Consider the following 57671-nt stretch of genomic DNA (forward strand, 5'->3'; position numbering starts at 1 on the left):
TTTCCAGCGCGGTGACCTTGGTAAAACCGACCAGCCCGTGCTTGGCCGCCACGTAGGCCGATTTCTGCTTTGATCCCACCAGGCCGTGCACCGACGCCAGGTTGATGATGCGGCCCCAGTTGTTCTGCTTCATGGCGGGCAGCGCCAGGCGCGTGGTGTGAAACGCCGAGGTGAGGTTGATCGCGATGATCGCATCCCATTTTTCGGCCGGAAAATCCTCGATATTGGCCACGTGCTGGATGCCGGCGTTATTGACCAGCACATCGACGCCGCCGAATTTGTCCGCCGCGAACCGCATCATGGCCTCGATCTCGGCCGGCTTCGACATGTCGGCGTTGTGGTACGCCGTCTGTACGCCGAATTCGCGCCCCAGGTCGGTGTGCAGTTTGTCGATCTGCTGGGCGTCGCCGAAGCCGTTAAAGACGATGTTGGCGCCTTCCCGGGCCAGCGAACGCGCGATTCCGAGGCCGATGCCGGAGGTGGAACCGGTGACCAGTGCGGTTTTACCGCTCAACATACCTGATTTCATTGTGTCCTCTACAGAAAGAGTTTGGGGGGGATGAGGTAGAATTCTAAACGCAGTGAAGATTGAAGCACACATTGGACAATGGCGACGGATCGACACGCTTGACAACACCTCAACAGGAGCCGGCATGAGCGAGGCAAGAATCAAATCCGTCCAGTGCATGTCGCCCGCCGGCCTGCACCAGATGTCGTACAAGGAGTGGGGCGACGCGGCCAATCCGCGCGTGCTGGTGTGCGTGCATGGCGTCACGCGCGTGGGCGACGATTTCGATCACCTGGCGCGCGCGCTGGCCGGCTATTACCGCGTGGTGGCGCCGGACGTGGTCGGGCGCGGCCGCTCCGGGCGCCTGGCCAACCCGCAGCTGTATCGGGTGCCGCAGTACGTGAGCGACATGGTGACGCTGATCGCGCGCGTCACGGCAGGCAATGGCAATGACGGCGTCGACTGGTTCGGCACCTCGATGGGTGGCCTGATCGGCCTGGCCCTGGCGTCGCTGCCCGGCACCCCGGTACGCAAACTGGTCCTCAACGACATCGGCCCCACGCTCGACCCGGCGGCGCTGCTGCGCATCGGCGACTACATCGGCCAGGAGCTGCGCTTTCCAACGTATGCGGCGGCCGCGCAGTTCGTGCGCGAAGTCTCGCAGTCGTTCGGCGAGCACACCGAAGCGGAATGGGACAAGCTGGCGCGCGACGTGCTGCGCCAGGAAGCCGACGGCCAGTGGGTGCGCCATTACGACATGGGCCTGGCGCTGCCGTTCCGCTCGGCCACGCCGGAGAGCACGCGGGCCGACGAAGCCATGCTGTGGGCCGCCTACGATGCAATCGGCTGCCCGACCCTGCTGGTGCGCGGCGAGCACTCCGACCTGCTCTCGCGCGCCACCGCCGCCAGCATGGCCGCGCGCGGCCCGCATGCGCAGCTGGTCGAAATCCCCGGTGTGGGCCATGCCCCGACCTTCATCCACGACGACCAGATCGCCGTTGCACGACAATTTTTGATTGGTACTTGAAAGACATTATGGAAATTACACGACTGCACGTAGGAAAACGCCTGTCCGAAGTGGCGATTCACAATGGCACGGTCTACCTGGCCGGCCAGATCGCCGAAGACACCTCCGCCGACATCGCCGGCCAGATGCGCGAAGTGCTCGGCCACGTCGACCGCCTGCTGGCCGAAGCGGGCAGCGACAAGAGCTGCATCCTGATGGCCCAGATCTTCATCGCCGACATGGCCCATTTCGCCGGCATGAACACGGAGTGGGACGAATGGGTGGCATCGGGCCACACGCCGCCGCGCGCCACCGTCGAAGCCAGGCTGGCCGACCCCGCATGCCTGGTGGAGATCGTCGTTACCGCAGCCCTGCGCTAAGCCGCATGGTCTCGATTGCAGCACTCGGCAGCACAACGGCCGAACTGGTACAGGGGCTCAGCCTGGAGGACTGCGCGCGCGTCGAAAGCGCGCTGGCGTATGCGAGCGACGCCTACAAGGACATGGCTTGCGCCTCGGGCCAGGCCGCCTTCGATTTCGCGGTCGGCGTGGCCAGCACCCTGGCGTATTTAAGAAGCGATGCCGAAACCCGCATCGCCGGCTTGATGTTCGAGCTGACGGTGCTCGATCCGAAGGCCGTGGAGGGACTGGAAGCGCGGGTCGGACGCGAGGCGACCGACCTCGTGACCGGCGTGCGCCAGCTGATCCGCCTGCGCGACATGACGGTCGGCCACCAGACTGTGGGCCGTGGCAAGAACGCGGCCCAGCAGGCCGTGGCCCAGGTCGAAACCTTGCGCAAGATGCTGCTGGCGATGGCCACCGACATGCGCGTGGTGCTGGTGCGCCTGGCCTCGTGCGTGACCACCCTGCGTTACTTTGCCGAGATCAAGCGCTTCGATGAACTGACCTGCGCCTACGGGCGCGAAACGCTCGACCTGTACGCGCCGCTGGCCAACCGGCTCGGCATCTGGCAGCTCAAGTGGGAGCTGGAAGACCTGTCGTTCCGCTTCATCGAGCCCGATACCTACAAGCGCATCGCCAAGATGCTCGAAGAAAAACGCATGATGCGCGAAGGCTTCGTGCAGTCGGCCATCGTGCGCCTGCAAAACGAACTGGCGGCGGCCGGCATCACGGCCGAAGTGTTCGGACGGCCCAAGCATATCTACAGCATCTGGAGCAAAATGCGCGGCAAGGAGCTCGATTTCACCGAGCTCTATGACGTGCGCGCCTTCCGCGTGATCGTGGCCGACGACAAGACCTGCTACACGGTGCTGGGCGTGGTCCACAATATCTGGACCCCGATCCCGAAAGAGTTCGACGACTACATCTCGCGCCCCAAGCCGAACGGCTACCAGTCGCTGCACACGGTGGTCACCGCCGACGATGGTCGTCCGCTTGAAGTCCAGATCCGCACCCAGGAAATGCACAACTTCGCCGAGTACGGGATCGCCGCGCACTGGCGCTACAAGGAAGAAGGCGGGTCCAATTTCAAGGGCCAGGCCTACGATGAAAAGATCGCCTGGCTGCGCCAGCTGCTGGCCTGGAAGACCGACGTGGCCGACGTCGTCGTGGGGCAGGAAGAGATCCAGCGCGAATGGGTCGAAAAGCTCAAGTCGACCACCCTGGACGACCGCATTTTCGTGCTTACGCCGCAGGCGCGCGTGCTGGAACTGCCGGTCGGCGCCACGCCGATCGACTTTGCCTATCACCTGCACAGCGAAGTCGGGCACCGCTGCCGCGGCGCGCGCGTGGACGGCATCATGGTGCCATTGAATACCGCGCTGAAAAATGGCCAGACTTGCGAGATCATCACCGCCAAGGGCGCGCCCGGCACCGCCGGCCCGTCGCGCGACTGGCTCAATGCCGACTACACGGTCAGCACGCGCACGCGCGCCAAGGTGCGCGCCTGGTTCCACGCGATCGACCTGGAAGAGACCCTGGCGCACGGCCGCGCCATGGTCGAAAAGTCGCTCCAGCGCGAAGGCAAGACCGCCGTCAACCTGGAGCACCTGGCGCACAAGCTCGGTTTCGCCAAGGTCGACGACCTGTTCATCTCGGTCGGCAAGGAAGAATTCAGCCTGCGCCACGTGGAGCAGGCGCTGCACGACACCGGCGAAGTGGTGGTGCCGGAAGACGCGGTGGTGCTGGGCAAAAGCCGGGCCTCGAGCGTGGAGCAGGGCGCCAAGTCGGGCGTGCTGGTGGTCGGCACCGAAGGCTTGCTCACCGCACTTGCCAAGTGCTGCAAACCGGCGCCGCCGGACGGCATCGTCGGTTTTGTCACGCGCGGCAAGGGCGTCTCGATCCACCGCGCCACCTGCAAGAACTTCGCCGAAATGCGCGCCAAGGCGCCCGAGCGCGTGATCCACACCGACTGGGGCCGCGCCGGCCACGACACGGTCTATCCGGTCGACCTGTTCATCCTCGCGGGCGACCGCCAGGGCCTGCTGCGCGATATTTCCGAAGTGTTCTCGCGCGAGAAGATCAACGTCATCGGCGTCAATACCCAGAGCGCCAAGGGGCAGGCGCGCATGACCTTTACCGCCGAAATCAGCTCCACCGCGCAGCTGCAAAAAGCGCTGGGGGCGATCATGGAGGTAGGCGGCGTACAACAAGCGCGGCGGCACTAAGTGGCGATCCTGCCCAAGTCGTTCCTGTACTCCAAGCCGCGCGACTGGGGCCGGCACGCCTGGCGCTTCTTCTTCAGCTGGTGGTACATGGTGTACCTGGGGGCGGTGGCGCTGGTGATGGCGTTTTCGCCCTCGACCTACAACCGCAGCAACCGCCTGGCCACCTCGCGCTACATCTACACCAGCACCTGGCAGGTGCTGCCGTGGTTTACCTTGCTGGCCGCGCTGGTGAGCCTGGTGCTGATCCGGGTGGTGGTGGTCACCTCGCAAAGTTACGGCCTGTCGCGCTACGCGCTCGAAATGGTGGTGCGGGTGCTGGTGCTCGAACTCATTCCCCTGACCGCCGCCATGTTCGTGGCGCTGCGCGCGGGCCTGGCGTTCAATGCCGGCGACGCGCTGGCGCTGGCCGCCGCCTCCACGCCCGACCGTTCGCGCCAGGCCCAGAACCGCCTGCGCCAGGACCTGGTGCCGCAGGTGATCGCGAATGCTTTTGCGGTCCTCTCGCTGGCCATGGTCAGCAGCGTGATCGTGCTGGTGCTGGCCTACACCAGCGTGTACGGCCTCTCGCCCTGGGGCGTGGGCGACTATACGCGCACGGTGGGGCGCATTTTCAACCCGGCGGTGACCGTCGGCTTCGTGCTCAAGACCGTGTTCTTCGGGCTGTCGGTGGCGGTGATCCCGAGCGCGGCGATTCTCGAAGCACACCGCTACGGACGCACCTCCTCGTCCACGGTGCAGCCGGGCGCGGTGCGCCTGCTGTTCGTGCTGCTGCTGATCGAAGCCGGCTCGCTGGCCGTCAAATATATATAGGTGAACAAGCAAGTGGAAACCAAGATGAACCCGGCCAATGCCAACCCGGACGACGCGCCGCCCGAGGCGGTCGCCAACGTCGAAGTCAAGGCAGTGCTGCTGCTGGTGCTGATGAGCGCCCTGATCGTCGCCTTTTTGCTGTACGTGATGTATGCGCGCGGGGTGTTCGAAAGCACCCAGCGCCTGGTGCTGCTGTCGGAGGATTCGGACGGCGTCATTCCCGGCATGGACGTGACCTTTTCGGGATTTCCGGTGGGCCGGGTGCAGCGGGTCGAGCTGGCGCCGGACGGCAAGGTGCGCATCCTGGTCGACGTGCCGCGCAAGGACGCCAAATGGCTCAAGACCTCGAGCGTGTTCACCGTCGAACGGGGCCTGGTGGGCGACACGCGCATCAAGGCGTTTTCGGGCATCCTGAGCGACCCGGTGCTGCCGCCCGATTCGGTGCGCACGGTGCTGCGCGGCGACACCGCCGCCGAGATTCCGCGTCTGGTCGCCAGCGCGCGCGCCTTGCTGGAAAACCTGGAAAACATGACGCGCAGCGATTCGGCCATCAACACCAGCCTGGCCAACATCCAGGCCGCGACCGGGCGCCTGTCGGGCAAGTACGGTTTGCTTGGCACGGCGCTGGGCAGCGAAGGCGAGGCCAAAAAACTGCTGCAAACCCTGGAACATGTCGATAACCTCCTGATCAAGGCCGACCAGCGCGTGTTCGGCAAGCAGGGCGTGATGGACGAGGCGCAGCTGGCCATCGTGCAGTTGCAGGTGGTGCTCAAGGACGCCAGCAACAGCCTGAAAAAAGTCGATGCGGTGCTGGTCGAAGCGCAGGCCGTGGGCGCCAACGCCAAGGTGGCGACCAAGGACCTGGGCGCGCTGCGCGCCGAGGTGGACGCCAGCCTGCGCAAGGTGACGCGCCTGATCGATGAAATCAACCGCAAGTGGCCCTTTGCACGCGAGACGGAGCTGAAACTGCCATGAAGACCATCTACCTTGCCGCATTGAGCGCCGCCTTGCTCGCCGCCTGCGGCAGCAATCCGCCGCCGCCGGCCTGGAAGGGCAACGCCGGCAGTGCGCTGGCCGGCTTCAGCGATGCTTACCTGCGCGGCGAGAGCGGCATCGCCACCACCGAATTTGCGCGTGCGCGCGCCGAGATGGCCAGCACCGGCCGCCCCGATCTGGTGGCGCACGCGGAGCTGGTGCGCTGCGCCACGCGCGTGGCCAGCCTGGAATACGACAGCTGTCCCGCCTTCGAGGCGCTGGCGCAGGACGCCACCGCGGCCGAACGCGCCTATGCCGCCTACCTGGGCGGGCGCTGGGACGGCCTCGATGCTACGCTGCTGCCCGAGCAGCACCGCGCGGTGCTGGCGGCGGCGCGCGCGGGCGACGGCAAGAGCGTGCTGGCGCCGATTGCCGATCCGCTCTCGCGCCTGGTCGCCGCCGGGGTTCTGATGCGCCAGGCGCGCACCGCTCCCGCCGACATCGTGGTGGCCACCGATACCGCCTCGGAGCAGGGCTGGCGCAGGCCGCTCCTGACCTGGCTCGGCGTCGCGCTCAAGCGCGCCCAGGCCGCCGGCGACACGGTCGAAGCGGCACGCCTGCAGCGCCGCATCGACCTGGCCGGCGCCACGCCGCCGGTCCCCTGATGTTGATCACTGAAAAGCCTGTATGAATCGTTCCCTGCGCAGTATCGCCACATGGAGCATGCTGGCCGTGCTGTTGTCGAATAGCGGTTGTAACGCCAAGGAAATGCCGGATTCGCGGCGCGACTATCTGCTGGCGCACGACCATGGCTGGATCGACCTGGTGGTCAAGGCGCCGGCCGGCGCGCCGGCTTACAAGCCGGGCGAGGCCTGCACGGTAGGCTTGACGATCAACGGCGACATGCTGCTGTTCGAGAACGCCAGCCTGGCCGGCATGCCGGTGGGCTTTCGCTTCGTGGCGCCGGCCGGCAAGCTGGACGCCGCGCTGCATCTGCATGGCTGCGTCAAGGAGGAACTGGTGCTCAAGCTGCCGCTGCAACTGACCAAGGACCATCTGGTCGAACTGGCCTTTGACGGCGCTGCGCTCACGGCCGGCACGGCAACGCCGTTCGAGCCGACCTCGCTCGAATGGGTACGCACCGAAATGCTGAGGATGCAGGCCAATGCCCACGCCGGCGATGCCGCTACCGGCAAGCTGACCACGCTGGCCACGGCCAGCGTGGCCCTGAATGCCTTCGGCCTGCTGGCGCTCCTGTGCTACGCGTGGATCCGGCGCCGGCGCTGATCAGTCCCCGGAAGTTGGATCACCGTCGCTGAACTGATTGCAGGATGCGGCACTGCCAGCGCCGGCCAGATTCAACTGCACCGTCATGCCGGCGATCTCGATCTGGCGGGTGCGCGGCGCCACCAGTTTGTAGTCGCCCTTCTTGAGGCGCTCGACAAACTGGCTGCAGCGCGCCATGCCTTGCAGCCTGCCCATGATGGTCCATTTGCCTGGCGCCGATTCGGTAAACACGGTCGGCGAGGTGTAGGATTTGTCACCGATGAACAACAGTTCATTCTTGCCATCGGCGTCGAAATCGATCGCGAACACATCGCACCGGCCGCTTGCCTGGGTCAGGCAGTCGGGAACGTCGTCGGTGCGCTTCCATACCGACAGTGGGAAGCTGTCCGGCAGGCGCGCCGCCGCCGGCCACACATTCAATTGGTCGACCGGCTTGACGGTGTGCTGTTCGACGAAGCGCCGGCCACTGTCCGGTGTTTCGAGGGCGGTTTTGGCGCGCGCGGCGATGAGGGCGGCGTTCGGGCCGGTCTTGCCCTCCTTGAGGCGCAGCAGGGCGGCGGCGCCATAGCGCTTCGATTCTGATTTGAGGAAGTAGTAGTCGAACTTGTCGGGGCTGACGACGCCGCGTTCAAGGCGCGCGAGCTGGCTGTTGACGGCGATGCGGTCCGGGTCGGCCAGCGGCGAGAGCAGCGCTGTCAGCACGGCGATGGCGGCATAGGCCGCAGCCAGGTTGACCGGCGCTACGCGGCGCAGCCAGCCGCCTTTGTCGAGCGCCGCCCACAGGTAGCCGAACGCGTAAAAGCTCGCTACCAGCAGTGCGGCGGCGGCGAAGATGCGGTCCGAGGTCCAGCCATGGCCGCCCACGCGCAGGGCCAGCGCGTAGGTGGCGATGGCGGTCAGCGGCAGCAGCAGTACGCAGGCGACGCGCGCGGCAAGGCGCACCAGGCGCGCCACCGAGTCGGCGACGGAGCCATTCTGCCAGGCGGCGTTGATCAGCAGCACCAGCAGCCCGTCGGCCGCCAGCAGGGCCACGGTGGCGTTGCGCGTGGCCCACAGCGCGTCAAGGCCGGTAAACGGCAGGCACAGGGCGAAACCGCCGATCAGCAAGGTGGCCACCGGCAGCAGCCATGACATCAGCACCAGCAGCAGGTTGCGGATGCCGTGCACGATGGCGGGGCGCACATCGGTCAGGTGCAGCGCGCAGGCAAAACCGCAGCACAGCAGCGGGAGCACGAACAGCGGCGACTTCATCAGCTCCGACAAGAAGCTGATCTTGACCAGTTCAAACAGGATCGCGCCGAGCCACATGGCCAGTTGCAGCGCGCTAGTGAAAAAGGCCGAGAACAGCAGCTGGATGAAGAGCTTCCAGGCGATGTCGAAATGGGTGGCGTAGCTGGCCAGGCGGCGCCGGTCTTGTGCAGCGGCCAGCACCAGCGAGTGGCCGATGAAAAAAATGACCACGCAGAAGAAGAACACCAGCGGCAGCATGGCAGGCCAGTACAACAATGGTGCCGCGCCATCCAGGGCCGGCGTTTCGCGCCAGGTGGCGTGCCAGCCGATGCCGGCCAGGATGCTCGCCGCCAGCGCACACCACAGGGCGATCAGCCTGGGGCGCACGTGGCCGAGGCTGGAAATGGCCAGCACCGGCACCAGCGCGCCGACCAGCAGTGCCGAGAGGCGAATGTGCGAGGCGAACAGGTAGTCATGCTTGAACAGCAGGTACAGGAACAATCCCTGCATCAGCCCGATGGCGGCGCGCGCCAGGCCGACGGGTTTCGAGGTTTCCGGGACGGTGACGGCGGGCGATGTGAGCATGATGGCAGGGCGGCGATGGTGGGTTGTAAGCCGGCGGCGCCGCCTGCTGGGGCGCGGCGCTGCCGGTTGGGTATTGCTTACTTGTGCTTGAGGGACCAGGCGCCCGGTGCGGCGGCGCCGGCCAGCGGGCCGCTCATGTCGAACAGGGCGGCCTGGCCGGTCTGGGTGTCGGTGGCGCCGCCGGCGACGCTCATGCTCAGTTTGACCGCGCCGGTCTTGTCGACGCTCCCGGTGACCGAGGTCGTGCGCGCATCCGCCTTGCACGATCCTGTGATCACGCCGGTAAAGCCGATGTTCAGCTCGCACGCCCCGTAATACGCGCCGAAGGTGCCGCTCCACGGACCGGCGTAGCGGATCGGATCGAGGTATTCGCGATTGGTCGAGGCCTGTCCGTAGCTGACCAGTTCGGTCGCGCTGGAGAAGCTGACGTCGCCGGAACCTTTCGAGGTGGTCCGGGTGTTGCATGCCACCATCAAGCCGGTGACGATGTCGCGCCAGCAGGTTCGTTCGACCCAGTAGTTGACGTAGACGTTGGCGGTGCGCAGGTCGAGGTTGGTTTCGTTGGAGACGATCTTGAGGGTGGAAAAAGTGCCTGCCGGAACGGTCTTGCTTTCGATGCCGACCACGGTACCCTTGCTGGTGAGCGCGCGCGAGGTTTCTTCCTTCGAGCACGGGATGCTCATGGTGCTGGCGAAGTCGAAGCTGTCGCCGACCGAGGCGCTGGCGGGCGCCTGCGTGGCGGCCGGGGCGTAGGTGGCGGTGCAGCCGGCGTACGAATTGCTGGACAGCATGCCGCCCTTGGCGTCGAACTTCTCGATGGTTTGCGCGCCTTTTTCCTGGCTGACCGAATCGGCGTTTTCCCAGCCACCATCGGCGTTGACCTTGGTAATGCGCTGGGTGACGGACACTTTCCAGCCCATGGTGACGTCGGTATAGGTGGCAAAGTCGCCCACGGTGCGGGCCGGCAGGGTGGTCGGGCCGCCGCTGGCCGGTGGCGTGACCGGGGATGGCGTGGGGGTCGGCGGCGTCGGGATCAGGACCGGCGGCGTCGGAACGTCGACCGGTGGGATGACGGTGACCGGCGGGTTGATGGGCAGGCCCGGGACTGGAATCGTTGTTACTGGCGGCGTGACGGGCGTCACCGCTGGCGGTGCGATGGGTATCGTGGGAAGTGCCGGCGCCGGCGTTGGCGCCGGTGGCGCATCACTGCCGCCGCCGCACGCTGTGAGGGCTGTCGCCGAAATCAATCCAAGTAGTCGCATCCGCATCGTAGTCATCCTTTTTTGTCATTATATAGTTCTCTTAGATCAACCATAAAAACTAATGTTGAATAAAGAGCATCGAAGGGCGCGATTATACATGTTGCATATTCTCAAGAATTGTCGAGATTGCTGTTTGGCTGTTTTTGCAACAATATTGGCCGAACGTTGCAATTTTTATTCGGCGCTTGTCGAACTTGTGCCAGCTCGTTCGTCGCAGGGATGAAGCACGCTTGTGTGGATTCACTTTTCAATACGGAGACAGCATGAACAAACAAATCATCTTTAACCTGCCGGTCAGGGACCTGGGCAAATCGAAGGCGTTCTTCGAGGCACTCGGCTTTGGCTTTAATCCGGCGATGAGCAGCGACAGCGCGGCGTTCATGAACATCGTGGACGGCAGCATCCACGCCATGCTGATGACAGAAGACTTTTTCGCGTCGTTCACCAGCAAACGGGTGGTGCGGGCGCTGGAGGCCAACGAGGTGATCATTTGCCTGAGCTGCGAGAGCGCGCAGGAAGTCGACAGCCTGATTGCAAAGGCGAGCGCCGCCGGCGCGCGCATCCCGCATCCGCCTGAGGATCATGGTTTTATGTACGATCAGGGCTTCGAGGATCCCGATGGCCATCTGTGGAACCTGGTCTGGGTGGCGGAAGATGCGTGATTGGGAGTACTAGCCCTTCAGCAGAATCGTGAGGCAGCGCGCCCAGTGACAATTCACGTACTTTCGCTCCAGCGGAGGTGCTATTCTGTGTTTCCACGTATTGAACAGAAAAATATCTAAGTAAACCCGAGTTAAATTCTTCGCAGAAAGCCCGTATGATTTCAAAAGATAGTCGTCGAAAGCCCTCAGCCTCAAATACGACTTTGCAGGATGACGCCGTTGAAAGTGCTGCGAAAAAGGTTGGGGTTGCTGACATCGCATTGAAAGAAATTCCGGAGGCCGCAGAGTTGATCTGGTGGGAGAAAACAGTGGAGTACTTATTTGCGCTAACCAATCTGTCCGGGTACAAGCTGATATGCCCTCTGGCCGGCAATTTCGAACGTGCCGGCGATGTTATTGGAAGGACGGATGCGCGTTGGTTTCTCATTGAATTCAAACGATTTGGACCAAATGCAAAAGATACGAAAGGAAAGCTGATCGGCGTTGAAATCGTAAAATTCAAGGGTTCAGAAACAAGTATAAAAAAAGCCAGGAAGCACGGTAAGGAAATGAAGCCTTTTCACAATATCGTTTACGGCGAGGCGCAGGAAGGAGAAAAGAAACTTGGTTTAAAGGCGCACGATTACTGGGACGCGAGTAACGATCGTAGTCCGGCTGAGATATTGCTAACAGATGAGTACACTTGTGACGGGATTGAATTCTACAAGTATGTTGAATTATTCATGAAAGCGAAAGGAAGCAAGCCAGGTGACAAGGGAGATTCAGATAAGGGTGGCTCAGGCGGTGACGGCAGTGGAAATTCTGGTTCCGGGCCTAAGCCTTTGCCTGATGGGGGCGGGCAGGGAGAGCTCAAGAAACAGGTGGATGATTTAGCTTTCACAAACGTCTTGGCGATCACGACCGACGCGCATGTTTTTTGTTGCCCGATAAGGAATTTTTACTCTCTGCTCGCTTGTAGTGTTGACGATGGAGGAAAACCTGATGGGCAAGATGGCGGCGGAGATGTTTCTCCATTAAAGCCTGATAATAATAACGACAGCGGTGCTCTTTTCGATATGATGGTTGATCCCTTGAATATTGAGATGCCACATTCCGACGTTACGGAACCTGAGCCTTTTTGGGTGCATGAAACTGAAATAGGATGACGGGTTTCCTGGAATTGCTCGATTTCGTTCCGCACTTGGCGACGCCGGGTTTTGGTGATGCGCGAGCGTAACATTATCAATGCCAGGCTAATCGCCCTCGACCAAAAAGAAAGCGCAATCGCGCGATGCGCGCCACGTCGACGTAAAAAGGTAAGGATCGGCATGGCCGACGTGCGCCAAGCGGCAGGAAATATCATAGCAAGGACGGCTTGCTTATTCGCCCTGCCAGAAGTCCTTGAACGCCGCATTCCTGAACTTGATGTCGGAGAAACGGGCACGGAACTCCTCTCCCATGGGCGACTGTGCCGAGAAGCCGACTTTGACGGTGGCCGCGCCCGGCAGGCTGAAGGCGCGCACCATGTTCCAGCTGGCGCCGTCCTGCGAGGTGTAGAACACGAACATGTCCTTGCGCCGCACGACCTTGAGGTAGACCTCGTTGCCTTCCCGGGCACCGTGGTGGGCGTCATCGCCCGCACCCTTGGCCACCGTCGTCGAAATGCCTGGCTTGCCGGTTTTGGCCAGCTCGAACAGCAGCTTGCCCCAGGTCGCCTTGTCGCCGTACACAATCAGCGCTGCGCCGTCGAAGGGCTTGCCGAAGCCGGCGGCGGCCTTGGCCGAAAAAATGAAGTCGCCGGTGGGCTGGAACAGCACGCGCGGGGTGTTATCGGCCGTCTCGCTGCCGTCGGTATTGGCGTACAGATCGGTGCCTTTTTTGGCCACCAGCACCAGCGTGCCCGCCTGCACCTGCGCTGCGCCCGGATCGGCGCGTATGTCGAGCGCAAAGGGCAGCGCCCCCAACCCGGGCTCGGGCGTGCTTGCCTGTGCTTGCAGGGCGAACAGGGCCGCCGCCAATGCGACTGTGCCAACCAACGATGCCGGACCGCTTTTCATATCGGGATTTCCATTGTGGTGAGGGTGGGGCGCGCCCGGTGGCGTGCCGAATGCGATTGGAATCGCTTCCAGTCTGATTTTCGAAGGTAACATGCCCGGTTCGGCATTGTCAATATTCACCTTCGGCGGCCGTCGGAGATACACTGCTGCCGTGTTTCTTTCATTCGATCATCGGCAGACCAGCATGTATATCAGCGAACTAGGGCGCCGGGCCCATGCCTCACCCAAGGCAATCCGGCTTTATGAATCCCTGGGATTATTGGGCACAGTGGGCCGCAAGGGCACCTACCGCGTGTATTCGGAACAGAACCTGCAGCAGGTCCAGCTGATCCGGCAAGTCCAGGCGCTGGGCTTCACATTGGCCGAAATGGGGCAGCTGCTGGTGGCCGTGCAGGGCGCGCCCGACTGGGCGCGTTTGAGGGCCGTGCTGGAGCAGCGCCGCGCCGTGGTGCGTGCCGAGGTGGCGCGCTTGCAGGAACTGGACCGCAAGCTGGACGAGGCCAGTGCCGAGATTGGAGTCTGCCTGGCGACACCCGTCCCAAGCACCCTCGCCGATTGCATCGCGCCGGCGCTTGACTCTGCCCCATGGGACAAGCTGCATACTTCCTGAAATAACATTTCTGGAGGTTGCAATGGCTAGTAAAACAGGGCCCAAACGCGTACTGGTGATCGCCGCGCATGACTCGGACGGCACATTCGGCAGCGCGCTGGCGCAGGCTTACGCCGATGCCGCACGGCAGGCGGGGCACGACGTGCAGCTGCTGGCGCTGGACCGGCTGGCCTTCGATCCGATCCTGCATCACGGTTACAAGGTGGTGCAGGAACTCGAGCCCGATTTGAAAAAGGCGCAGGAACTGATCACGTGGGCGGAGCATCTGGTGTTTGCGTTTCCGGTCTGGTGGGGCGGCGTTCCCGCGCTGCTCAAGGGTTTCCTGGAGCGGACCATGCTGCCCGGCTTTGCCTTCAAGTACCAGAAGGGCAAGGCGTTTCCCGCCAAGCTGCTGGTTGGCCGCACTGCGCAGTTGCTGGTGACGATGGATACGCCGCCGTGGTACTACCGGCTGGTGTACCGCGCACCGGCGATTCGCCAGATGAAAACGACCACGCTGGAGTTTTGTGGCATCGCGCCGGTCAAAACGCTGACATGCGGCCCGATTCTCGGTTCCACGGCGGACCAAAGGGCCGCATGGCTGGCCCAGGCCCGCGCATTGGCCGCGCGCCTCTAAATCTATCCAGGCGCGCGCGCCTTGCTCTTCTTTCCTGGTTTGCCAGCTTTTCCTGCTTTGCCGCAGGCGGCATACAGCGCCAGCCCGGCCAGCGCGGCGGGCAGCCACACCCACAGCAGTTCGGACAGCATCACGGTCAGGCCGCGCGCACTGAGGAAGGTCTTGATGGTCAGCGGGCTGACCCGGATCACGCGGACCGGGAAGAACAGGCGCGCATCCGATACCGGCCAGGCCAGCGCCACGCCCAGCCCGCCGGTGGTGAACATGTCGAGCAAGCCGTGCGAGACCGCGCAGACGGCGATAAACAAAAACGCGGCCAGGCGCGACGCGCGCAGTTCAGTGGCGAAGGCCGCCGCGAGCAATCCCAGCACAAGGGCAAACGCCAGCGAATGCGACGCTCCCCGGTGCCCCAGTTCGTTCGCGTACGCAATGCCCATGTGCAAACCGGCGACATCAAAATCCGGCACGATCGATGCCAGCACGCCGGCCGCCAGCAAGCGGCCCGGAATAATGCGCGACCCGAGCGCCAGGCCGATGGCGAGTGGAACGGCGGGATGCGAGAAAATGGTGGGCATGGGAAAAATCGGATGTGCTGTCGATATTGACGGGCAAGATGATAACGCGCCGCCGTGTTATTGCGCGTGCTTGTCAGATAAATCTTTTTGGCAATTTGTTATCGCGATTGCGATATACTGCGATGGCGTTGCCATGGCGGAAAAGTAGCCGGATACCTGCAGCGGTCCTGGCTCGTGAGCGCAGGCTGGCGCGACGGCGTTACCGTTCGCGTACCGCATTATCCGGCCTTTCTCAGGTTCGATTCCTGATGACGCAGCCTGGTAGTTTTTCCCGGACTTACCATCCGGATCGTGCAACACTTATGCAGCATCCCTCAGGCGGCCAATTTCCGGTCGTTGCGCCGCGCGCCGTCAAGTCATCGACGCGGCATTGCGCAACGACAGCGTGGCCCGGCTTTGCATGGCGGTCACCCGGCGCCGGCCCTGCGTTTCCAACCGACGTATCAACGGTTATCCAGATCATCCTGCGCCTTGGGCTGGTCTGCATGGCCCGGCGTACCCGGCCCGATCCGGCAGCGCCGTCCCGATACCGTCATCCGCCCGGTTGCGTGGAAGGCTGCCGCGAGGGTTTTATCGAGATACTCCATGTTCCAGCGAAAATTAATAGAAGAACGGCAGGTCGGCCTGCTTTCCACCCCCAAAGGATTCGACAAGATCCTCGGCGCGGGCAGCTACTTCCTGCCGTCCTCGAAAACCGTCGAGGTCTTGAGCCTGTCGGATTTTCCCGCCAAGGTGCCGAATCTGGAATGGCTGGCCAGCATGCATGGCGCCGCCCTGGCCGCGCACCTTGAGATTGTGCGCACCGGCGTCGATGAAGTGGCGCTGGTGATCAGCGGACAAACCCAGCATGTGGTGCCGCCCAATGCGCTGCAGGCGTTCTGGAAGAACGGCTTGCCGATCGAGGTCTTGCGCACCCGCGCCGCCGGCGACCTGACAGTGCCGGCCGCGTGGCTGGCGCGCCTGCCGATCGGGGTGTCGATGGCCTGCATCAAACAAGTGGCGATTCCGGCGGCATCGTTCGGCATGCTGTTCGTCGACGACATGTTTGCCGACTTCCTGGCGCCGGGGCGGCACGCGTATTTCGACGTGCTGCCGAAAACCAGGCTGGTCACCTCGCTGCAAGCGCAGGTGCTCGAAGCGAAGGACGTGGTCAGGTCGATCCTGGGCAGCGCCCATGCAGCCATCGGCGAGCACCTGTTTTCGGTCGAAACCGGCGGCAAGCAACTGGCGCTCTGGTGGGACAAGAACCAGCTGGTGCATGTATCCGGACCGGCCAGGCAGGCGCTGGCCAGCCGCCAGCTGCGCGCCGAATTGATCGAACTCGATGGCGCACCCTTGCCGGTGCCGGCCCATATTATCTCGGCCATGCGCGGCAATGCGGCGGTGGCGGCCTTGTTGCAACCGTATCTGACCACCTGCGAGGTGCCATCGGAGCATGTGGGCATGTTCCATGTGGACGGCGTGTTCGAAGCGACCCTGAAACCCGGTTTTTATGCGTACTGGCACGGCGGCAAGCGCCTGGCCATGACCGCCATCGATACGCGCCTGATCGTGATTGAAGTCACCGGGCAGGAAATGCTCACGCAGGACAAGGTGCAATTGCGCGTGAATGTCACGGCGGGCTACCAGATTACCGATGCGCAGCTGGTCACGTCCAAGCTGAACGACTACAAGGATTTTATTTACAAGGAAATCCAGTTCGCCTTGCGCGCCGCGATCGGCAGCCGCACGCTGGACGGTTTGCTGGAAAATAAGAACGACACCGACGAGCAGATTCTCGGCTACATGCAGAACAAGGCCGCCGTGCTGGGCATTGCGATGATCTCGCTGGGCATCAAGGATCTGATACTGCCGGGCGAAATCAAGGCCATCCTGGGCAAGGTCGTGGAAGCGGAAAAGGCGGCGCAGGCCAACGTGATCCGGCGCCGCGAAGAAACCGCCGCCACCCGTTCGCTGATGAATACGGCGAAGGTCATGGAAGACAATCCGGTGGCGCTGCGCCTGAAGGAACTCGAGACTCTGGAGAAGATCACCGAGAAAATCGAGCACCTGAATGTGTACGGCGGGCTGGAAGGCTTGCTCAAGCAGCTGGCACCCTTGAAGGGGCCCGGTTAGGCGCTTGCCGCGATAGCGTGCGCTACCTGGTGACTTTCTTCAGGTCCAGTTCGATCCAGGTGGGTGCGTGGTCGCTCGGCTTTTCGCGTCCGCGCACATCGCGGTCGACGTTGGCCGCCGTGAGCGCGCCGGCCAGCATGGGGCTCAGCAGCAGGTGGTCGATGCGCAGGCCGGCATCGCGTCCGTAGGCATCGCGGAAATAATCCCAGAACGTGAAGATCCGTTCGTCCGGGTGCATGGTGCGCAGGGCGTCGGTCCAGCCCTGCGCCAGCAGGCGGTGGAAGGCTTCCCGCGTTTCGGGGCGGAACAGGGCGTCGGTCACCCAGCGTTCGGGTTTATAAACGTCCAGCTCGGTCGGGATGGCGTTGAAGTCGCCCGCCAGCACCACCGGCGCGCCGCTGGCCAGCAAGCCTTCGGCGTGGGTGATCAGGCGCTCGAACCAGGCCAGTTTGTAATCGAACTTGGGGCCGGGGCAGGGGTTGCCGTTGGGAAGATACAGGCAGGCGACCAGGACGCCGTCGATGGCCGCTTCCAGGTAGCGGCTTTGCTCGTCGGCGTCGTCGCCCGGCAGGCCGCGCCGCACTTCCACCGGGGTGGTGCCGCGCGCCAGGATCGCCACGCCGTTCCAGCTTTTCTGGCCGATCCACAGGGCCTGGTAGCCGGCCTCGTTGAGGGCGGCTTCGGGGAAGCGTTCCTGCGGCGCCTTGAGTTCTTGCAGGCAGGCGACGTCAGGCTGGGTTTCTTCCAGCCATTCCAGCAGGGCGGGGAGGCGGCTGCCGATACCGTTGATGTTGTAGGTGGCGATGCGCATGGGGGTGTCCGCGTCAAATGAAAGTGATGCTATTTTGAACGCAGATGCGCATCTTGCGCCGCACGTTAGCTGAACGCCGTGGACACCCAGACGGCGGGCAGCGCTTCCCTGATCAGATCGAAGTAAGTGCGCCCGGAATGGTTTGGCACGGGCGCCGCCATCGACTCGTTGCCGATCAGTTCAAGCCGTTCGAGCGGCAGTTGGCGCAGTTCGTCAATGAAGGCGTCGAACTCGGCCTGGGTAAAGGCGAACTGATTGTAGGTCAGGCGAAGCGACGTGAGCGAGCGCCAGCGGCCGATGCCGCGCAGATCAGCCAGGGCGAGGCGGTCGCCCTTGTTGCTGCCGAACCCGCGGATGTCGAGCGTGGTGACCTGAACCAGGGCCTGCGTGATCAGGTCCTTGACGCAGCGCAGTGCGGGATGACTGTTGGCATCGTCGGATCTGCGGTCGCCATCGATCAGAATCTTCCGAAGATGGGGGAAGGCGTCGAGCGGGAACTGCAAATCCGGCAGGCCGACCGCCGACAGGTTCAACGCCTCCAGCTTGGGTAATTGGTGCAGCAGCGCGGGAAGCGGGGCGGCGCCCTGCCAGTAGACCACCAGATCCTGGATGGTCGCCGGATCGGCCTGCGCGTTCTCATCGACAGTGAGATACGGTTTGCCGTCGCTCAATATCAGGTGGCCTGTGACCAGCGGCCATTCACCCGCCGGTTCGGCGTCGCCCAGCTTGGGGGTAATGGTCATGGCCACGTAGCCGACAATGTCGTTGTCGCCGGTAATGTAGCCGCCCTGGAGGAAGATATAGCGCCCGTTCATGCACCAGAAGCGGGTGCGGTCCTCGTCGCAGGCGAGCAAGGCGCCCTGGTCGTACTCCGGCGTCCAGGCGGTGTCGTCGCAACTCTCGCCTTCGAAGTCGTCGTCGTATTCTTCGACATCCATGACGCTGCTCCAGTCAAGCGGCCGGTGGCCGAGCGGCGCACCGAGCACGCGTTCGGCCTGTTCCAGCACGACGTTGAATGCCTTGAACATAGCCACCTCGAGTTTGCTGTCATCGCCTTCCCTGGCGTTGTCGTCATACTGGAAGTCGATGCCGTCGTTGGTGAAGACGGCCACTTTGCGTTTGGGGCCGTTACGGAAAAAGTTGGTGGTCATGCCGAACTGCGTCTGTACGACCGGAGGGCCAACCTCGGCGGGAAAGTCGGTGTAAATGGCTTCTTTCAGCTGCTCCAGCTTGGCCGCGATGTCGTGCATGATTTCTCCGGAAGACGCTGTGGCGGCCGGCACTGTTGTGGGAATTGCAATTATAGCGCCCTTGGCGATGGTGATGCCGTCACAACTGATCGGTTCGCGATTGCTTTTAGGAATGAATAGTTTCGGATAGAATTGCCGGTTCCAGCGTACTGACGCGCGCGCAATCACGAGGTACGCTGTTGTTCACTTTTCCATGACCTTACGCTGGCACAGTACGCCCCTGGCGCGCACGGTTCTCGTCGGCCTGGTGGTGGCCGGCACCTGCCTGCGGCTGGACTGGCTCGCCACGCAGTCGTTCCACGCGCGCGAGCGGGCCCGCGTGGCCGAGCAGGTCGCGGCGCTGCGCTCGATGCTGGAACAGCGTTTGCACCAGCACCTGGCGCCGCTGGCGGCGGGCGCGGCCGTGGTGCAGCTGAAACCGGACCTGACGCAAGCGCAGTTCCAGCGCCTGGGCCAGGGCTTGCTCAAGGATGCGCCCGCTGTGCGCACCCTGGCCCTGTCGCCGAATGCGGTGGTGCGCCATGTGTTTCCGCCCGATCAGGCCGGCCATCTGCACGCGATCCCGACCTTGGCCGAGGCCGAGCAAAGCGCGCGCGACGGCACGCTGCGCCTGACCGGCCCGATGCAAATGGCCGATGGCGGCGTGGGCATGGTGGCGCGACGCCCGGTCTATCTTGATCCGGACAGCCGGCTGCAATTCTGGGGTTTTGTCAGCGCGGTGATCGATTACCAGCGCTTCATGGCGCTGGCCAAGCCGCTGCTGGCCGCTCCCGACATCGTCTTCGGGCTGCGCCATCTCAGCCCGGGTGGTGCGCCGCGCGCTGTTTTCCACGGCGCGCCGGCGACCTTCGATGCGCTGTCGGAAACGGCGCTGATTGCCACGCCGGACGGCTTCTGGCAGGTCGGGGCGCGTCCGCGCGGTGGCTGGGACCAGCCACGCCCGTATTCCTTGCCGCTGCGCCTGCTCATGCTCGGCGTGCTGCTGGTCAGCGGCGCCGCCACCTGGCTGCTGCGCGCGCGTGGTTTGCGCAACAACATGCTGCTGCGCGAGCTGGAAGCGGGCGAAGCGGCCAGGGTGCAGTGGGTGGCCGACACCTCGCACGAGCTGCGCACGCCGATCACGATCCTGGCGACCCATCTGGACGCCATGCAGGACGGCATCATTGCGCCGACCCCAGACAAGCTGGCGGTCTTGTCCGACACGGTCAGGGAGATGGAGCGGCTGGTAAGCGACCTGCACGTACTGGCGCGTGCCGATGCCGGCGCCCAGGCCTTGCTGTGCCAGCAGGTCGATCTGGCCGAGCTGTGCGGCGAGGTGGCGGCCGCCTTCGCGCCGCGCCTTGCCAGCCATCCCTTGCACTATCGACTGATCGATGAACTGGCGCCGGGATGCCTGGTCCAGGCCGACCGCCAGCGCCTGGGCCAGGTGTTGTCGAATTTGATCGGCAATTCGCTGCGCTACACCGATCCCGGCGGCGCCTTGTACCTGACCCTGGCGCTGGCCGGCCCGCACATCGTGATCCGGGTCGAGGATTCCGCGCCGGGCGTGCCCGACGCCGCACTGGCGCGCCTGTTCGAGCGTTTTTATCGCGTCGACGAGTCGCGCAGCAGGGCCAGCGGCGGTTCCGGGCTGGGTCTGGCGATCTGCGACGCCATTGTCGCCGGTCACGGCGGGCGCATGCAGGCCAGCCACGCGCCGCTGGGCGGCTTGCGTATCGACATCTTGCTGCCGGCCCATGCGCGGCATGCCCACCACGGAGATTGCCCATGACATCACCCCTCGTTTTGCTGGTCGAGGATGAACCGCGTATTGCCGAGATTCAGCTTGCCTACTTGCAGCAGGCAGGCATGCGCACCCACCACTTGCTGCGCGGCGACGACGTCATCGACTGGGTGCGCGCCAACCTGCCTGACCTGGTCTTGCTCGACCTCATGCTGCCGGGGCTGGACGGCACCGCCGTATGCAGCCAGCTGCGCACGTTTACCGACGTGCCGGTGATCATGGTGACCGCGCGGGTGGAAGAAATCGACCGGCTGCTTGGGTTTGACGTGGGCGCCGACGACTATTTGTGCAAGCCGTTCAGCCCGCGTGAACTGGTGGCGCGCGCGCAGGTGTGCCTGCGCCGGCGCGGGAAAGCGGCGGCCGGGCCGCGCACGCCGACCAGCGCACTGTCGATCGACGAGGAACGCCTGTGCGCCACCTGGAATGGGGCGCGGCTGGAACTGACGGTCCAGCAATTTCGCCTGCTGAGCGTGATGGCGCGCCAGCCCGGGCGTATTTTTTCGCGCGCGCAATTGCTCGAGCTGGCCTTCGAGGCCGGCGGCGAGCGCTTCGACCGCGCCATCGACAGCCAGATCAAGAATTTGCGCAAGAAACTCTCGCAGCAGGTGGCCGACCAGGAATTGATTCATTCGGTGTACGGCGTGGGCTACCGTTTCGAATGCCAGCCGGCTTGATCAATCTTGCCCGGACGCCATAATTGCTCCACATTTGCTCGTCAATATGCAGGCTCGGCAGACAGCCATCATGCATTTGGGAGAGAAAATGGGTTTCACGAAATGGGTCAAGAAAACGGTCAAGAAGGTCGGCAAGTCGTTTAACGATGTCGTCAACGACACGGTCAAGGATATCGGCGGCGGCATCGACGATATCGGCAACAGCTTCAACGACATGGGCAACGCGGCGCGCGAGATCGCGGAAGACATTGCGGAACTCGGCTATACGAAGAAGAATTTTGGCAACGGCAACGACAATTTCACCTCCAGTTCGGTGGGCGGCAACTTTTTGTATGGTGGTGGCGGCAACGACACCCTGCGCGTCACGGCCGGCGCGTACAACGTGCTCAAGGGCGAAGACGGCGACGATACGCTGAGCGTGCAGGTTGGCGGCTACAACAAGCTCGACGGCGGCAACGGCAACGATAACCTGTCGGTCAGCGCCGGCGCAGACAACGTCCTGTCCGGCGGCGAAGGCGACGATACCATCTCGATCGGCGCCGGCGCGAGCGCCGAGATCGATGGCGGTGGCGGCAACGACCGCATCAATGTGGCGGCGGGCGGCGCGGTCAAGGTGACCGACTGGCACGGCCACAACACGATCAGCTACAACGCGCTGTCGGGCTCGGTCAACACCGGCGGCGGCAACGATACAGTGACCGGTAACGGCGCCAAAAACACCATCAATACCAACGACGGCGACGACAAGGTCGAGATGAGCGGCGCCAGCAACAACGTGAATGTCGGCAACGGCAACAATAGCGTCAACCTGAGCGGCGGCAGCAATGTCGTCAATGCCGGCAACGGCAGCGACCGCATCACGGTCGGTGGCGGGCGCAACGTGGTCAACGCGGGCGACGGCGCCAATGTGATCAAGGCCGATGGGGTCTCCAACAAGATCAGCAGCGGCAACGGCGCCGACAAGGTCAGCGTGAGCGCCGTGTCGAACGAGATCAGCACCGGCCAGGGCAACGATGAGGTGGTGGCCAGCAGCGCCAGCAATATCATCGATACCGGCGACGGCGACGATACCGTCAAGGTCGATGGCGCCTCGAATATCGTGCGCACCGGAAACCACGACGACAGCGTCAACGCGAGCGGCGGATCGAACCTGCTGGAACTGGGCAGCGGCAACAACAGCGCCAATGCCGCGGGCTTGTCGAACGTGATCAGGGCGGGCGACGGCAATGATACCGTGGTCGCCATGGGCGGCGTGAATACCGTGTCGGTCGGCCATGGCGCCAACAGCGTGACCGTGGGCGGCGGCGCCAACATCGTGACGAGCGGCAACGGCAATGACAAGATCAACGCCTACGGCGGCAGCAACACCCTGACCATCGGCAACGGCAGCGACAAGCTGGTGGTGCTGGGCGGTGTCAACGTGGTGATTGCCGGCGATGGCGGCGACAGCATCATCGCCGGTGGCGGCGGCAACGCGCTCGGCAGCGCGGGCGGCAATAACAGCATCTTGGTCGGCGGCCTGCTGAACGTGGTGGCCAGTGGCGGCGGCGACAACAAGATCGGCGCGCTCGGCAATACCAATGCGCTGGCCGTCAACGGCGGCGCGAACCTGATGGCGGCGGTGGGCAACACCAACGTCGTGCTCGCCAACGGCGGCAAGAATACCGTGCTGGCGGCCGGCATGGGCAACCTGGTCGCCACCACGGCCGGCGGCAACACCGTGGCGGCGGTCGGCGGCGCGAATGTGATCCTGACCGAAGTGGGCGCCATGCTCGACGCCGCCAGCGGCGGCCTGGGCAAGGTACTGGCCGGCGCGGTGCCGGACAAGACCATCGCCACGGCCGTCAACAGCGCCACCGGCAAGCTGACCGGCGCCATCCAGGGCGGTAGCGGCAAGGATGTGGTGATCGCGGTCGGCGGCACCAACGTGATCTATACCGGCGCGCAGGACGACGTGGTGGCGGCGATCGGCGGCAACAACGTTGTGCTGGCCAACGGCGGCAATAATGTCAGCACGGCCATCGGCGCGAACAACCTGGTGATCAATACAGCCGGCAACAACGTGGTGACGACCCTGGGCAGCGCCAACGTGGTGCTGACCGGCGTGGGCGACGGCATCGCCGACCTGGCCAAGAAGCTGGACAAGGCCACGGCCGGCAGCGCCACCAGCACGATCTCCAAATTCCTCGGCAATAACCTGGCCAAGGGCGACGGCAACGATATCGTCACCGCCATTGGCGGGGCCAATGTGGTCTATACCGGCAGCGGCAACGACGTGGTCACGACGCTCGGTTCCACCAATGTGGTATGGGCGGGCGCGGGCAACGACGTGGTGACGGCGGCCGGCGCCAACAATATCGTGTGGGCGGACGGCGGCGTGGATGTCGTGACCGCTGCCGGTAACAACAACCTGGTGGTCACCGGGAATTATGCCGAGGTGGCGGCCACCGCCGTCGGGCTGGTCGATGCGGTCGCGGCCGGTGTCGCAGCGGTCGACCTGGTCGGCAAGGCCGGCCTGGGCGGCGCGGCGACCAGCCAGGGCGGCACCGAGGTGGTGACCGTGATGGGCAAGAACAATGTGGTGGTCGGCGGCAGCAGTGCGACCGTCGTCACTGCGCTGGGCAGCAACAATTTGCTGGTGACCGGGGCCGGTAACGACGTCCTCAGCGCGGCGGGCAGCAAGACCGGCATTGTGGCTGGCGCCGGCAACGATGTGGTGACCGCGCTCGGTTCCTATAACGTGCTGGTGGCGGGCGAGGGCAACAATGTCGTCACCGCCGTCGGCAAGGGCAACCTGCTCAGCGGCGGCAGCGGCAACGATGTGCTCACGGCGATCGGCGTGGGCTCGCTTGGGACCAGCAAGTCGAACCTGAATGTGGTCCTGGGCGGCGACGGCAACAACGTCATGACCGTCGTCGGCAAGGACAATATCGCGATCAGCGGCAGCGGCAAGGATGTGCTGGTCATGGCGTCGTATGGCTCGCAAGAGAAAAAGACCGAGAGCGGCAAGGAAGGCGCCGACACCACCACCACCAGCACCACCAAGTTCGACACGCAGGCGAACGTGGCCTGGACCGGCGGCGGCGACGATACCGCCGTGCTGTACGGTTCGCACAATGTGCTGGTGGCCGACGGCGGCAACGATACCGTGATCGTGGTCAATGCCGGCAGCAAGCTCGATTACAAGAGCGAAACGCGCAACGGCGCCGGCGAAGTGGTGTCGTCGACCAAGGTGAACGCCGATACGGGCTTTAATTTCGTGCACACCGGCAGCGGCAACGATACCTTGGTGCTGGCCGGCACCACCACGGTCGGCATGGGCGGCGAGGGCAATGACGTGATCGTCACTGCGGCGCAGAACAATATCGCCATCGGCGGGGCGGGCAACGACGTCATCATCGGGCTGTCCGAAATGACGGTGTTCAACGCGGTCGAAAGCCTGGTCGAGAACGACTACGAGTCGTCCGGCGACTGGATCGGCGCGGCGATGAACTATAACTTTGCTTCGTCGCAAGTGAAAGCCTTGACCAGCGGCAGCCTGAGCAAACTCAATCTGGTCGGCAATGTATTGCTGGGCGGCGAGGGCAACGATACGGTGTTCGCCACCAACGCCGGCACCTATATCAGCGGCGGCAATGGCGACGACGTGATGATGGGGATGGGCTGGGGCGTGCTTACCCAGTTGCTGGGCAAGAATGCGGCCACCCTGGGCGGTGCGGTCGGCGCCGGCTTTGCCGATGTCAGCAAGTATCTGGGCGAGACCATGCTCAAGGACCTGTCGGCCGGCTGGGACCAGATGGGCCCGGGCATCAAGGCCAAGCTGGCGGCGGCCACGGCCAGCGCCGGTGCGCTGGGCGCCAGCCTGGACGGCGTGAGCGGCAAGGCGCAGGACGCGGTGTCGGGCGTGAGCGGGGTGGAACTGGGCGACTTCAACGTGGCCGGCGGCATCAAGGATGCGATGAATGGCGTTTCGACCGGTGTCAATACGGCGCTGGCCGGCATCGGCAAGGGGTTCGGCTACGTGGCCGACGCCGACGTGGCCGGCGCGCTGGCCGATAGCGCCAGCTTCCTCGGCAGCAAGGTTGCCGCAGGCAGCGAGGCGACCTTCGACGGGCTGGCGTGGCTGACCGACAAGCTGGGGCTGGACATGGACTTCGGCGATTTCAATGGCGCCGAAGGCCTGGTCGGCGGTTTCCTCGCCTATCTGATCGGCTACAAGTACGCCGGAGACAACGACTTGCACGGCGGCGCCGGCAATGACACCTTGTACAGCGGCATGGGCAACGACGACTTGCGCGGCGACGGCGGCACCGATACCTACGTGGTCTCGATGGGCGACGGCAAGGATACGATCTACGAAAGCGCGGGCGGCAACGACATTCTCCAGTTTGCGGCCAACAGCATTTTCCCGGGCGTGACGATGCAGGCGGAGGGCGTGAAGGCCAGTATCAGCGGCAAGGATTTGGTGATCAATTATGTCAATGACAAGGTCTCGTTCGCCAAAGTCACCATCGCCGACTATGCCAGGGTCAACATGAAGGAAGTGCAGTTGATCGACCAGTCGGGCGTGCTGGTGTCTACTATCAGCATGCATAGCCTGATCGCCGGCGCTGGCGACAGCGACCCGTATGCCATGACCTCGGTGTGGACGGCGAACCACCTCGACGCCTTTGCCGAGCTCATTCTCGTGGGCACGCAGCAGCAGGCGGCCTAAGCCGGTTTGTACGGAACAAAAAACGCAGCCTGTGCCAGGGCTGCGTTTTTTTGTTGTTGGCGTCCGTTGCGCCGCGTAGTCAAGGCGGAAATATTTCCATGGCATGGTAAAATTTCAAGATTGCCAGGGCGACGGGCGCCACCGGCTTCTACCTTTTTGCGGAAGCACACCATGCCGATTTCAGAAGAAACTGTCACCTTTTTCAACCGGACGGTCACGGAGTACGATCCCGCCGAGCCGGTCACCTTGTCGGACGATATCGTCTATCGTTTGTCGCTCGATTACGAAGATGAACAGACGATGCCGGAGCTGATCGAAGAATTCCTCGGCCGCATCGATAAAACCCAGCTGACCGCGCTCATCATCGGCGCGTGGAGCGACGAATCGGATGTCAGCTCGGCCTCGCTCGTCGAAACCCTGGTCCAGCACGCCGGCGAACTGCCGAACCTGCGCGCCCTGTTCATCGGCGACATGACGTACGAAGAACGCGAAATTTCCTGGATTGTGCAGAGCGATCTGACGCCGCTGCTGAGCGCGTTCCCGCAGCTGGAAGAGCTTCGCGTGCGCGGTACCGACTCGCTGGTTTTCCAACCGTTCACCCACGCCAAGTTGCGTACCTTGACCATCGAAAGTGGCGGCTTGCCGTCCAGCGTAGCCGAAGCCTTGGCCGCCTCAACAATGCCGGCGCTGGCGCATCTGGAATTGTGGCTCGGTACCGAGGGATACGGTTTTTCGGGCGATGTGGCGCTGTACCAGAAACTGGTGGCCAAGCTGCGCACGCCGACCCTGGAATACCTGGGCTTGCGCAATGCCGAAATCGCCGATGCACTGGCGGTGTGGCTGGCGGGCTACGAGCTGGTCGGTTGCCTGAAGACCCTCGACCTGTCGCTCGGCACCCTTGGCGACGTCGGCGCCGAAGCCCTGTTCAACAGCCCGTACGTGCCCAAGTTGCAGACCCTGGACCTGGAGCATCACTACATTTCCGAAGAATGGCAGGAAAAGCTGAAGTCGCTGCCGATCACTGTCGATCTGTCCGATCCGCAAGACGAAGAAGAAGACGACGGCGATCGTTACGTCGCTGTCTCCGAGTAGGGTTCAGCCGGCGTGGCGTGCATGCCAGGCGATGGCGGCCGCGAATCCATGCCCTTCGTTTTGTTGGGCGTGCGTGGCGGCAAGCGCGAAAAGCTGACCCAGGCGGCGCGCGCCGGACTCGGGCTGCCGCCGGCGCGGGTGCTCGACTGGTGCGAATGGCTGCAACAGCCGTCCCTGCTGGCGGCCAGCTTGGCGCAGCCTTGCGTGCTCAAGATTGATTCGCCGGGCGACGATGCGCGCGTGCATGCGCGGCTGATGCGGCAGGGCTGCGAGGCTCTCGGCCGCGCTGTGCCGCGCCTGCCGGAGATGGGCGAAATTGCCGTCTCGGGCGAATGGTTTGCCGGCTTGTCGCTGGCGCTGCGGCGCGTGGCGGCTGAACTTTCGGCGCTGCCCCATGTCCAAGTAATGAACGTACCAGACGAACTGCTGCTAATGACCGACAAGCTGGCTTGCCAGCGGCATTTTGCCGCGCGCGGCATTCCGGTTCCGCGTTTGCTCGGTCCCATCGAAGGCTATGCGCACCTGCGCGCCGTGTTGGATGAGCACGACCTTCAACAGGTGTTCCTGAAAACGCGTTACGGATCGAGTGCGTCCGGCGTGGTGGCGTACCGGCGCAACGGGCGCGGAGCCGAGCAAGCGACCAGTTCGGCCGACCTCGTGCAGGGGCATGGCGGGGCGCGCCTGTATAACGTCAAGCGCCTGCGCACCTACAACGCGCAGGCTGACATTGCCCAGCTGATCGACCTGCTGGCGAGCCAGCGAACCTATGCTGAAGCGTGGATTCCCAAGCCGCGCCATGGCAATGGGCATTTCGATGTGCGCGTCGTGACCTTGGGCGGGCAGGCCGCGCACCGGGTGGCGCGGGTCGGCACGCGCATGATGACCAATCTGCACCTCGACAACCAGCGCGCCGATGTGGCCAGCCTGCTGAGCGAAAAAGACCTGGCCGTGCTGGAGCAGACAGCCTGCGCGGCGGCGGCGACTTTTCCGCAGAGCCATGTGATCGGACTCGATCTGGTCGTGCGCAAAGGGCGCGCCCACGTGCTCGAAGCGAACGCCTTCGGCGACCTGCTGCCCAAGCTGCTGTGGCAGGGGCATGACACCTACGCAGCCCAGTTGCAAGGTTTTGCATCCCATGAAGCCTGATCCCCGTTCGATTCCGGACATGAACCGGGTGGTCGGCAGCCACGACATCGTGTTCATCACGCTCGACACCCTGCGCTACGACGTGGCCCAGCGCCTGTACGACGCGGGCGAGCTGCCGGTGCTGGGGCCGCGCCTGCCGCCCGGCGGCTGGGAGCGCCGCCACAGCCCTGCCAGCTTTACGTACGCGGCGCATCACGCGTTTTTCGCCGGCTTCCTGCCCACGCCCGACCATCCGGGCCGCCATGCGCGCCTGTTCGCCACCTCGTTCAGGGGCAGCGAGACGACCTCGGCCCACACGCACGAATTCGCGCACGCGAGCGTGCCGGCCGGGCTCGCTGGCGCAGGGTACCGCACCATCTGCATCGGCGGGGTCGGCTTTTTCAACAAGGAGACCGCGCTCGGTTGCGTGTTGCCCGGCATGTTCCAGGAAAGCCACTGGAAGCGTTCGCTCGGCGTGGACGGCCTGCATTCGACCGAACGCCAGGTGGCGCTGGCGATCGCGCGCCTGGACGCGCTCGGCCAGCAGCGCGTGTTCCTGTTCATTAATGTGGCGGCGATTCATTCGCCCAACCGGGGCTACCTGCCGGGCTGCACCAGCGACAATCTGGACAGCCATGCCGCCGCGCTGCGCTATGTGGACGGGGCGCTGGCGCCGCTGTTCGCGGCCTGCGCGGCGCGCGCGCCCACCTTTGTCATCGTCTGCTCCGACCATGGCAGCGCGTATGGGGAAGATGGCTTTCACGGCCATCGCATCGCCCATGAAACCGTGTGGAATGTTCCATACGCCCATTTCTTTATCGACTTTACCGGAGCGACGCCATGAATCATCCCGCCACCCCAGGCACGCTCGCCCAGCGCATGCGTCACACGCCGTACCAGGCGTATTCCTATTCCTATCCGCACAAGGCGGCGTACCGCACGCTGGCCGCGCCGGCCTCGCTGGCGCAGCTGTGGGCGGCGCAGGACCGCTCGGCCCTGTTCGCCTACATCCACATTCCGTTCTGCGAAATGCGCTGCGGCTTCTGCAATCTGTTCGCGATGGCGCGCCCCAGTCCCGAGATGGTGGAACGTTATGTGGCGCAGGTGGTCCAACAGATGCGTGTACTCGACCAGGTGCTGGGCGAGCGCCAGTTTGCCCGCTTCGCGCTCGGCGGCGGCACGCCCACGTTCCTGTCGGCGGCGCAGTTGCAAACGCTGCTCGATGGTGCGCGCGATATTCTTGGCATCGATTTGCAGACCACGCCGGCCGGCATCGAAGCCTCGCCCGAAACCGTCACGCCCGAGCGCATGGCGGTATGCCGCAGCATGGGCATCGACCGGGTGAGCCTGGGCATCCAGAGCTTCGCGGCGGCCGAGATGCGCTCGCTGGCGCGGCCGCAGCAGAACGAGGTGGTGACGCGGGCAATCGGGCATATCCGCGAGGCGGGTTTTCCGACGCTTAATCTCGACCTGATTTACGGTATCGGCGGGCAGACGGTGCAGAGCTTGCTGGCGTCGATCGACAGCGCCCTGGCGTTCAGGCCCGAGGAACTGTATTTGTATCCGCTGTACGTGCGCCAGCATACGGGGCTGGGCAAGATTGCGAACAGAAAGGGGGCGGCCTCATTCGATCCGATTGTGCTGAACCAGGAAGGCGACAGCCGCATGCAGCTGTACGAGGCGGCGCGCGACCATTTGCGCGCGCGCGGTTACGTGCAGGTGTCGATGCGCATGTTCCGCGCACCGCACGCCCCGAGCGAGAGCGGGCCGTCTTACTGCTGCCAGAACGATGGCATGGTCGGGCTCGGCACCGGTGCGCGCTCGTACACGCGCGACCTGCATTATTCGACCGATTACGCGGTCGGGCGGGCCGACACCATCGGCATCATCGACAATTACCTGGCGTTGGACGCCGACAGCTTTACCCACGCGCACCACGGGTTTGCGCTGGGGCCGGACGAGCAGCGGCGCCGTTACGTGATCCAGTCGCTGCTGACCGACCCCGGGCTCGATCCTGCCGCGTACACGCAGCGCTTCGGCGGCGACTGCATGCGCGACTTGCCGCAGCTGCATGAACTGGGCGAGCTGGGCTTGCTGGAAGAGGGCGCCGTGATCCTGCGCCTGAACGATCGCGGCTACGAATACGCCGATACCATTGGCCCATGGCTGGCGTCGGACGACGTGCGCCAGCTGATGGCGGACGGCGGCACGACATGGTGAACATGCTGCCGGCTGCCGCGCTTGGCCAGGCGCAGCCGGCGCCGCAAGCGGGCCAGTCCGGCCAGCCGGAGGAGCCGGTGCAGCCGGGGGCGCAATCAGCGCAGCCCGGGGCGTCATCGGCGCAGCCTGTGCTCTCGCTGCTGTACCGCGGCACGCTGTCCGGATGCAATTACGATTGTGCCTATTGCCCTTTCGCCAAGCGGCGCGACAGCCGGGCCAAGCTGGCGCGCGACGCGGCCGAGGTGGCGCGCTTCGTCGCCTGGGTGGGCGCGCAGGAGCGGCCCATCAGCGTGTTGTTCACGCCATGGGGCGAGGGCATGATCCGGCGCCATTACCGCGATGCGATCACGGCCCTGTCCGGCATGGACCATGTGCGCCAGGTGGCGATCCAGACCAATCTGTCGGGGCCGCTGGCATGGCTGGAGCAGGCAGAGCGGGGCAAGGTGGGGCTGTGGTGCACTTACCATCCGAGCCAGGTGCGGCTGGAGCGCTTTATCGAGCGCTGCGCGCGGCTGGCGCGCATGGGGATACACTTTTCAGTGGGCATCGTGGCCATGCGCGAGCATTTCGACGATATCCGCGCCTTGCGCGCTGCCTTGCCGGGCCAGCAATATCTGTGGCTCAACGCCTACGACCGGCGCGGGCCGGGGTATTATCAGGCCGAGGACCTGGCCTGGCTCGACGCCATCGACCCATGGTTCAGCTACAGCCGCAATCCCGAGATGTCACGCGGAAAAGCCTGCCGGGCCGGCGCGGAGGCGCTGTCGGTCGATGGCGACGGCGAGGTGCAGCGCTGCCATTTCCTGCCGCAGCGCCTGGGCAATCTGTACCAGGATCGCCTGGAAAACATGCTCGTCGAAAAGCCGTGCAGCCGCCTGCGCAAATGCGACTGCTATATTGGTTACGCGCACCGGCAGGACTTGCCGTTCTATGAAGACTTCGGCGCTGGCGTGCTGGCGCGCATTCCTCTGCGGCTGGTGCCGGTGCAGGGGTGAACGCAATGCCGCATTACATTACGAATCGCGACCGGGTTCTCATCAAGGCTGGCATGACCGCATGCTTCAGTGCGGACCATTTTTCCTTTGAACTGATCAAGCCGGTGCTTCGGGAGACGCGCTCGATGTAATTTCGAAAGGACCGCTTTCTGCGCACGCGCCCAGGTGAATGCTTGGGCTTGAATAAAGTGTTGTCTCTGGCACTTTTTGGTATTGCACCCGCAGCATGGCGGGCGCAAAATCAGTTGCAGTGCAATCACAAGGGGACCGGGAATGGCGAATTTCGTGCTGGCTGGCATGCTGGCAGCGGCGGTAACGGCATCCCCCGCACCACCGGGAAGCGTGAAGGTGAGCGGCGGCAGCGTTGCCGGCCTGGCCATGGCGGACGGCAGCACCATTTATTACGGCATCCCCTACGCGGCCGCTCCAGCAGGCGAGCGGCGCTGGAAACCGCCGGTCGAGCGCGCTCCGTGGAGCGGCGTGCTCGACGCGCGCAAGCCAGCCTCCGCTTGCGTGCAGGAAAATGTCGGCTGGAACGGCGATTTTCTCGCCGGCGCCAGCGAAGATTGCCTGTCGCTCTCGATCCGCGCGCCCGCCGCCGGCAAGACCAGGCTACCGGTATTGGTGTATATCCATGGCGGCGCCAACTCCGCCGCCGGGGCGGGCAACATGGCGGAAGACGCGATTCACCGCGAAGGCGTCGTGATGGTCAGGATCCAGTACCGGCTGGGTCTGTTTGGCTTCATGGGCCTGGATGCGCTGCGCGAAGAAAGCCCGAACAAGTCGTCTGGCAATTATGCCCTGCTGGACCAGATTGCCGCGCTGAAGTGGATCAAGGCCAATATCGCGGCCTTCGGCGGCGACCCTGGCAATATCACTATCAGCGGCAATTCCTCGGGCGCCTTCGATGCGCTGCTGCTGACCATCTCGCCACTGGCGAAGGGATTGTTCCAGAAAGCCATACTGCAAGCGGCGGCGCCGGGCGCCTCCATGACGGCGCAGCAGAACGAGGAGGTCGGCAAGGTGGTGCTGGAGCGGCTCAAGTTGCCGCAGGGCGCGGCCGGCCTGGCGCAGTTGCGCGCGTTGCCGGCCGAGGCGGTAATCAAGGCCGGACTCAAGCTGCCGCTGCGGGCGGGGATCGATCCGACCTTTTTATGGGGACAACAGGTCGTCGATGGTTATGTTTTGCCGTACGCCTATCACGAGGCATATGCCAGGGGCGCCGGGCGCGGCATTGCCATCATCATCGGCAGCAACCGCCAGGAACTCGGGGCCGACCGCAAGCCGGCAGTCATCCCGGCCATGCTGGCGTCGGCGTTCGGGGAGCAGGCAAGCGCCGCGCGCGCGCTCTACGGCGACGATGCGCGCCTGGGCAGCATTCCCACCCAGCTCATGACCGATATGTGGTTTCGTTGCCCGGTAACTTGGTTGACATCGCGCATGCTCAAGGCGACCCCGAAAGTGTGGCGTTACGAATTCGGTTTTGGCGTGCCCGGCTCTGGCAGGCCGCCCGAACATACCAGCGAGATGCACTACGTCTATAACGCGGTGCCGGCGGCCGCGGTCGAAGGCGCCTGGGCGCCGCTGCAGCGCTACTGGGCCAATTTTCTGCGCAAGGGCGATCCGAACGGCAGCGGCTTGCCGCCTTGGCCCGCGATGGGGCCGCGCGCGGCGTATTTGTCGTTCGCGCCAGAGGGTACGACGGCAGGGGAGGGCTTGCGCTCGGCAATTTGCGAGTTGATGTACAAGGAACGCGATTATCCGGCCTCGCCAGTGGCACCCGGATAATGCCCGGGTGCCACTGGCGCGAGCGCCGGCTATCTCATTCGAGTACGGTGCTGGCGTTCTGAGGCAGCGGCTGGCGGGCCGGAGCAGGCGCCGGGCCGGGGCTGGCAGCGGGGGCACGCGCCGCCAGCAGGCGCGCACGCCGTTTGCGCACCCAGATAATCACCCCGGTGACGCTGAGCATGGCCACCACCACGCCCAGGAACGAGAGGACGATGCGGCCCGGCAGGCCGGCAATGCGGCCGGAATGCAGGGGGAACTGGAGTTGCAGGAAGATATCGCCTGCGCTGCCCGTGCCCGGTACGCGGTCACCCACGAATTTGCCATCCTTGCCGTCGAAATACAGCCAGGAATTGCCCAGGCCGACATCGCCGTGATCGTTACCCGGCTGGAAGAAGCCGACGCCGTACAGCCCGAATGCGGAGGCGTAGAACACGCCGCCCACCGGGGCGGTCCAGCCGCGTTTGTTGCCTTCGGTACGGGCCAGCGCCATGACCTGCTCGCGGCCGATGAGCGCCGGAATCGGTTTTTCCGGCGGGTTCATGGTGCGCGAGGCAAACGCATCGGGGCTGAGCGTGGATACGGTCGAGAGCAGCGGGCGCACCACGCGGTCGGTCAGGTTCATCGACACCGAGGTGATGGCCAACACCAGCAAGAGCAGCCAGACCCAGACGCCGCCGGAGCGGTGCAGGTCGAAATTGAGCTTGGGGCCGCCAGCTTTCCAGCGGAAGGCGAACGACTTGCGCCAGCTGCGGAAGTTGGGAAACGACAAATACAGGGCGATAAAGCAATCGAGCACCCAGACGATGGCAATGATGCCCATGAACCAGATGCCGAGTTCGACGCCGCTCACTTCCGGAATATGCATCGAGTAATGCAGCTTGTACAGGAACGGCAGCAGGTTTTCGCGCGAGAGCGAAATTTCGCCCCACTGGCGCCTGGCCTGGATCTTGCCGGTCACGGGGTCGACACCGATCTGGTTAAAGCCCAGCTCATGCGGCTTCCCGGTGGCCGGATCGATGGTGCCTTCGACCGACATCATGGAGGTGTGGCCCGGCTCGACCTCGGTCATGACGTAGCCGATGCGCACGCGCGGGTCAAGCGCTTCGATCCGGCGCGCCAGTTCGGCGCCGGGGATCTGGCGCTGGGCCGTCTCGCCGCTGTGGGCGTGGAACAGGTCCGGATTGAGCGCCGCGTCGAGCTCGTGATCGAAGGAGATCAGGGCGCCCGTCGCACCGGAAATGAACAGGAAGATCGCAACGCCGAGTCCGAACCAGCGGTGGAGGATGACCAGTGCAGGGCGCATATCAGTACTTCCAGTTGAGGGTGGCGCTGGCGCTGCGCGGCGCCGCGTAATAGGCCTGGCTCCAGTACAGCGAGGTCAGGTATTTTTTGTCGGTCACGTTGTTCAGGTTCAGCGCGAGCGTCATGTTGCGGTCGATCTCGTAGCGTGCCATCAGGCCCAGGGTGGCGTAGCTGTCCTGGCGCGTGACGATGCCCGGTCCCTGCGCGCGTTCGATGTCGCCTTGCCAGTTCAGGTTGGCGCCAATCTTGAGCTGCGGCACGGCCGGCAAGCGGTAGGTCGTCGACATGCGCAGCAGGCGGCGCGGCACGTAGGTCTTGGTGGCCTTGCCCGCGCTATCTTCCACTTTCAGGTGGGTATAGCCGATGCTGGCCAGCCAGCCGTTGGCCAGTTCACCCGTCACTTCGACTTCGGCGCCGGTCGATTCGGCATTGATGCCGCGATAGTGAGCCTTGCCGCCGTTCATGTCGACCTGCTCGGCGGTATTGTCCTGGCGCGCGCGGAAGATGGCACCGGAGTAGCTGGCCTTGCCGCCGAACAAATCGCCCTTGAAACCGGCCTCGGCGCTGCTGCCCATGATCGGATCGAGCGCCACGCCGTTGATGTCCTGCTCGCTCTGCGGGCTGAAAATTTCGGTGTAGCTGGTGTACAGGCTCAGTTGCGGGAGCACGTCAACCACCAGGCCCACGTAGGGCGAGGTCTGGCTGGCCGATTTCTGCTTGCTGCTGCCGTAGGACAGGCCAGTCGACTCGGCCTTGGTCGAGTTAAAACCCGTCAGCAGCTTGACCTTGTCGGCCAGTGCAAAGCGCGCCGCCGCGTACACGGTCTTGCGCACGTCTTCGTAGGTGCTGCCGTCGAAGTGGTCGTCGAATTCCGGCAATGGATAGGCGCCGGTAAAGTCGGTGGCCGCCGTGAGTGGGGTGCCGCTGCCGCGGCCGTAGCTGGAAAAGTCATCCAGGCGCGAGCGCGACCAGCTGGCGCCGAAAGACAGATCGTGCTGGCGCCCGCCAAGGTTGAACTGTCCGCTCGCGCCGATGTCGAACAAGGTCTGGCTGTGGTCGGAGCGGTAGGCTGACGGGTACGAAAACAAGCCTGCGCCGGTGGCTTTGTCCGGGGTGCCGTACACGTAGAACAATTTCGAGCGGGAGGATTCCTTGTTGTGGCTCAAGGTGGACTTGAGCGCCCAGCCCTGGCCCAGCTGGTGGTTCAGCTCAATAAAGCTGCCATGGGTGGTGCTATCCCAGAACGACCAGTCGGCCGAGGTGTTGGTACCGGTCGGGTAGTCGGTCGGGCTGCCATCGGTGTAGTACAGGGGCAGGGCGCCCCACATGCCGCCGTTGGACTTGTTGTCTTGCCAGGCGTGGCCGATGCTCAGCAGGGTATCCTGGCCCAGTTTCGCTTCGACGATGCCGTAGGCAACGTTCTTTTTCGTCTTGTAGCGGTCCAGGTAGGAATCTGCCTGGCCGCTGGCGACCACCACGCGGCCCTTGACGCTGCCGCTGTCATTGAGCGGGCTCGATACGTCGGCGTCGATGCGGCGCGTGTTCCATGAACTGAGCGTCAGGCCGGCGTTGGCGGCAAAGGCGGCGCCGGGACGCTTGCGGATGAAGTTGACGGTCGCCGACGGGTTGCCGGTCGACGCCGCCAGGCCGTTGGCGCCGCGCACGATGTCGACGCGCTCGAACAGGGCGGTATCGAGGTTGCCCATCATGTTGCCGAATACCAGTGGCGTGCCGACACCGTCGGCCTGGAAGTTGATGATGTCAAAACCGCGTGCAACATAATAGGTGCGTTCGGTTTCGACCTTTTCGACCGTGACGCCGGTAGTATTGGCCAGCACGTCGTTGACGGTATCGAGACGGAAATCATCCATGCGCGTGCGCGTGACGACGGAAACCGATTGCGGGGTTTCGCGCAGGGTCAGGTTGAGCTTGCTGGCACTGTCGCTCTCGCGCACCGTGTAGCCGTTGTGGTCGTTTGCGCCGGTGATGGTGATGACCGGCAGGACGGCGGCCTCGGGTGCATCGGGCGCCTCGTCGGCGGCGCTGGCGGCGCCAAAATGGCCAAGCGCCACCGACAGGGCGAGGACCAGCGGACGCAGGCGTGGACGGGAAAAGGACGAGACGGACGTGTTGATACGGCGAGGCATGCAAAAACTCCTGGTGTGAGAGAAATCGTCACTGGCTTGGAGACTGCGCCTGGCTTGTCAACGATGTGCTGCGGATGTGGTGCGCTGCCGTCAAGGCAGATGCGAATGATTCTCATTTTATCAAAAATGGCAACAGGGCGCAAACGGCCTCGCGCCCTCCGGTAATGCCACACTAAAATAACTGTTGCAAAAGCGGATGTGCGGGCGGATTAGCTTGGCTGAACTGCCGCGCCGGGTTAGGCTTGAATACCGCAGTGAACAATGCTGGCAAGTAATGAAAATGGGAGCGTGGCGGATGGGTTCAGGTCGACTGATGATGGTGGCGCTGCTGGCCTGTTCCGTTCCGGCGAGCGCATGCGATATCCCGCCGATCGCCATTGCCGATTACGTTGATGGGGCGGCGAATGGGCGGGTGATGTTTGTCGCCAACGTGGTATCGTCGGCGGCGCAAAAGACGGACGGCGTGCTGATTGAAGACGCGACCGTGCGCGTGGGCAGGGTATTTGGAAAAAGCAATCTCCCTCCGACCGTGCCAGTGTTAAATCGCGTTAGCGGCGGCATGAATCCCTGTGGGACGAGGGATTTATCCGCCAGGACCGGAGACTAATGGCTGATTTTCGGGCAGCGTGATGCGCAGCGCGTGTATCCGGATCTTCAACTGAGCCGCAAATTGGTCAACGGACACATTGACCAGTCGCTCTTGCGGCAGATAATGCCGTCACTTCCGTCCGCAAAATGAGCTCGCTCGCGCGGCACCTGTGCACGGGCGCCTGCGCTGGCAAGCGCTTAATAATCGCAGCGGTAGAAATGCCCCATGATCGGCACCACGCGCCCGGCGCACTCGGAAAAGAGGGACAGATCGCTGCTGGTCCACGCCGCGCTGTCTTGCGGCTCGGCGATGCGGCCGCTGGCGTCGTAGATGACGTAGGTGGTATTGGTGCCGATCGTGCTCCAGTCGTACGCCAGCACAGGGCGCTTGCCGGGTGGATGGGTGAGCAGTTTTTTATCGAAGCTTTGCCCTTCCGACATCAGATGCACCACGTTCGAGGCGCGTCCCACGGTCGCTTGCAGCAGTTGCGGCACCGAAAACAATGCCGCCAGCACGACGATATAGGTTGCCATGGCCGCGGCGCGGCGCCAGCGGTGGTGCAGCAGGGCGCGCACCAGCCCGAACACGGAGCACAGTGCGCCGAGCAGGGCGACCGGGAGCACCAGCATGCCCGCAAGACCCGAAAACGGTACCACGAGGACAAAGGTGAGCAGTGAAACGCTGAGGAGCCAGATGGGCCAGCTGAAGTAGGCATCGCGGTCGTTAGCCTGCGATGCGTGTTTGCTGCCGTGCGCGATAGTTGCCATGATAGTAATCTTTCGCAAGTGAACTGGCGACTCGTTTTTAACGTCCTGGGCCAGTGGCGTGGCCTATATTGTCACTACCTTGGCGTTAGCGCAATTTGTTTTTGCTGCCGTGCGGCCCCCTGCGCTATGCGGGGCGGTCGCGAAAATGATGGGGCAAGACATTGTGGATGCGGGTCGCCGCGACCGCAGCTTGCCCGGCGGCTACACTTATCTGGTTCAGTCCTTTGGCGACGTCGCCGATGGCGTACAGCCCCTCGACCGTCGTTTGCTGATGGTCGTCAACCTCCAGCTCCATGCAGGCGGCGGCCCGCGCGCCGAGCGCCACCGCCAGGTCGGAGCGCGCCGTTTCACCCAGCATGGGGTAGAGCACGTCGCTGTGCCAGGACTCGCCGTCTTCCGTATGCATGACCGGCGTCATGCGCTCGCTCATGGTCACGCCTTGCAGTGGCGAGGTGACGTAGCGGATGCCCGCGCTGGTCAGGCGCTCGCGGTCGGCCGGTTCGACCAGGGCCGTCCTGGTGCGTTCGAACAGCGTCACGTCGGCCGAGAAGGTGCGCATGAACAGGGCATGGCCGACCGGGTTGGTGTCGGACGTGACCACGGCTATTTTCTGGTCGAGCACGTCGAAGCCATCGCACACCGGGCACAGGCGGACCGCGCCGCAGGCCACGGCCTCTAAAAATTTCTCGATCGGCATGCCGGTGTCGGCGATGCCGGTCGCCAGCAGCACCGTGCGGGCGCGGATTTCGCCGCCCTCGTACGCGGCCACGAAGCAGTCGTCTTCACGGACCAGGCGCGTGACTTCGCCCTCGATCACCTCGCCCTCGTAGCGCTTGAGCTGGTCGCGTAATTTGTCGAGTAATTCCTGGCCGTGGACGCCGTCCGGGAAGCCCGGATAATTATGCGTGACGGGAATCCAACCGAGCCGGCTGTTGCCTTTGTCGACCAGAATGATGTTGCGGCGAAAGCGGCGCAGGTAAATCGCCGCCGTCAGCCCGCCGGGGCCGCCGCCGATGATCAGGGTGTCGTGGATGATGGGGGAGGGGGTGTACGGAATCATGGACGCATTATCCGGAAGGCTGGGGCGGGGCGGCATCGGTGCGGCTCCCGCCGCCGGGTAAGACAGGGCTTACAGCAGCTAGTCGTGCGCTTCCGGCTGCAGGGTCACATGGTCGATCCCGTGCTTGGCGAGCAGCATGTCCTTGACCGTGGCCAGCACTTCCGGCCAGTCGCGCAGGTTGCCGATGCGCAGGTGGCCGATCAGGGCCGGCTGGCCGGGCGACATGTCCCAGACGTGCAGGTCGTGCACCGACAGCACGCCAGGCATGGCCGCCAGGTCGGCGCCGACTTGCAGATAATCTATCTGGTTCGGCACGCCTTCCATCAGCGCATGGTAGGAGTCGCGCAGCACGCCGATGGTCGACTGCAGGATCAGGACCGACACAAACAGCGACAGCAGCGGGTCGATCGGCATCCAGCCGGTGAAGTAGATGACGGCGCCGGCGGCAATCGCCGCGATCGAGCCGAGAATATCGCCCATCACATGCACCAGTGCGGCGCGGGTGTTGATGCTTTCCTGGTCGCGCGAGAGCAGCCACGCCACCAGCAGGTTGACTGCCAGGCCGACGGCGGCAACCACGAACACGGTGCCGCCCTGCACCTGCTGCGGGCTGCGGAAGCGGTGCAGCGCTTCGAACACGATCCAGCCGACCACGGCCAGCATGGCGAGCGCGTTGACAAAGGCGGCCAGTGCTTCGGCGCGGCCGAAGCCGAACGAGTGGCGCGCCGAGGGTGGGCGCTTGGCAATCTGTTGCGCCAGCAGCGCCAGGCCGAGCGCGGCGGCATCGGTCACCATGTGGCCGGCGTCGGATATCAGCGCCAGTGAATTGGAGATGAAGCCGGTCACTACTTCGACCACGGCGAACACCAGGGTCAGGCCGAGGGCGAAGGCGAGCGCGCCCTGGCTGCGGCCGACGGCAACGTGGGTATGTTTGGCATCGCCCTTGTGATGGGCGTGCAGGTGGGCGGAGGAGGGGGTGGGTTTGGCGTGCATGGCAGGAGTGTAATAGAAAACGCCGGCGCATTTCCCTGTCGCCAGGCGGGGTACTTCAAGGCGCTTAAACATCGTGTTTAAAAAGCGCTTGTCATTCGGGGAATGGCTCTCTATAATGCTGGTCTTCGGGCGGTTAGTTCAGCTGGTTAGAATACTTGGTCGACATCCAAGGGGTCGGGGATTCGAATTCCTCACCGCCCACCAGAACATGCAGTACTGAGTAAGAGAGAGAAAGGCACCATGGTTATGACACCGCGAACTACGACGGAGTTGTTCCAGCGACGCTAGTCGAGGTGTTTTCTTTTGCTTATTCAAAATGAAAAAACGCGGCTAGTCCGCGTTTTTTTTCGTCCGCGTTTTTGTTTGTACTTAAATAGCAGTTTCGTTCAGGAGAACAGCATGGTTTCAGTCCGCCTTCCCGATGGTTCAGAGCGCCAGTTCGATGGCCCAGTCACCGTAGCCCAGGTTGCAGCGAGCATCGGTACAGGCCTGGCCAAAGCGGCGCTGGCCGGCAAAGTCGACGGCAAAGTCGTCGATACCTCGTTCCTGATCGAGCAAAACGCCGATCTGGCCATCATCACCGATAAAGATGCCGAAGGCCTGGATGTGATCCGTCACTCCACCGCCCACTTGCTGGCCTACGCCGTCAAGGAGCTGTATCCGGAAGCCCAGGTCACCATCGGCCCGGTGATCGAGAACGGTTTCTTCTACGATTTCGCCTACAAGCGCCCGTTCACCCCGGAAGACCTGGTGGCGATCGAAAAGAAAATGGCCGAACTGGTCAAGAAAGACGAGAAAGTCACGCGCACGGTATTGCCGCGCGACGAGGCTGTCGCTTACTTCAAATCGATCGGCGAAGCCTACAAGGCCGAGATCATTGCGTCGATTCCGGCCGGTGAAGACGTGTCGCTGTACGCCGAAGGCGGTTTCACCGACCTGTGCCGCGGCCCGCACGTGCCGAACACCGGCAAGCTGAAAGTATTCAAGCTCATGAAGGTGGCGGGCGCCTACTGGCGCGGCGACTCCAAGAACGAAATGCTGCAGCGTATCTACGGCACCGCCTGGCTCAAGAAGGAAGACCAGGAACTCTACCTGCACAACCTGGAAGAGGCGGAAAAGCGCGACCACCGCAAGCTGGGCAAGTCGCTCGACTTCTTCCACTTCCAGGATGAAGCGCCGGGCCTGATCTTCTGGCATCCGAAGGGCTGGACCATCTGGCAACAGGTTGAGCAGTACATGCGCAATGTGTACCAGGTCAATGGCTATCAGGAAGTCAAGGCGCCACAAATTCTGGACCGCGGCCTGTGGGAAAAGACCGGTCACTGGGATAACTATCGCGAAAACATGTTCGTCACCGAGTCGGAAAACCGCTCGTACGCACTGAAGCCGATGAATTGCCCTGGTCACATCCAGATTTTCAATTCCGGCATGAAGAGCTACCGCGACCTGCCGCTGCGCTACGGCGAGTTCGGCCAGTGCCACCGCAACGAGCCGTCCGGCGCGCTGCACGGCATGATGCGGGTGCGTGGCTTTACCCAGGATGACGGCCATATTTTCTGTACCGACGAACAGATTCCTGGCGAAGTCGCCGCTTTCCATGCGCAGGCGATGGAAGTCTACACCGCGTTCGGTTTTGAGAATATCGACGTCAAGCTGGCCCTGCGTCCGGACAGCCGCATCGGCTCCGAAGAAAGCTGGGACATCGCCGAAGAAGCGCTGCGCAGCGCGCTGCGCGCCTGCAACGTGGCATGGACCGAGTTGCCGGGCGAGGGTGCTTTCTATGGTCCGAAGATCGAATACCATCTGAAAGACAGCCTGGGCCGCGCATGGCAGGTTGGCACGGTGCAGATCGATCCATCGATGCCGGGCCGCCTGGGCGCCGAGTACACCGCGCCGGACAACACCAAGAAGGTGCCGGTCATGCTGCACCGCGCGATCGTCGGTTCGCTCGAGCGTTTCATCGGTATCCTGATCGAAAACTACGCCGGCGCGATGCCACTCTGGTTGTCGCCAGTGCAAGTATCGGTGCTGAATATTTCGGATGCGCAGGCCGACTACACCCAGGAAATCGCCACCAAGTTGCGCAAACTCGGGTACCGCGTTCACGCTGATTTGCGCAACGAGAAAATTACGTTTAAAATACGTGAACATTCCGTCCAAAAAGTGCCGTACATCCTCGTGATCGGTGACAAAGAGCGGGATGCCAACACTGTGGCCGTGCGAGCTCGTGGCAATGTCGATTTGGGAGTCATGTCCATCGATGCCCTGGTGGAGCGCCTCAAACACGAGGTCGATTCCAAAGCTTGACGAGTTAAATCTCGACGCGGCTAATTCATCAGATATTAAAAGGAAACAACATAGCTACTGACAAGTCGCATCGCATCAATGGCGAAATCACTGCCCCCGAAATGCGTTTATCCGGGGTGGAAAACGAGCCGCTTGGCATTGTGAGCCTGGCTGAGGCTTTTCGTCTGGCCGAAGAAGCGAACGTAGATCTGGTGGAAATTGCGCCAACCGCGCAACCACCGGTATGCCGTCTGATGGACTACGGCAAGTTCAAATATTCGGAGCAGAAGAAGGCGCACGAAGCCAAATTGAAGCAAAAGATCATCCTCGTGAAGGAAGTCAAATTCCGTCCGGGTACCGATGATGGCGATTACAATATCAAGCTGAAAAACCTGATGAAGTTCCTCGATGAGGGTGACAAAACCAAGATCACGCTGCGTTTCCGCGGCCGTGAGATGGCTCACCAGGACATCGGCTTCCGCATGCTGGAACGTTTGAAGGCCGATCTCGAGCCGTATGGCCAGGTCGAGCAGTTCCCGAAGATGGAAGGTCGTCAGATGATCATGATCCTCTCGCCGAAGAAGAAGAAATAAGCAAAGAACGATCTGCCCAGGCAGCTTGTGCAAAAAAGCGCCCCGCCACGCAAGTGCCAGGGGCGCTTTGTTTTGTGGGCGCGTCATCGGCTAGCCTCAGCACCGTCTTCCCCGCTGCCTGTTGAGTCGTCTTCCCCGCGAAGGCGGGGACCCATAGCACCGTTAAGCAGAGGTGTCATGGATCCCCGCCGAGGGTCGCCTTGGCGCGGGGAGGACGGTTCGACGGGTGCCGGTACCAACCAAGGCGTCGTATCCCTAAAGAAACTCCGTCCTCACAATCTTGCATTTTCCAGCGATTTCTGTGTTATGATCTCCGGCTTCCTCCTTCACTGGCGGAAGACAATGTGAAAGCAGGCATCTAAGTGCAGCACAGCGTTGCCACCTGCAATCCTATAATGGAGCTGTCCGACAAGGACAGAACTGCTATGCCTAAAATGAAGACCAAAAGCTCCGCGAAGAAGCGTTTTCGCGTGCGTCCAGGTGGAACCGTTAAATCGGGTCACGCTTTCAAACGTCACATCCTGACCAAGAAAACCACCAAGAGCAAGCGCCAACTGCGCGGAATCACGAACGTCGATGCAGCGGATGTCAAGTCCGTCATGCGTATGATGCCGTCGGCTTAATCTCACCACTCACATTAAGGAGTTACTATGCCTAGAGTAAAACGTGGGGTTACAGCTCGTGCCCGTCATAAGAAAATTCTTGTACAAGCTAAAGGCTACCGTGGTCGCCGCAGCCGTGTATACCGTGTTGCCAAGCAAGCAGTCATGCGCGCTGGCCAATACGCTTACCGCGATCGCCGCAACAAGAAACGCGTATTCCGCCGCCTGTGGATCGCCCGTATCAACGCCGCTTCCCGTGAGCACGGCGTAACGTACAGCGTATTCATGAACGGCCTGAAAAAAGCATCTATCGAACTGGACCGTAAAGTCCTGGCCGATATGGCTGTGATGGACAAGCCGGCTTTTGCCGCGATTGTCGCAGCAGTGAAAGCCAAGATCGCTGCGTAAGCAATGATCGATGCAAGTGCCGCCCCCGGGTGGCGCGCAAAGAGCGGGGCAGAGGTTCAAACCTGTGCCCCGTTTTTGATTGTGGCGCGTGCGCCAGTCTCGCTCAACAGGAAAAAAACATCGCATGAACTCCCTGGAAGAACTCGTCGTCTCGGCACAGGCTGACTTTATCGCCGCCGAAGATGCTGCCGCACTGGAAAACGCCAAAGCCAAGTACCTTGGCAAGACTGGCCAGATTACCGAGCAAATGAAGGGCTTGGGCAAGCTCGACCCGGAACAGAAAAAGACCCAGGGCGCGCTGATCAACGCCGCCAAGGTCCGGATCGAAGCCGCCCTGACCGCGCGCCGCGATGCGCTCGCCAACGCCCAGCTCGAAGAGCGCCTGAACGCCGAAGCGATCGACATCACCCTGCCGGGACGCGGCCGCTCCAAGGGCGGCATCCACCCGGTGATGCGCACCTGGGAACGGGTCGAGGAAATCTTCCGCTCGATCGGTTTCGATGTGGCCGACGGCCCCGAAATCGAAAACGACTGGACCAATTTCACGGCGCTCAACAGCCCGGAAAACCATCCGGCCCGTTCGATGCAGGATACTTTCTACATCGAAGGCAACGACAGCACCGGCAAGCCTTTGCTGCTGCGCACCCACACCAGCCCGATGCAGGTACGCTACGCGCGCACCCACACGCCGCCGATCAAGGTGATCGCCCCGGGCCGCACCTACCGCGTCGACAGCGATGCAACGCACTCGCCGATGTTCCACCAGGTCGAAGGCCTGTGGATCGCCGAAGATATTTCCTTCGCCGACCTCAAGGGCGTGTACCTGAACTTCGTCAAGGCCTTCTTCGAGACCGACGACCTGCAGGTGCGCTTCCGTCCGTCGTACTTCCCGTTTACCGAACCGTCGGCCGAGATCGATATTGCGTTTGGCAGCGGCCCGCTCAAAGGGCGCTGGCTGGAAGTGTCGGGCGCCGGACAGGTGCACCCGACGGTGGTGCGCAACTTCGGGCTCGACCCTGAAAAATTCATCGGCTTCGCGTTCGGCTCCGGCCTTGAGCGCCTGACGATGCTGCGTTACGGGATCAACGACCTGCGCCTGTTCTACGAAGGCGACCTGCGCTTCCTGAAGCAATTTAACTAATTCAAGGTTCACTGATTATGCAATTTTCCGAAAATTGGCTCCGTACCATGGTCGATCCGAAGATGACTTCGGATGAACTGGCTCACCTGCTGACCATGTCCGGCCTGGAAGTGGAAGAAGTCGAAGCGGTCGCGCCGCCATTCTCGAACGTGGTCGTGGCCGAAGTGCTGGAAGTGGCCAGGCACCCGAACGCCGACCGCCTGAACGTGTGCAAGGTCAACGTCGGCACCGGTACCTTGCTCAACATCGTGTGCGGCGCGCCGAACGTGCGCGCCGGCATGAAGGCGATCTGCGCCATGGCCGGCGCGATCCTGCCGCCGGGCGCGGATGGCAAACCTTTCGTGATCAAGGTCGGCGAACTGCGCGGCGTGGAATCGCAAGGCATGATGTGCTCGGCCAAGGAACTGAAATTGTCCGAGGAAAGCAGCGGCCTGATGGAATTGCCGGAAGATGCGCCGGTCGGCCAGAATATCCGCGATTACCTCGCGCTCAACGACCTCAAGTTCACCATCAAGCTGACCCCGAACAAGGCGGACTGCCTGTCGGTGCTGGGCGTGGCGCGTGAAGTGTCGGCCCTGACCGGCACCCCGCTGGTCTTGCCGCAAACGCGCCAGGTGGCGGTCAACGGCAGCGAAATCCTGCCCGTGAAAATCAGTGCGCCGGACCTGTGCGGGCGCTTTACCGGGCGCGTGATTCGCGGCCTGAACGCCAAAGCCGCCACCCCGGACTGGATGCGCCAGCGCCTCGAGCGCAGCGGTCAGCGTCCGCTGTCGGCCCTGGTCGATATTTCCAATTACGTCATGCTGGAACTGGGCCGTCCATCGCACGTGTTCGACATGGACAAGATCCATGGTTCGCTCGACGTGCGCTGGGGCAAAAAGGGCGAATCGCTCAAGCTCTTGAACGGCAACACCGTGGACGTCGACGACTGGATTGGCGTGATTGCCGATGAACAGGAAATCGAATCGCTGGCCGGCATCATGGGCGGCGATTCCACCTCGGTGACGTTAGACACCACGAATATCTACCTGGAAGCGGCGTTCTGGTGGCCGAACGCGATCCAGGGGCGCGCGCGCCGCTTTAATTTTTCGACCGATGCGGCGCACCGCTTCGAGCGCGGCGTCGACTTTGCCACGACCGTCGAGCACATCGAGCGCATCAGCGCGCTGATCGTCGAAATCTGCGGCACGCAAGACACCGTGATCAGCCCGATCGACGACCAGATCGTCAACGTGCCGCTGCCGAAAGCGGTGACCTTGCGCACCGCGCGCGCGCAAAAAGTGATCGGGGTGCCGATTACCGACGCCATGGTGGCCGACATCTTCACCCGCCTGGGCTTGCCTTTTACCCAGGAGCCGGGCGTGTTTTCCGTCACCGCGCCGACCTACCGTTTCGACATCGAAATCGAGGAAGACCTGATCGAGGAAGTGGCGCGCGTGTACGGCTTCGAGAACATCCCGGCGCTGCCGCCGGTGGCCGCCAGCCAGATGATCATCGCGCCCGAAAACACCCGCTCGCTGTTCGCCGTGCGCCACCAGCTGGCCGACCTCGGCTACCAGGAAGTGGTCAACATGAGTTTTGTTGATTCCGCATGGGAAACTGACTTCTCGGACAACACCAACCAGATCAAGCTGGTCAACCCGATCGCCAGCCAGATGAACGTGATGCGTTCCTCGCTGATCGGCTCGCTGGTCGCCAACGTACGCTACAACCTGAACCGCAAGGCGGGCAGGGTGCGTGCTTTCGAAGTCGGCGCCATCTTCCGCCGCAATGCGCAAGCCGTCGACGGCCCGCTCTCGATCGCCGGTTTCGAGCAGCCCAAGCGTGTCGCCGGGATCGCCTACGGTCCGGCGCTGGATGAACAATGGTCGGTCAAGTCGGTACCGGTCGACTATTTCGATGTCAAAGCCGACGTGGAAGCCCTGTTCGCGCCGCGCACCCTGCGTTTCGTGAAAACGGCGCATCCGGCCCTGCATCCGGGACGCTCGGCCGTGATCGAACTGGACGGCCAGGAAATCGGTTTTATCGGCGAATTGCACCCGCGCTGGCTGCAAAAGTACGATTTGCCGCAGGCGCCGGTACTTTTCGAGGTGGATGCCATTGCGTTGCAGCAACGATCCGTGCCAAAATATGAAGAGATTTCGAAATTTCCGGGCGCCACGCGCGACCTCGCCTTTGTCGTGAAAAGCACGCTCGCGGCGCAGGACCTGCTCGATGCGTTCACTGCGGAATTGCTCGTAAATCCGGCAGGAAAGATTGTGCAAGCCATTGTTTTGTTTGATGAATATCGCGGAAAAGGATTGGAGGCCGACGAAAAAAGCCTTGCTTTCCGCTTTAGCTTGCAAGATACTCAAACCACCCTGCAGGACGATGTGGTCGAAGGCGTCATGAAGGCGCTGGCTGCGTCGGCTCAGCAGAAACATGACGCGAAGCTGCGTTCATAACCGATCCCACCAGCAGTAACGACACGAGGCAGGGCTGTAAAATTAATAACAACGACGTTGATTCCGCCGTACTCCAGTCGGCGCTGGCAGCCGACCTGCACCGCGCGATGCAGGATGCCAGGGTTCGCCAGGACGCGGAGAAGAATCTCCCGACCCTGACCAAGGCCGAGCTGGCCGAACTGCTGTTCGAGCAGGTCGGCCTGAACAAGCGCGAAGCCAAGGACATGGTCGAGACTTTCTTCGACGAGATCAGGAACGCGCTCGAACGTGGCGAGGCGGTGAAGTTGTCGGGCTTCGGCAACTTCCAGCTGCGCGACAAGCCGCAGCGCCCTGGCCGCAATCCCAAGACCGGCGAAGAAATTCCGATCACGGCGCGCCGCGTCGTGACCTTTCACGCCAGCCAGAAGCTCAAAGGCATGGTCGAAGAAACCAGCCCGATGGCGCGTGCCGCCTGACCTGACCCATGAATGATCGTGCGAGCAAGTCCGAGTTGATCGTGCTGCCGGCCATCCCGGCCAAGCGCTATTTCACGATCGGCGAAGTGAGCGAGTTGTGCGGCGTCAAACCGCACGTACTTCGCTACTGGGAGCAGGAATTTACCCAGCTTAAACCGGTCAAACGACGTGGAAACCGCCGCTATTACCAGCACCACGAGGTGTTGCTGATCCGTCGTATCCGCGAACTGTTGTACGAACAAGGCTTTACGATCAGTGGTGCGCGCAATAAACTCGATAGCCGCATCGGCGCGCTGCTGGCGCCACCCGATGACGACGCCGGCCCGGAGCAAGATGCCGTGGCGGCGCCGCCCGAGATCGACCGCGCCCTGATCCGCAGCGAACTGCTCGCCATCCTCGAGGTGCTCAAAGGCACTTAGGGGCGGCGGCGGCGTCCCGTGGCACGTGCAGGGGGCTTCGGCCCCCTGTTTGTTGAGCCCATCTGAGCGGGCAGGGCCGCGCGGCGTGTCATACGTGTTTGTACTGAACAGCCAGAGTGCTAGAATACTAACGCATGCGCAGTGCCGGGCGCGCGGTTCGCCTCGGCTCTTTCCTATGCAAGGATAATTTAAGGGAAGACAATGATACGCGTTGCCATATGTGACGATCACCAGATAGTACGTGCAGGTTTTAAACAGATTTTTTCTTCGTCACCCGACTTCGATGTCGTGGCCGAAGGGGCTACCGGGCGCGAAGCCCTGGACATCGCGCGCCGCGAAATTTGCGACGTGCTGCTGCTCGACATCGCCATGCCGGACCAGAGCGGCATCGACATCCTGCGCACCATCCGCCAGGGGCAGCCGAACCTGCCGGTGCTGATCCTGTCCGGCTATCCGGCGCAGCAATATGCGCTGAACCTGTTCAAGATGGGCGCCAACGGCTACCTCAACAAGGAATGCGAGGCCGACGAGCTCAAGACCGCGGTGCGTACCGTGTTCCAGGGCCGCCGCTATGTCAGCTCCACGGTCGGCGAACTGCTGGCCCAGAGCTTCGACCGCGATCCCAACACGGCGCTGCATACCGAGTTGTCGGACCGCGAATTCCAGGTGTTCCTGCGCCTGGCCAAGGGCGCGACCGTGTCCGACATCGGCGTGGCGCTGTCGCTCTCGATCAAGACGGTGTCGACCTACCGCACCCGGATCATGGAAAAAATGGGTTTGCAGTCGAACAGCGACCTGACCTATTACGCCATGAAGAACAACCTGCTCGACTGACACTGCGGGCGTGACGCAGAGCGCCGGCGCCCGCCCGGCCTGCGCTTCACGCCTGTTTTTCGCGCCGCGCCGCCGGCCATTCCTGTCCGCCCGCACGGGCGCGTCCCTCCCTCCTACAGTCCAGCTCGGCTGCGCCACGGCAGTTCCCGGTCTATAATTTGTTCCTGCCCGGCTCTGCAGTGCGCAAAAGGATTTCCAGGATGTATTTTTCCACCGAACCACCGGTGACCACCGGCTTGCCCTTCTATAAGACGGTGGTCTGCCTGACTTGCGTGATCATCCTCGTCATCAACGGCGTGAGCCTGTTCCACAACCTCGGGCAGCTCAAGGGCGCCAACGAGATCCAGGGCCAAACCGCCAAGGTGATCGACAAGGTGCAATATGTCAACGTACTGATCATGGATGCCGAAAGCAGCCTGCGCGGCTATTTCCTGTCGGGTTCCGAAGTCTACCTGGGGCCGCTGCGTACGGCCTCGTCCGAGATCGACGCCCAGTTCGCCGAACTCGACCGCCTGCTGGCCGACACGCCCTCGCAGCGCCGCAGCCTGGCCCAGCTGCATACCCTGGTTTACCGCAAGCTCGACACCATGAACCAGGTGCTCGACGTCTACCGCCAGGGCGGGCTGGACGATATCGTCAAGATCGCCGGCTCTTCCGACAGCAAGTCCGACATGGATGAAATCCGCATGCAGGTAGTGATCCTGGTGCAGGAGCAGAACGAATTGCTGGCCGCGCGCAGCGCCACCTTTTCGCGCGAATACCAGAATGCCGTGTTCCTGGGGATCAGCATCAACGCCATGGCGATCCTGGTGCTGGCGCTGTTCTACCGCCTGATCCGGCGCAGCTATTTTGCCCGGGTCACGACCCAGCGCGCACTGGAAAGCGCCAACGACAACCTGGAATCGATGGTGGTCTTGCGCACCGAACAGTTGTCGGTGCTCTCACGCCACCTGATCAGCGTGAGCGAAGAAGAAAAGGCGCGCCTGGCGCGCGAACTGCACGATGAACTGGGCGCCAACCTGACCTCGATCAATATCGACCTGAACAGCGTGGCCGATGCCGTGCGCGCGGCCCAGCCCGACCTGGCGCTGATGCTCGACCGCGCGCGCGCGACCCTGGTCGACACGGTCGAACTGAAGCGCCGCATCGTCGAGAACCTGCGCCCCAGCCTGCTCGATCACCTGGGCCTGGCGGCCGCCGTGCAAAGCTATTGCGAGGAATTCGGCAGGGTGACCAAGCTCGACTGCGAAGCGCTGATCGATGGCGATGTCGACGTGGCCGGGCCGATGCATGCGATCGCGGTATTCCGCATCGTCCAGGAGGCGCTCAACAATATTGCCAAGTACGCGCGCGCGCGCCATGTGATCGTCCATCTCGGGCGCGAAGCGGGCGGCTTGTCGCTGGAAGTGAGCGATGACGGGGTCGGCATCGACGTCGACGCCGTGGCCAAGCCGAAATCGCATGGCTTGCTGGGCATGCGCGAACGCGCTTTGCTGCTGGGAGGAAGTTTGCGGGTGAAGCGGGGGGTCAATAACGTGGGAACCTGCGTGGAGGCATTCATTCCGCTGTCGCGCGTGGCCGACAGCGAAGAAGGGGCGCCGGAACTCGCGGCGCCGCTGCCGTTCAGCGGGCTACATCCATCAGCAGGCGATCGTACTCAGTCTTCGCGACCTTATAGCATTCGCCGGCGTACGCTTCGAGGCCCTGGCGGTCAATCACGGTGATGTTGCCGCGACGGTATTGAATCAGGCCATCATCCTGCAGCTTGCCAGCGGCGGCGGTGATGCTTTCGCGGCGCACGCCCAGCATGATCGAAATCAGTTCCTGGGTCACTTTCAGTTCGTTCGAAGCGGAACGGTCGAGGCGGTCGAGCAGCCAGCGGCACAGCTTTTGTTCGATCGAGCTGTGACGCCCGCCGACGGCGTTCTGGGCCATCTGGGCAAACAGCGCATTGGTGTAGCGCATCAGCAGCTGGGGCAGGGCGCCGCCCTGGTTGAAGGCGTCGCGCAGGTACTGGGTCTTAAGGCGGTAGCCGTAGCCGGCGCTCTGGACCACGGCGCTGCACATGGCGCGCTCGCCCATGAACAGCGACATGCCGACCACGCCTTCATGGCCGACCACGGCGATCTCGGTCGTGGCGCCGTCTTCCATGACGTACAGCAGGGAGACGATGGCGGTGGTCGGGAAGTACACGTTCTCGAGCTTGCTGCCATATTCAAACAGTTCTTTGCCAAAAGGCAGGGCGACCAGTTCCAGGTGTTCGAACAGGGTCTCGAGATCCTTGCGTGGAAGCGCGGCCAGCAGTTCGTTCTGCTGGGTACCGCTAAAGCTGACAACGGGGCGGCCCGCAACTTTTAATTCTTGCGCGCTGGCAGGAATCTGGCCGACCGGCGATGTGTTCTGGGCGGTACCACCAAGTTGAGTGTTATTCATTTTTATTCCTCACTATCTGAGACGGACTTCAAGGGCGCTTCACCTGGACTTGCAGCGAATCGCGATGTACGAACAGTAAAGCTTCCGTCTGTTGGCGAACATAAGACTGGCAGTCGCCCCCATGTAGGTTCAATGCATAAATGTTTGTGGGCCCAGTCCTACTGGGGGAAATCGCGCATAATTGTCAATTTACTCATGCTTTAAGGTGGGTGAACGCACAGAAGGTGCACAAAACCACCTTTTTGACACTCGGCACTCCTTGGAAGCTGTCCCTGCCATGCCTCATAATGTGAATATCGCAACTTACTGAAAGCCCCGGCATGCATGTATTACTGGTCGAAGACGATGCCGTGCTGGCCGATGGCCTGACCCGCCTGCTGCAGGGGCACGCGATGGTGGTCGACGTGGTCAAAAGCGGCACCCAGGCCGACCAGGTGCTGCAGCGTACCGAGGTGGCGGTGGTGGTGCTCGACATCGGCCTGCCCGGCATCGACGGCTTCGAGGTGGTGCGGCGCCTGCGCGCGCGCGGCAGCGCCGTGCCGGTGTTGTTGCTGACCGCGCGCGACGCCATCGAAGACCGCGTGCGCGGCCTCGAACTGGGCGCCGACGATTACCTGGTCAAGCCCTTCGCCACCGCCGAACTGGTGGCGCGCATCAAGGCGCTGGCGCGGCGCAACACGCCCAAGCCGTCCAGCCTGTCGCTGGGGCGCCTGACGCTCGACACCTCGTCCAAGCGCGCCAATGTCGACGGGCGTCCGGTCGAGCTGTCGGTGCGCGAATGGGCCGTGCTCGAATACCTGTTGCAGCACGGCGCCCGGGTGGTCTCGAAACAGCAGATCATCGACGCCATTCTGCCGTGGGGCGAGGATGTCAGTCTGAACGCGGTCGAAGTCTACATTTCGCGCCTGCGCATCAAGATCGCCGACGCCGGCATCAGCATCCGCACCATCCGCGGCTTCGGCTACATGCTCGAGCAGGATGTATGAAAAGCATCCGGCTGCGCCTGCTGCAGTGGCTGATCGTTCCGATCCTGCTGATCAACCTGGCCGGCGCCGCCCTGACCTACGTGCTGGCCTGGATTCCCGCCCAGCTGGCCTTTGACCAGTCCCTGGCCGACGCCGGCAGCGCGCTGGCGGCGCGCCTGTACGCGGGGCCGGGCCAGCCCGGCATCGACTTGCCGACCCAGGCCGAGCAAGTCTTGCGCGCCGACGACGTCGACGCCCTGTACTTCATCGTGCGCACCGGCGACGGCAAGGTGATTGCCGGCGACGTCGATTTCCCGGCGCTGGCGGCGCCCGGCAGCCGCGCCTACGACGACGCGATGCGCGGCGAGCCGGTGCGGGTGTCGAGCCGCATCGTCGGCAAGGGCGTGCGCGCGGTCCACATCGGCGTGGCCAAGACCATGCGCAAGCGCTCGCAAGTGCGTTCGGCCACCCTGCGCGCCCTGATCTTGCTGGAAACCCTGTTCACCCTGACCCTGATCGGCCTGATCTGGATCTCGGTCACCAACGGCTTGCAGCCGCTGACGCGCATGCGCGCCAACCTGCTGCAGCGCGATGCCACCGAACTGGCCCCGCTCGACCATGTCGGGGTGCCGCTCGAACTGAGTCCGGTGATGGGGGCCTTTAACGAACTGCTCGACAAGGTGCGTTCCGGCGCCAAGGCCCAGCACGATTTCCTGGCCGATGTGGCGCACCAGCTGCGCACCCCGCTGGCCGGGGTCAAGCTGCAGCTCGAGTGGCTGGCCGCGCGCTACCCGGGCGACCCGGAAACGCTGCATTCGGTGCGCCTGATGCTGCTCTCGAACGAGCGCATGATCCGCCAGACCAACCAGCTGCTGGCGCTGGCCCGCGCCGAGCCCTCGCGCTTCGAAAAAAACCGGCTGGAGCGGATCGACCTGGCCGTGCTGATCGAACAGGTGGTCCAGTACTTCGTCGACGAGGCCGGCAAGAAGCGGATCGATATCGGCTTCGAGCTCAAGCGCACGATGGTGGCGGGCGACCGCTTCCTGCTGCGCGACCTGATCGATAACCTGATCGACAACGCGGTGCGCTACACGCCGCGCGCCGGCACCGTGACGGTGCGCTGCTTCAGCGAAGCCGACGCCAGCGTGCTGCAAGTCGAAGATTCCGGCCCCGGCATCGCGCCGCACCTGCGCGGGCGCGTGTTCCAGCGCTATGTGCGGCTGGACGACAAGACCGAAGGTAGCGGACTCGGCCTTGCCATCGTGCGCGACATTGCGCTGGCGCATAACGCCCGCATCGATGTCCTCGCCGGTCCCGGCGGCAGCGGCACGCTGATGAGCGTGCGTTTCCCTAAAAATTAGCCAAAAAACAGCAGTTTACGTGCGCTTGTCAGGGTTTTGTCAGCCTTTCCTCAGGGAATTGCAAGGTTGGGTATTTATAATAAGCAATATCCAAGGAGGCGGTCCGCTCCCAACCTTTTGAAAGTGCATCCCATGACCTATTCGGCGCTTCATGCCAGTGCGCGCGGCACCGGCCTTGCCCGCCGCGTCGTCCGACGGCGCGCGCAGGGTTTCACCTTGCCGGAGTTGCTCATCACGCTCGTCATCCTCGCGGTCGCCACCGCGGTCGGCTTGCCGCTCATGAAAGATTTCGTCGACGATTCGGCGGTGTCGGCACAGGCCGAACAACTGCTGGCCTCGGTCAACTATACCCGTTCCGAAGCGGTCAAGCGCAACAGCCGGGTCAGTATGTGCCGCAGCGCCGATGGCAAGGCCTGCAGCGCCCTCGCGGACGGCGTCGTCAACGGCGACTGGCACGCCGGCTGGCTGGTGTTCGTCGATGCCGGGACCGTCGGCATCAAGGACGGCGACGATGAGCTGCTGCGGGTGCAGAGCGGCGTTCCCGGCAAGGCGCAGCTGACCGGCACCGGCGATGTTGCCAATTTCATTTCGTACAACGGCACCGGCCAGACCCGCAACGATGGTGAAAGCGGGATGAACGGTACGATTTATTCCTGCCAGTCCTCGCAGAAGGCCAAGCGCCGCCTACTCGAGTTCCGTCCGGGCACCGGCTGGGTTGGCGTCAAGATTGTCGATGGAGCAGCCACATGTGCAGAGTAAACAAGGAGAAAACGATGCGTCGCCAGCAAGGATTTTCGCTGATTGAAATTTTGATCACGATGTTGGTCATGAGTGTGGGCCTGCTCGGCATCGCCGGCATCATCCTGACCAACCTGAAGAACAACCAGAGTTCCCAGGCGCGCGGCCAGGCCACCATGCTGGTCAACGACATCGTCGACCGCATGCGCGCCAACCGCACCACCGCCGAGAAAGTGGTCGATGACAAATCGCCCTACTCGCTGACCATGGAAGGCGAACCGCCGGCCGGCGAGGACGTGGTCGCCAAGGACCTGAAAGAGTGGCGCGCGGCGGCGTACCAGGCTATCCCGAAAGGCAGGGGTTCGGTGACCTACGCCCCCGCCACCCGCAAGTTCACCATTGTCATGCAATGGAACGATTCGCGCGTCAAGGCCGATGCCACCACCTATGGTCCAACTGAGCAAAAAATTACCGTGGAGACGCAATTATGAGCGGTCCTATTTCCTCCTCTCCGTACCGGGCGCCGCGTTCCGGCGCGGACGGGTTCGGCCTGATCGAGGTGCTGGTGGCCATGACCCTGGGCCTGGTGCTGCTGGGCGGCGTGGGTTACGTGTTCATGGGCAGCAAGGACATGTCGGTGGCCCAGAGCGATGGGGTGCGCATGAACGAGTCGGCGCGCAATGCGACCGATGTCATGGGACGGGCCTTGCGCCAGGCCGGCTACAAGCTCAATGTGGATGCGCCGCTGGAGCCGGATCCGCTGTCCGGGGCAAACAACGACGGTGATGTGTCGGATGTCCTGATCGTGCGGCACGACCCATCCTGGACCTCGACGTCGAAGGATACCGGCGTGCGCACCGGAAAGGAAGCAAACTGCGAAGGCAAGACGGTGGACTCGGACAATCCGAACGACTCCGGCACCGGCGCACCGGGCGCCAACGTGGCCCAGGTGGTGTACCAGTTCCGCGTGGTGGGCACCCAGCTCAAATGTTTTGCCACCGACAAGATGGACGTCGACACCAGCAGCGGCGTGGTGGTGGCCGAGAACATCGAAAACATGCAGATTTCGTACGGCATCGGCACCGGCGCCGAAGTCATCGACAAATATATCCCCGCTCCGGACGCTGCGCAGTACCTGCAGGTGTCGGCGGTCCGGGTCAGCCTGCTGGTGCGCGGTCCGTCCACCAGGGGCGTGGTCGGCGCGCCGCAATCGCTCGACTTCAATGGCGCCAAGGTGGAGATCGCCGATGGCCGTTTGCGTAACGTGGTCACGACCACATTCATGGTGCGTAACCAGACAAGGTGGAATCAATGAGAACAACGACTATCGTGCGCTACCGCGCTTCGCAACAAGGCGCGGTGCTCATCAGCGGCCTGATTTTCCTGGTGGTGCTGACCATGTTCGTGCTCGCCCTGGTGCGTGGCGGCACCCTCGAAGAGCGCCTGGCGCGCAACTCGCGCGATCAGCAAGTGGCGCGCGAAGCGGCCGAAACGATGCTGCGCCACGCCGAGGAAACCATGTTTGGGAAAGCCCCGTTCGATCCGTTCGACAGCACCAAGTTCAGTGATGCCTGCCCCGAAGCACGCTGCCGCCACAAGGTCGAAACCGATATCGTCAACACCATCGACTGGAGCAATGACAAGATCACCAACACCTTCGGCACCGAGGCGGACAAGGTCGCGGAGCTGAGCGAGCAGCCGCGTTACTTCATCGAGCTGATCAAGGCGCCTGAATATATCAATGCGAAAGTGCCGTGCTCGCCCGGGCTCGCCAAGGTAACGGCGCGCGCCAAGGGCAAGGGCGGTGCGGTATCCATCGTGCAATCAACCTTTCGTTTTCGTGTCTTTAGCAAAATTTGCGACTAGTGCTGTATAACCGTCGGAGAATCATCATGCAACTAAGAACTAAATTACTCGCTGGGGGCAGCCTGGTCGGCTTGGCCGTTGCCGCGTTCGTGGCGGTCAATGCGGCGGAAGTGTTCGCGCCGTCGCAGCAGCCGGTCGGCTATATCGGCCAGCCGGTGCCGTCGAATATCGACGTCAGCAGCGGCAAGGAAAAAATGTTTTCGATCGACTATAACTCGGTCGACTGGAGCGGCAATCTGCACGCCTATCCGATCAACAAAGCGGGCGCCGTCGGCACCGACGATCTCTGGCTCAACGGCGGCGCTGCCGCCGCGATCGGGAAGCAGTCCGCCGACAGCCGCATCATTGTCACCCGCAATGAAAGCGGCACGGGCGGCATGCCGTTCCGCTGGACCAGCATGGCCAAGAACGAGACCGGGCATCGCAAGCAGCTCGACCCGGACGCCATGAATGCGGATAGTTCCGACCTCCTCAATTTCGTGCGTGGCGATACCAGCAAGGACCTCAAGCACGGCGGCACCCTGCGCGCGCGCGGCAGCGTGCTCGGTGACATCATCCACTCGACCCCGGCTTACGACAGCACCACCAAAACCGTGTATGTCGGCGCCAACGATGGCATGTTGCACGCGATCAATGCCGAGAACGGTTCGGAGCGCTTCGCTTATGTTCCGGGCGCGCTCATGGCCGATCTCAAGCACCTGGCCAAGGCGACCGACTTCAAGCACCGCTACTTCGTCGATGGCGGCATTGCCGTGCGCACGATCGACAAGCAGACCGTCCTGGTCGGCGCCCTCGGCGGCGGCGGCAAGGCCTTGTATGCGCTCGATGTGACCAGCATCCCGGCCGACGAGAAGAGCGCGGCCAGCAAGGTGCTGTGGGAAGTGACCAACGCGTCCCCCGGCTTCAAGGACCT

At 63.2% G+C, this 57671-nt stretch carries 52 protein-coding genes and 1 tRNA gene (2 of these 53 running past the window's edge); 40 read left to right on the forward strand and 13 right to left on the reverse strand.

Going from position 1 to position 57671, the window contains the following annotated elements; genetic code table 11:
* Positions 1–517 carry the 5' portion of a 3-hydroxybutyrate dehydrogenase gene (locus tag F1609_RS22435; RefSeq protein ID WP_229422004.1) on the reverse strand. 266 nt of this gene lie to the left of the window's left edge, so 517 of the gene's 783 nt are visible here — the first part of the coding sequence; its start codon is at positions 515–517; the stop codon falls past the left edge of the window.
* A gap of 136 nt (positions 518–653) precedes the next feature.
* On the opposite strand from F1609_RS22435, the gene F1609_RS22440 reads away from it, so the two are divergent.
* Genes F1609_RS22440 through F1609_RS22470 form a run of 7 tightly spaced genes read left to right on the forward strand, consistent with a single transcriptional unit; the run spans position 654 to position 7212 of the window.
* Positions 654–1535 (forward strand): alpha/beta fold hydrolase, encoded by an 882-nt coding sequence (locus F1609_RS22440; protein WP_167078884.1) that lies wholly within the window; start codon positions 654–656, stop codon positions 1533–1535.
* Positions 1536–1543: 8 nt separating this feature from the next.
* Positions 1544–1894 carry a RidA family protein gene (locus F1609_RS22445; protein WP_167078885.1) on the forward strand — a complete coding sequence of 117 codons (351 nt, stop codon included), beginning with the start codon at positions 1544–1546 and terminating at the stop codon, positions 1892–1894.
* A gap of 5 nt (positions 1895–1899) precedes the next feature.
* On the forward strand, positions 1900–4140 hold the full coding sequence (locus F1609_RS22450; RefSeq protein ID WP_167078886.1) for a RelA/SpoT family protein: 2241 nt from the start codon (positions 1900–1902) through the stop codon (positions 4138–4140).
* Positions 4141–4950, forward strand: coding sequence for an MlaE family ABC transporter permease (locus F1609_RS22455; protein WP_370661660.1), 810 nt, complete (start codon positions 4141–4143; stop codon positions 4948–4950).
* A gap of 24 nt (positions 4951–4974) precedes the next feature.
* Positions 4975–5925, forward strand: a complete 951-nt coding sequence (locus F1609_RS22460; RefSeq protein ID WP_167078887.1) for an MlaD family protein — start codon at positions 4975–4977, stop codon at positions 5923–5925.
* On the forward strand, positions 5922–6590 hold the full coding sequence (locus F1609_RS22465; RefSeq protein WP_167078888.1) for a hypothetical protein: 669 nt from the start codon (positions 5922–5924) through the stop codon (positions 6588–6590). Before F1609_RS22460 ends, F1609_RS22465 begins: the two co-directional genes overlap by 4 nt.
* Before the next feature lie 22 nt (positions 6591–6612).
* A complete protein-coding gene (locus F1609_RS22470; protein WP_167078889.1) occupies positions 6613–7212 on the forward strand; it encodes a hypothetical protein in 600 nt (199 codons plus the stop codon).
* Here the strand turns inward: F1609_RS22470 and F1609_RS22475 are convergent, their stop codons facing one another.
* Both F1609_RS22475 and F1609_RS22480 read right to left on the reverse strand, forming a co-directional pair.
* Complete coding sequence (locus tag F1609_RS22475) at positions 7213–9027, reverse strand: DUF4153 domain-containing protein (protein ID WP_167078890.1); 1815 nt, start codon at positions 9025–9027, stop codon at positions 7213–7215. It lies immediately after the preceding gene.
* A 77-nt stretch (positions 9028–9104) separates the two neighbouring features.
* Complete coding sequence (locus F1609_RS22480; protein WP_167078891.1) at positions 9105–10295, reverse strand: hypothetical protein; 1191 nt, start codon at positions 10293–10295, stop codon at positions 9105–9107.
* A gap of 257 nt (positions 10296–10552) precedes the next feature.
* Here F1609_RS22480 and F1609_RS22485 point away from each other — a divergent pair, with 257 nt between their 5' ends.
* Positions 10553–10951, forward strand: coding sequence for a VOC family protein (locus F1609_RS22485; protein ID WP_167078892.1), 399 nt, complete (start codon positions 10553–10555; stop codon positions 10949–10951).
* A gap of 155 nt (positions 10952–11106) precedes the next feature.
* Complete coding sequence (locus tag F1609_RS22490; protein WP_167078893.1) at positions 11107–12096, forward strand: hypothetical protein; 990 nt, start codon at positions 11107–11109, stop codon at positions 12094–12096.
* 213 nt (positions 12097–12309) lie between these two features.
* Here F1609_RS22490 and F1609_RS22495 read toward each other — a convergent pair whose 3' ends face one another.
* The gene (locus F1609_RS22495) at positions 12310–12987 is read right to left on the reverse strand and encodes a DUF1349 domain-containing protein (protein WP_167078894.1); all 678 of its coding nucleotides are present in this window, start codon (positions 12985–12987) and stop codon (positions 12310–12312) included.
* A gap of 184 nt (positions 12988–13171) precedes the next feature.
* On the opposite strand from F1609_RS22495, the gene F1609_RS22500 reads away from it, so the two are divergent.
* Both F1609_RS22500 and F1609_RS22505 read left to right on the forward strand, forming a co-directional pair.
* Positions 13172–13597, forward strand: coding sequence for a MerR family DNA-binding protein (locus F1609_RS22500; protein ID WP_167078937.1), 426 nt, complete (start codon positions 13172–13174; stop codon positions 13595–13597).
* Positions 13598–13619: 22 nt separating this feature from the next.
* Entirely contained in the window at positions 13620–14213 is a 594-nt protein-coding gene (locus F1609_RS22505) for an NAD(P)H-dependent oxidoreductase (protein WP_167078895.1), read from the forward strand.
* A gap of 2 nt (positions 14214–14215) precedes the next feature.
* Here the strand turns inward: F1609_RS22505 and F1609_RS22510 are convergent, their stop codons facing one another.
* Positions 14216–14788 (reverse strand): metal-dependent hydrolase, encoded by a 573-nt coding sequence (locus tag F1609_RS22510; protein ID WP_167078896.1) that lies wholly within the window; start codon positions 14786–14788, stop codon positions 14216–14218.
* A 585-nt stretch (positions 14789–15373) separates the two neighbouring features.
* Between F1609_RS22510 and F1609_RS22515 the strand changes: the two genes are divergently transcribed.
* Complete coding sequence (locus F1609_RS22515; protein WP_167078897.1) at positions 15374–16903, forward strand: SPFH domain-containing protein; 1530 nt, start codon at positions 15374–15376, stop codon at positions 16901–16903.
* 22 nt (positions 16904–16925) lie between these two features.
* On the opposite strand, the gene xth is transcribed toward F1609_RS22515, so the two are convergent.
* Together xth and F1609_RS22525 are read right to left on the reverse strand one after the other, a co-directional pair.
* Positions 16926–17714, reverse strand: a complete 789-nt coding sequence (gene xth, locus F1609_RS22520; RefSeq protein WP_167078898.1) for an exodeoxyribonuclease III — start codon at positions 17712–17714, stop codon at positions 16926–16928.
* Between the two features lie 65 nt (positions 17715–17779).
* The gene (locus tag F1609_RS22525) at positions 17780–18964 is read right to left on the reverse strand and encodes a leucine-rich repeat domain-containing protein (protein ID WP_167078899.1); all 1185 of its coding nucleotides are present in this window, start codon (positions 18962–18964) and stop codon (positions 17780–17782) included.
* A gap of 193 nt (positions 18965–19157) precedes the next feature.
* Between F1609_RS22525 and F1609_RS22530 the strand changes: the two genes are divergently transcribed.
* The 9 genes from F1609_RS22530 to F1609_RS22570 all read left to right on the forward strand — a co-directional run bounded on the left by F1609_RS22530 (position 19158) and on the right by F1609_RS22570 (position 33355).
* Entirely contained in the window at positions 19158–20735 is a 1578-nt protein-coding gene (locus tag F1609_RS22530; RefSeq protein ID WP_167078900.1) for an ATP-binding protein, read from the forward strand.
* Positions 20732–21421, forward strand: a complete 690-nt coding sequence (locus F1609_RS22535) for a response regulator (protein WP_167078901.1) — start codon at positions 20732–20734, stop codon at positions 21419–21421. Before F1609_RS22530 ends, F1609_RS22535 begins: the two co-directional genes overlap by 4 nt.
* 88 nt (positions 21422–21509) lie before the next feature.
* Positions 21510–26135, forward strand: a complete 4626-nt coding sequence (locus F1609_RS22540) for a beta strand repeat-containing protein (RefSeq protein ID WP_167078902.1) — start codon at positions 21510–21512, stop codon at positions 26133–26135.
* Between the two features lie 171 nt (positions 26136–26306).
* Positions 26307–27227, forward strand: coding sequence for an STM4015 family protein (locus F1609_RS22545; RefSeq protein ID WP_167078903.1), 921 nt, complete (start codon positions 26307–26309; stop codon positions 27225–27227).
* Between the two features lie 48 nt (positions 27228–27275).
* On the forward strand, positions 27276–28373 hold the full coding sequence (locus tag F1609_RS22550; RefSeq protein ID WP_167078904.1) for an STM4014 family protein: 1098 nt from the start codon (positions 27276–27278) through the stop codon (positions 28371–28373).
* Complete coding sequence (locus F1609_RS22555) at positions 28363–29196, forward strand: STM4013/SEN3800 family hydrolase (RefSeq protein ID WP_196785479.1); 834 nt, start codon at positions 28363–28365, stop codon at positions 29194–29196. The genes F1609_RS22550 and F1609_RS22555 overlap by 11 nt, the downstream gene beginning before the upstream one ends.
* Positions 29193–30572, forward strand: coding sequence for an STM4012 family radical SAM protein (locus F1609_RS22560; protein WP_167078905.1), 1380 nt, complete (start codon positions 29193–29195; stop codon positions 30570–30572). The genes F1609_RS22555 and F1609_RS22560 overlap by 4 nt, the downstream gene beginning before the upstream one ends.
* Positions 30566–31567 (forward strand): STM4011 family radical SAM protein, encoded by a 1002-nt coding sequence (locus F1609_RS22565; protein ID WP_229422005.1) that lies wholly within the window; start codon positions 30566–30568, stop codon positions 31565–31567. Before F1609_RS22560 ends, F1609_RS22565 begins: the two co-directional genes overlap by 7 nt.
* A gap of 273 nt (positions 31568–31840) precedes the next feature.
* A complete protein-coding gene (locus tag F1609_RS22570; protein WP_167078906.1) occupies positions 31841–33355 on the forward strand; it encodes a carboxylesterase/lipase family protein in 1515 nt (504 codons plus the stop codon).
* A 34-nt stretch (positions 33356–33389) separates the two neighbouring features.
* Here the strand turns inward: F1609_RS22570 and F1609_RS22575 are convergent, their stop codons facing one another.
* Positions 33390–34658, reverse strand: coding sequence for a PepSY-associated TM helix domain-containing protein (locus tag F1609_RS22575; protein ID WP_167078907.1), 1269 nt, complete (start codon positions 34656–34658; stop codon positions 33390–33392).
* Position 34659: 1 nt separating this feature from the next.
* On the reverse strand, positions 34660–36804 hold the full coding sequence (locus F1609_RS22580) for a TonB-dependent siderophore receptor (RefSeq protein WP_167078908.1): 2145 nt from the start codon (positions 36802–36804) through the stop codon (positions 34660–34662).
* Between the two features lie 214 nt (positions 36805–37018).
* Between F1609_RS22580 and F1609_RS22585 the strand changes: the two genes are divergently transcribed.
* Positions 37019–37411: a hypothetical protein gene (locus F1609_RS22585; protein ID WP_167078909.1), complete on the forward strand. Its 393-nt coding sequence runs from the start codon at positions 37019–37021 to the stop codon at positions 37409–37411.
* A 179-nt stretch (positions 37412–37590) separates the two neighbouring features.
* On the opposite strand, the gene F1609_RS22590 is transcribed toward F1609_RS22585, so the two are convergent.
* From F1609_RS22590 to F1609_RS22600, 3 genes are all read right to left on the reverse strand, one after another.
* Positions 37591–38160 (reverse strand): hypothetical protein, encoded by a 570-nt coding sequence (locus F1609_RS22590; RefSeq protein ID WP_167078910.1) that lies wholly within the window; start codon positions 38158–38160, stop codon positions 37591–37593.
* A gap of 124 nt (positions 38161–38284) precedes the next feature.
* Positions 38285–39220 (reverse strand): NAD(P)/FAD-dependent oxidoreductase, encoded by a 936-nt coding sequence (locus F1609_RS22595; protein WP_167078911.1) that lies wholly within the window; start codon positions 39218–39220, stop codon positions 38285–38287.
* 78 nt (positions 39221–39298) lie between these two features.
* Entirely contained in the window at positions 39299–40213 is a 915-nt protein-coding gene (locus F1609_RS22600; RefSeq protein WP_167078912.1) for a cation diffusion facilitator family transporter, read from the reverse strand.
* 127 nt (positions 40214–40340) lie between these two features.
* On the opposite strand from F1609_RS22600, the gene F1609_RS22605 reads away from it, so the two are divergent.
* From F1609_RS22605 to F1609_RS22655, 11 genes are all read left to right on the forward strand, one after another.
* Positions 40341–40417 (forward strand) — tRNA-Val (locus F1609_RS22605).
* Positions 40418–40612: 195 nt separating this feature from the next.
* The gene (thrS, locus tag F1609_RS22610) at positions 40613–42520 is read left to right on the forward strand and encodes a threonine--tRNA ligase (protein ID WP_167078913.1); all 1908 of its coding nucleotides are present in this window, start codon (positions 40613–40615) and stop codon (positions 42518–42520) included.
* 32 nt (positions 42521–42552) lie between these two features.
* Entirely contained in the window at positions 42553–43092 is a 540-nt protein-coding gene (infC, locus tag F1609_RS22615) for a translation initiation factor IF-3 (protein ID WP_099878062.1), read from the forward strand.
* Between the two features lie 425 nt (positions 43093–43517).
* Positions 43518–43715, forward strand: a complete 198-nt coding sequence (gene rpmI, locus F1609_RS22620; RefSeq protein WP_054262960.1) for a 50S ribosomal protein L35 — start codon at positions 43518–43520, stop codon at positions 43713–43715.
* Positions 43716–43742: 27 nt separating this feature from the next.
* Complete coding sequence (gene rplT, locus F1609_RS22625) at positions 43743–44102, forward strand: 50S ribosomal protein L20 (RefSeq protein ID WP_054262959.1); 360 nt, start codon at positions 43743–43745, stop codon at positions 44100–44102.
* Between the two features lie 124 nt (positions 44103–44226).
* Entirely contained in the window at positions 44227–45243 is a 1017-nt protein-coding gene (pheS, locus tag F1609_RS22630; RefSeq protein WP_167078914.1) for a phenylalanine--tRNA ligase subunit alpha, read from the forward strand.
* 17 nt (positions 45244–45260) lie between these two features.
* Complete coding sequence (gene pheT, locus F1609_RS22635; protein WP_167078915.1) at positions 45261–47687, forward strand: phenylalanine--tRNA ligase subunit beta; 2427 nt, start codon at positions 45261–45263, stop codon at positions 47685–47687.
* Positions 47688–47794: 107 nt separating this feature from the next.
* Positions 47795–48142: an integration host factor subunit alpha gene (locus F1609_RS22640; RefSeq protein WP_167078916.1), complete on the forward strand. Its 348-nt coding sequence runs from the start codon at positions 47795–47797 to the stop codon at positions 48140–48142.
* A gap of 8 nt (positions 48143–48150) precedes the next feature.
* Positions 48151–48561 carry a MerR family transcriptional regulator gene (locus F1609_RS22645; RefSeq protein ID WP_167078917.1) on the forward strand — a complete coding sequence of 137 codons (411 nt, stop codon included), beginning with the start codon at positions 48151–48153 and terminating at the stop codon, positions 48559–48561.
* A gap of 201 nt (positions 48562–48762) precedes the next feature.
* On the forward strand, positions 48763–49395 hold the full coding sequence (locus tag F1609_RS22650; RefSeq protein WP_054262954.1) for a response regulator transcription factor: 633 nt from the start codon (positions 48763–48765) through the stop codon (positions 49393–49395).
* Between the two features lie 200 nt (positions 49396–49595).
* On the forward strand, positions 49596–51119 hold the full coding sequence (locus tag F1609_RS22655; RefSeq protein ID WP_167078918.1) for a CHASE3 domain-containing protein: 1524 nt from the start codon (positions 49596–49598) through the stop codon (positions 51117–51119).
* Here the strand turns inward: F1609_RS22655 and F1609_RS22660 are convergent.
* Entirely contained in the window at positions 51019–51828 is an 810-nt protein-coding gene (locus F1609_RS22660; protein ID WP_167078919.1) for a Crp/Fnr family transcriptional regulator, read from the reverse strand. The two genes, F1609_RS22655 and F1609_RS22660, sit on opposite strands and share 101 nt — an antisense overlap.
* A gap of 320 nt (positions 51829–52148) precedes the next feature.
* Here F1609_RS22660 and F1609_RS22665 point away from each other — a divergent pair, with 320 nt between their 5' ends.
* From F1609_RS22665 to F1609_RS22695, 7 genes are all read left to right on the forward strand, one after another.
* Positions 52149–52814 (forward strand): response regulator transcription factor, encoded by a 666-nt coding sequence (locus tag F1609_RS22665; RefSeq protein ID WP_167078920.1) that lies wholly within the window; start codon positions 52149–52151, stop codon positions 52812–52814.
* A complete protein-coding gene (locus tag F1609_RS22670; protein WP_167078921.1) occupies positions 52811–54154 on the forward strand; it encodes a sensor histidine kinase in 1344 nt (447 codons plus the stop codon). The genes F1609_RS22665 and F1609_RS22670 overlap by 4 nt, the downstream gene beginning before the upstream one ends.
* Positions 54155–54286: 132 nt before the next feature.
* A complete protein-coding gene (locus F1609_RS22675) occupies positions 54287–54913 on the forward strand; it encodes a GspH/FimT family pseudopilin (RefSeq protein ID WP_167078922.1) in 627 nt (208 codons plus the stop codon).
* 14 nt (positions 54914–54927) lie between these two features.
* Positions 54928–55383, forward strand: coding sequence for a type IV pilus modification protein PilV (gene pilV / locus F1609_RS22680; RefSeq protein ID WP_167078923.1), 456 nt, complete (start codon positions 54928–54930; stop codon positions 55381–55383).
* Complete coding sequence (locus F1609_RS22685) at positions 55380–56207, forward strand: PilW family protein (protein WP_167078940.1); 828 nt, start codon at positions 55380–55382, stop codon at positions 56205–56207. The genes pilV and F1609_RS22685 overlap by 4 nt, the downstream gene beginning before the upstream one ends.
* Entirely contained in the window at positions 56204–56758 is a 555-nt protein-coding gene (locus F1609_RS22690) for a pilus assembly PilX family protein (protein ID WP_167078924.1), read from the forward strand. The genes F1609_RS22685 and F1609_RS22690 overlap by 4 nt, the downstream gene beginning before the upstream one ends.
* A gap of 26 nt (positions 56759–56784) precedes the next feature.
* Positions 56785–57671, forward strand: partial view of a pilus assembly protein gene (locus F1609_RS22695; RefSeq protein WP_167078925.1) — the 5' portion only. Its footprint extends 2671 nt past the window's final position; only the first 887 of its 3558 coding nucleotides appear in the window; its start codon is at positions 56785–56787; its stop codon lies beyond the right edge, outside the window.

Source organism: Massilia aquatica (genome assembly GCF_011682045.1).
In the GTDB taxonomy this organism is placed as follows: domain Bacteria; phylum Pseudomonadota; class Gammaproteobacteria; order Burkholderiales; family Burkholderiaceae_D; genus Telluria_A; species Telluria_A aquatica.

What these genes read in the sequence shown, in the direction of transcription:
- F1609_RS22490 (WP_167078893.1), top strand. Translation starts at nt 11,107, where the DNA reads ATGATTTCAAAAGATAGTCGTCGAAAGCCCTCAGCCTCAAATACGACT.
- F1609_RS22660 (WP_167078919.1), bottom strand. Translation starts at nt 51,828, where the DNA reads ATGAATAACACTCAACTTGGTGGTACCGCCCAGAACACATCGCCGGTC.
- F1609_RS22640 (WP_167078916.1), top strand. Translation starts at nt 47,795, where the DNA reads ATGCAGGATGCCAGGGTTCGCCAGGACGCGGAGAAGAATCTCCCGACC.
- F1609_RS22470 (WP_167078889.1), top strand. Translation starts at nt 6,613, where the DNA reads ATGAATCGTTCCCTGCGCAGTATCGCCACATGGAGCATGCTGGCCGTG.
- pilV (WP_167078923.1), top strand. Translation starts at nt 54,928, where the DNA reads ATGCGTCGCCAGCAAGGATTTTCGCTGATTGAAATTTTGATCACGATG.
- F1609_RS22505 (WP_167078895.1), top strand. Translation starts at nt 13,620, where the DNA reads ATGGCTAGTAAAACAGGGCCCAAACGCGTACTGGTGATCGCCGCGCAT.
- F1609_RS22575 (WP_167078907.1), bottom strand. Translation starts at nt 34,658, where the DNA reads ATGCGCCCTGCACTGGTCATCCTCCACCGCTGGTTCGGACTCGGCGTT.
- F1609_RS22600 (WP_167078912.1), bottom strand. Translation starts at nt 40,213, where the DNA reads ATGCACGCCAAACCCACCCCCTCCTCCGCCCACCTGCACGCCCATCAC.
- F1609_RS22665 (WP_167078920.1), top strand. Translation starts at nt 52,149, where the DNA reads ATGCATGTATTACTGGTCGAAGACGATGCCGTGCTGGCCGATGGCCTG.
- F1609_RS22535 (WP_167078901.1), top strand. Translation starts at nt 20,732, where the DNA reads ATGACATCACCCCTCGTTTTGCTGGTCGAGGATGAACCGCGTATTGCC.
- F1609_RS22565 (WP_229422005.1), top strand. Translation starts at nt 30,566, where the DNA reads ATGGTGAACATGCTGCCGGCTGCCGCGCTTGGCCAGGCGCAGCCGGCG.
- rplT (WP_054262959.1), top strand. Translation starts at nt 43,743, where the DNA reads ATGCCTAGAGTAAAACGTGGGGTTACAGCTCGTGCCCGTCATAAGAAA.
- xth (WP_167078898.1), bottom strand. Translation starts at nt 17,714, where the DNA reads ATGCGCATCGCCACCTACAACATCAACGGTATCGGCAGCCGCCTCCCC.
- F1609_RS22510 (WP_167078896.1), bottom strand. Translation starts at nt 14,788, where the DNA reads ATGCCCACCATTTTCTCGCATCCCGCCGTTCCACTCGCCATCGGCCTG.
- F1609_RS22560 (WP_167078905.1), top strand. Translation starts at nt 29,193, where the DNA reads ATGAATCATCCCGCCACCCCAGGCACGCTCGCCCAGCGCATGCGTCAC.
- F1609_RS22670 (WP_167078921.1), top strand. Translation starts at nt 52,811, where the DNA reads ATGAAAAGCATCCGGCTGCGCCTGCTGCAGTGGCTGATCGTTCCGATC.
- F1609_RS22655 (WP_167078918.1), top strand. Translation starts at nt 49,596, where the DNA reads ATGTATTTTTCCACCGAACCACCGGTGACCACCGGCTTGCCCTTCTAT.
- F1609_RS22445 (WP_167078885.1), top strand. Translation starts at nt 1,544, where the DNA reads ATGGAAATTACACGACTGCACGTAGGAAAACGCCTGTCCGAAGTGGCG.
- F1609_RS22465 (WP_167078888.1), top strand. Translation starts at nt 5,922, where the DNA reads ATGAAGACCATCTACCTTGCCGCATTGAGCGCCGCCTTGCTCGCCGCC.
- F1609_RS22500 (WP_167078937.1), top strand. Translation starts at nt 13,172, where the DNA reads ATGTATATCAGCGAACTAGGGCGCCGGGCCCATGCCTCACCCAAGGCA.
- F1609_RS22440 (WP_167078884.1), top strand. Translation starts at nt 654, where the DNA reads ATGAGCGAGGCAAGAATCAAATCCGTCCAGTGCATGTCGCCCGCCGGC.
- F1609_RS22515 (WP_167078897.1), top strand. Translation starts at nt 15,374, where the DNA reads ATGTTCCAGCGAAAATTAATAGAAGAACGGCAGGTCGGCCTGCTTTCC.
- pheT (WP_167078915.1), top strand. Translation starts at nt 45,261, where the DNA reads ATGCAATTTTCCGAAAATTGGCTCCGTACCATGGTCGATCCGAAGATG.
- F1609_RS22580 (WP_167078908.1), bottom strand. Translation starts at nt 36,804, where the DNA reads ATGCCTCGCCGTATCAACACGTCCGTCTCGTCCTTTTCCCGTCCACGC.
- F1609_RS22595 (WP_167078911.1), bottom strand. Translation starts at nt 39,220, where the DNA reads ATGATTCCGTACACCCCCTCCCCCATCATCCACGACACCCTGATCATC.
- F1609_RS22450 (WP_167078886.1), top strand. Translation starts at nt 1,900, where the DNA reads ATGGTCTCGATTGCAGCACTCGGCAGCACAACGGCCGAACTGGTACAG.
- F1609_RS22590 (WP_167078910.1), bottom strand. Translation starts at nt 38,160, where the DNA reads ATGGCAACTATCGCGCACGGCAGCAAACACGCATCGCAGGCTAACGAC.
- F1609_RS22485 (WP_167078892.1), top strand. Translation starts at nt 10,553, where the DNA reads ATGAACAAACAAATCATCTTTAACCTGCCGGTCAGGGACCTGGGCAAA.
- F1609_RS22525 (WP_167078899.1), bottom strand. Translation starts at nt 18,964, where the DNA reads ATGCACGACATCGCGGCCAAGCTGGAGCAGCTGAAAGAAGCCATTTAC.
- thrS (WP_167078913.1), top strand. Translation starts at nt 40,613, where the DNA reads ATGGTTTCAGTCCGCCTTCCCGATGGTTCAGAGCGCCAGTTCGATGGC.
- F1609_RS22495 (WP_167078894.1), bottom strand. Translation starts at nt 12,987, where the DNA reads ATGAAAAGCGGTCCGGCATCGTTGGTTGGCACAGTCGCATTGGCGGCG.
- F1609_RS22530 (WP_167078900.1), top strand. Translation starts at nt 19,158, where the DNA reads ATGACCTTACGCTGGCACAGTACGCCCCTGGCGCGCACGGTTCTCGTC.
- F1609_RS22650 (WP_054262954.1), top strand. Translation starts at nt 48,763, where the DNA reads ATGATACGCGTTGCCATATGTGACGATCACCAGATAGTACGTGCAGGT.
- F1609_RS22460 (WP_167078887.1), top strand. Translation starts at nt 4,975, where the DNA reads ATGAACCCGGCCAATGCCAACCCGGACGACGCGCCGCCCGAGGCGGTC.
- F1609_RS22550 (WP_167078904.1), top strand. Translation starts at nt 27,276, where the DNA reads ATGCCCTTCGTTTTGTTGGGCGTGCGTGGCGGCAAGCGCGAAAAGCTG.
- F1609_RS22540 (WP_167078902.1), top strand. Translation starts at nt 21,510, where the DNA reads ATGGGTTTCACGAAATGGGTCAAGAAAACGGTCAAGAAGGTCGGCAAG.
- F1609_RS22555 (WP_196785479.1), top strand. Translation starts at nt 28,363, where the DNA reads ATGAAGCCTGATCCCCGTTCGATTCCGGACATGAACCGGGTGGTCGGC.
- F1609_RS22645 (WP_167078917.1), top strand. Translation starts at nt 48,151, where the DNA reads ATGAATGATCGTGCGAGCAAGTCCGAGTTGATCGTGCTGCCGGCCATC.
- rpmI (WP_054262960.1), top strand. Translation starts at nt 43,518, where the DNA reads ATGCCTAAAATGAAGACCAAAAGCTCCGCGAAGAAGCGTTTTCGCGTG.
- F1609_RS22675 (WP_167078922.1), top strand. Translation starts at nt 54,287, where the DNA reads ATGACCTATTCGGCGCTTCATGCCAGTGCGCGCGGCACCGGCCTTGCC.
- F1609_RS22475 (WP_167078890.1), bottom strand. Translation starts at nt 9,027, where the DNA reads ATGCTCACATCGCCCGCCGTCACCGTCCCGGAAACCTCGAAACCCGTC.
- F1609_RS22690 (WP_167078924.1), top strand. Translation starts at nt 56,204, where the DNA reads ATGAGAACAACGACTATCGTGCGCTACCGCGCTTCGCAACAAGGCGCG.
- F1609_RS22685 (WP_167078940.1), top strand. Translation starts at nt 55,380, where the DNA reads ATGAGCGGTCCTATTTCCTCCTCTCCGTACCGGGCGCCGCGTTCCGGC.
- pheS (WP_167078914.1), top strand. Translation starts at nt 44,227, where the DNA reads ATGAACTCCCTGGAAGAACTCGTCGTCTCGGCACAGGCTGACTTTATC.
- F1609_RS22570 (WP_167078906.1), top strand. Translation starts at nt 31,841, where the DNA reads ATGGCGAATTTCGTGCTGGCTGGCATGCTGGCAGCGGCGGTAACGGCA.
- F1609_RS22480 (WP_167078891.1), bottom strand. Translation starts at nt 10,295, where the DNA reads ATGCGGATGCGACTACTTGGATTGATTTCGGCGACAGCCCTCACAGCG.
- F1609_RS22545 (WP_167078903.1), top strand. Translation starts at nt 26,307, where the DNA reads ATGCCGATTTCAGAAGAAACTGTCACCTTTTTCAACCGGACGGTCACG.